This is a genomic window from Massilia sp. GCM10023247, assembly GCF_042653325.1.
Taxonomy (GTDB): Bacteria; Pseudomonadota; Gammaproteobacteria; order Burkholderiales; family Burkholderiaceae_D; genus Telluria.
Window position 1 is genome coordinate 115344 of record NZ_JBHSIB010000013.1, and the last position, 55244, is coordinate 170587.

Consider the following 55244-nt stretch of genomic DNA (forward strand, 5'->3'; position numbering starts at 1 on the left):
TTTCCCGGTGCCGCCGGTCGACAGCTTCCAGGACATGCGCTCGGAAATGTGCCTGATCCTCGAATCGCTGGGCATCCCGGTCGAAGTGCACCACCATGAAGTGGCCGGCGCCGGCCAGAACGAAATCGGCACCCGCTTCTCGACCCTGGTCGAGCGCGCCGACTGGACCCAGAACATGAAATACGTGATCTGGAACGTCGCCCACAGCTACGGCAAGACCGCCACCTTCATGCCGAAGCCGATCAACGGCGACAACGGCTCGGGCATGCACGTGCACCAGTCGATCTGGAAGGACGGCAAGAACCTGTTCGCGGGCGACGGTTATGCCGGCCTGTCGGAAACGGCTCTGTTCTACATCGGCGGCATCATCAAGCACGCCAAGGCCCTGAACGCGATCACCAACCCGGGCACCAACTCGTACAAGCGCCTGGTGCCGGGCTACGAAGCGCCCGTGAAACTGGCGTATTCGGCCAAGAACCGCTCGGCCTCGATCCGCATCCCGCACGTGGCGAACCCGAAGGGCCGCCGCATCGAAGTGCGCTTCCCGGACCCGCTGGCCAACGTCTACCTGTGCTTCGCCGCGCTGCTGATGGCGGGCCTGGACGGCATCCAGAACAAGATCCACCCGGGCGAAGCCGCCTCGAAGGACCTGTACCACCTGCCGCCGGAAGAAGACAAGCTGATCCCGACCGTCTGCGCATCGCTGGAAGAAGCGCTCGAAGCCCTGAACGCGGACCGCGAGTTCCTGACCCGCGGCGGCGTCTTCAGCGACAACATGATCGATGCCTACATCGACCTCAAGATGCAGGAAGTGCAGCGCATGCGCATGACCCCGCATCCGGTCGAATTCGACATGTACTACTCGGCTTGATCGCCATTCAATAATACTGTTGCTCTACGGCATCAAAAGCTGTAAGCGAAGGTAACAAACGCGGGGAAGGCCAGGGGCTTTCCCCGCGTTTTTTGCTGGATGCGGTATATTCAGCCCCACTTCCACCCTGCACGCCATGCCGTGCTGCTTCTACCGATGCGAACGATTAAGATGGATTTTCGCCGCGGCGCCGCGCTCCTCGCGGGCGGGCTGGCGCTGCAGTGTTCCCTGCTGGCCCAGGCCCAGGTCTACCGCTGTACCGACGCCAACGGCAACAAGCTCTACACCGACACGAAGAAGGGTAATTGCGAGCTGATCGACTCGGGCCCCGCGCCGCGCCCGCCGGCGGCCTCGCCGATGATCCCGTCGGTGCGCCCGAACGCCGCGCCGGCGCCCGCCGCCGGCACGCCGAGCCCGAATAACTTCCCGCGCGTCGACACTTCCCAGCAGCGCGCCCGCGACGACGACCGCCGCGAGATCCTGAACGAGGAACTGCGCGCCGAAGAGAAAAAGCTGGCCGACCTCAAGGCCGTCTTCAAGAACGGCGAGCCAGAGCGGCAGGGCAACGAGCGCAACTACGCCAAATACCAGGAACGCGTCGGCCAGATGCGCGACGACATCAACCGCACCGAGCGCAACATCGAAGCGCTGCGGCGCGAGATCGCCAACGTCCGATGAGCGCACCCGCCAGCACGCAGCCGGCCGGCATGCAGCCAGCCCGCTTTGCAGGCCTGGAACTGCTGGCCTCCAGCGTGCTGCTGGTCGATGCGCTTGACCACGTCGCCTATGCCAACCCGGCCGCCGAGAACCTGCTCGACGCCTCGCTGAAAAACCTGTCGCGCCAGACCCTCTCCAGCCTGTTTTCCAATGGCGCCGAACTGGCCGCGCTGTGCGCCCAGGCGCGCGCCCACCAGTATGCCGACCTGCGCCAGGACCTGGCGCTGGCGCGCCCCGGGCGCGAGCTCCTGCACGTGCATTCGATCGCCAGCGCCCTGGGAGAAGGCGAGGTGCTGATCGAGCTGCGCGAGAACGTCCAGCAGTTAAAGCTCGACCGCGAGGAGCGCTTCCTCGACCAGAGCCAGGCCAACAAGGAACTGATCCGCAACCTGGCCCACGAAATCAAGAACCCGCTGGGCGGCATCCGCGGCGCGGCGCAGCTGCTCGAACTCGAGCTGCCGCCGCTGCACCTGGGCGAACTGAAGGAATACACGCAGGTCATCATCAAGGAAGCAGACCGCCTGCAGACCCTGGTCGACCGCCTGCTCGCGCCGCACCGCAAGCCCCACATCGTCGGCGACGTCAACATCCACGAAGTGTGCGAGCGCGTGCGCAGCCTTGTGCTGGCCGAGTTCCCCAACGGCCTGGCGATCCGGCGCGACTACGACGCCTCGATTCCCGAGTTCCGCGGCGACAAGGAGCAGCTGATCCAGGCGGTCCTGAACATCGTCCACAACGCTGCCCAGGCGCTCTCCGGCCGCATCGCGGCGGGCGACGCCGAGATCGTCCTGCGCACCCGGGTGGCGCGCCAGGTGACGCTGGCCAAGGTCCGCTACGGGCTGGCATTAGATTTGCATATCATCGACAATGGACCGGGCATCGCACCGGAAATCCGCGACCGTATCTTCTATCCGCTGGTGTCGGGCAGGGATGGCGGAAGCGGCCTGGGGCTGACGCTGGCGCAAACCTTCGTGCAGCAGCACCAGGGGATGATCGAGTGCGAAAGCCGGCCTGGGCTGACGGATTTCCGGATCCTGCTGCCGCTGCCTTGAGCGCATGTTCAGGTGAGCGCAGCGCATCCGCCGCGTCCAACATTGGAGTCCACCGCGGAAAGCACGAACACATGAAACCAATCTGGATTGTCGACGACGACGCATCGATCCGCTGGGTGCTGGAAAAAGCCCTCGCGCGCGAGAATTTGGAGACCCGCAGCTTCGCCAACGCGCGCGATGCCCTGGCCGCCTTCGAACACGACACGCCGCAGGTGCTGGTGTCGGACATCCGCATGCCCGGCGAATCGGGCATCGACCTGCTGCAGGCGGTCAAGGAGCGCAGGCCCAGCCTGCCGGTCATCATCATCACCGCCTTTTCCGACCTCGACTCGGCCGTCGCCTCGTTCCAGGGCGGCGCCTTCGATTACCTCGCCAAGCCCTTCGACATCGACAAGGCCGTCTCCCTGATCCGGCGCGCCCTCGAGGAAAGCCTGCGCGAGGCGAGCGTGGAAGCCGCGCCCGCCGAGACCCCGGAAATCCTGGGCGTGGCGCCGGCGATGCAGGAAGTGTTCCGCGCAATCGGCCGCCTGTCGCAGTCGAACGTCACCGTCCTGATCACGGGCGAATCGGGCACCGGCAAGGAGCTCGTCGCGCGCGCCCTGCACAAGCACAGTCCGCGCGCGCGCCAGCCCTTCATTGCGCTGAACACGGCGGCGATCCCGAAGGACCTGCTCGAGTCGGAGCTGTTCGGCCACGAGCGCGGCGCGTTTACGGGCGCGCAGGCAATGCGGCGCGGCCGCTTCGAGCAGGCCGAGGAGGGCACCCTGTTCCTGGATGAAATCGGGGACATGCCATTCGATTTACAAACTCGCCTTCTGCGGGTGCTCTCGGACGGCCATTTCTACCGCGTCGGCGGCCACCAGCCCGTGAAAGCGAATGTGCGCGTGATCGCGGCGACCCACCAGAACCTGGAGCAGCGCGTGCGCGACGGCCTGTTTCGCGAAGATTTATATCACCGCCTGAACGTGATCCGCCTGCGCCTGCCCAGCCTGCGCGAGCGGCGCGAGGACATCCCCTTGTTGGCGCGCCACTTCCTGGTGCAGAGCGCCCGCCAACTGGGCGTCGAGCCCAAGCGCATGAGCGAGGGCGCGATGCGTTTCCTCTCGAGCCTGGAACTGCCCGGCAACGTGCGCCAGCTGGAAAACCTGTGCAACTGGATCACGGTGATGGCCCCGGGCCAGACGGTCGAGGTCAAGGACCTGCCGCGCGACCTGACCCAGGCGCCGCCGCCGGACAGCCAGCCTGCGCCGGCCCCGCTGCCCGACGCCGCCGCGGCGCCGGCGACGCTGTCGACCCCGCCCTCGCCGGACGGCTGGACCGGCCTGCTGGAACTGCAGGCCGCGAGCATGCTCAGTGCCGGCCAGTTCGAAGTCATGGACACGCTCGGCAAGCAGTTCGAGTCGGTGCTGATCAAGGCCGCCCTGAAGCACACGCACGGGCGCAAGAACGACGCCGCGATGCGCCTCGGGATCGGGCGCAACACGATCACGCGCAAGATCGTCGAACTGGGCATCGACGGGGCGCGCGAGGAATAGGCGTAGGGTGGACGGCTCCACCCTCGTGCTTGATCGATCCGAAACCTTGACGCCGTCCACGCGTTCAACCGACTCCAGAAACCTCGCGTCGTTTCATGGGATGGTTGGACGCGTGGGCGGCGCGACAGCCGCGTGCACGCAAGCTTCACGGTCGAGCCGCCCACCCTACGGAATCACGGCCCGGATAGTGTAAGCTCTCGCATCCGCCGTCCCATCCATTTCGCCCCATGCTGATCAACTGCGTCGCCTACCAGGAAGGCAAGAAACTGTCCGATATCCCGGTTGCGGATATCAGCGAATACCTGAAGCAGCCCGGCTGTTTCGTCTGGGTCGCGCTGCGCGATCCCGAGCCGCAAGAGCTGGCCGAGATGCAGCAGGAATTCGACCTGCACGAACTGGCCGTCGAAGACGCCTCGCGCGGCCACCAGCGTCCGAAACTCGAAGAGTATGGCGATTCGCTGTTCACGGTCGTGCATACCGTGAACCTGAACGGCGACGACCTGGTGTCCGGCGAAGTCGCCATTTTCGCCGGCCCGAATTACGTGCTCTCGGTGCGGCGCGATGCGACCCAGGGCTTCCTCGGCGTGCGCAAGCGCGCCGAGCGCGAGCCGCGCCTGCTGAAAATGGGGTCCGGCTTCGTGCTGTACGCGCTGATGGACGCCGTCGTCGACCGTTACTTCCCGGTGGTCGACAAGCTCGAGTCCGACCTCGAGTCGATCGAGGACCGCATCTTCGGCGGCCAGGGCGCGCAGCGCGACAACATCGAGCGCCTGTACGACCTGAAGCGCAATACCCTGGTGCTGCGCCACGCCGTCATTCCGCTGCTCGACGCGGTCGGGCGCCTGCACGGCGGCCGGGTGCCGAGCATCGCCAGCGATACCCAGGATTATTTCCGCGACATCCACGACCACCTGCTGCGCATCTCGGGCCGCCTCGACACCATCCGCGACACCATCGCCACCGCGATCCAGGTCACGCTGTCGATGGTCTCGATCGAGGAAAACGACATCAACAAGAAGCTCGCCGCCTACGCCGCGATCTTCGCGGTGTTTACCGCCTTTGCCGGGGTCTGGGGCATGAACTTCGAGTTCATGCCCGAGCTGAAATGGCGATACGGCTATCCGACCGCCGTCGGGATCATGGTCGGCGTCTGCGGATACCTCTACTACCGATTCAGAAAATCAGGGTGGTTATAAGGATGTAGGGTGGAGTCCCCGACTCCACGCGTGTCAGCGCAGCCGCACGGTCTCAACCCCGTCCCGCCGTCGCCGCGCTCCCCGCGGTGGCCGCGACGATCAGCGCGATCGCCAGCCACTGCACCCCCGACAGCAGCTCGCCGAGCACGAAATATCCGGCCAGCGCGCCGATCGCCGGCCCGGCGCTGACCAGGATGCCGAACACGCGGCGCGGCAGGCGCGCCAGCGCCGCCATCTCCAGCGAGTAGGGCAGGATGCTCGACAAGAGGGCGACCGCCAGCCCGGCCGCCAGTACGGTCGGCGTGAACAACGCGCTGCCGGCCTGCGCCACGCCGAGGGGCACGGCGCACAGCGACGCCGCCAGCATGCCCCAGGCCACCGCATGGCCGCCTTCGAGGGTCGAGACGCGCTTGCCGAACACGATGTACATGGCCCAGCAAAAGGCCGCAGCCAGCGCCCAGGCGACGCCGATCGGGTCGAGCGGGGCGCTGCTGCCCGAATGCAGGGGGGAGAGCAGCCACAGCCCGACCGCGGCGCAGGCGACCCAGGCCACATCGCTGGCGCGGCGCGAGGACAGCAGGACGAGCGCCAGCGGCCCGGTCACTTCGATGGCGATCGCGACCCCGATCGGGATGCGCGCGAAGGCGGCATAGATGGTCAGGTTCATGCAGCCGAGCATGAGCCCATAGACGAGCAGGTTGCGGGCATCGGCCCGCGAGGGCGGGCGGCGCCAGGGCCGCCAGAACAGCAGCAGCAGGCAGGCCGCCAGGCCGACCCGCAGCGCGGTGACGCCGGCCGGGCCGACCAGCGGGAACAGCCCCTTGGCAAAGGCGGCGCCGACGTTCACCGACACCATCGACGCCAGGATGGCCAGCGCCGGCCCGAAGGGCGGCGCCGGGCGCGCAAGGCCGGCCGGCTGCAAGCGCCTAGTCCCGCAGCGCCGGTACCGGCACGCCCATGGACAGCGCCACCGCTTCGGCCACGCGGATGCCGTCCACGGCCGCCGACATGATGCCGCCGGCGTAGCCCGCGCCTTCGCCGGCCGGGAACAGGCCGCGCGTGTTCAGGCTTTGCAGGTCGTCGTCGCGGCGCTTGATGCGGATCGGCGACGAGGTGCGGGTCTCGACCCCGGTCAGCACGGCGTCTTCCTTGTAATAGCCCTTGATCTGCTTGTCGAAAGCGACGAAGGCCTCGCGCAGCGCGGTAATCGCGTATTCGGGCAGGGACGGGGCGAGGTCGGTCAGGTGCACGGCCGGGCGGAACGAGGGGATCACCGAACCGAATTCCCTGGACGGGACGCCGCGCACGAAGTCGCCCATCAGCTGGCCCGGCGCGTCGTAGTTGCTGCCGCCCAGGACATAGGCGCGCGATTCGAGTTCACGTTGAAAAGCAATCCCTGCCAGGGGATTGCCTGGGTAGCCCGGATAGTCTTCCGGCGTGATGCCGACCACGATCGCGCTGTTGGCATTGCGCTCGTTGCGCGAGTACTGGCTCATGCCGTTGGTGACGACGCGGCCTTCTTCGCTCGATGCGGCGACCACCGTGCCGCCCGGGCACATGCAGAAGCTGTAGACCGAGCGTCCGTTGGAGGCGTGGTGCACGATCTTGTAGTCGGCCGCGCCGAGGATCTTGTTGCCGGCGTTCGGGCCGAAACGGCAGACGTCGATCAGCGACTGCGGGTGCTCGACCCGGAAGCCGATCGAGAACGGTTTCGCTTCCACGTACACGCCGCGCTTGTACAGCATCTCGAAGGTGTCGCGGGCGCTGTGGCCGATGGCGACGACGAGGTGGTTGGTGGCGATTTCCTCGCCATTCGACAGCACCACGCCGCGTACCTGGCGCACGCCGCCTTCCTCGCTGACGACGATGTCGTCGACCCGGGTCCGGAAGCGGATTTCGCCGCCCAGCGCCAGGATCTCGGCGCGCATCTGCTCGACCATCTTGACCAGGCGGAAGGTGCCGATGTGCGGCTTGCTGACGTACATGATCTCTTCCGGCGCGCCGGACTTCACGAATTCGGTCAGCACCTTGCGCCCGTAATGCTTGGGGTCCTTGATCTGGCTGTACAGCTTGCCGTCGGAGAATGTGCCGGCGCCGCCTTCGCCGAACTGCACGTTCGACTCGGTGTCGAGCTTGCGCTTGCGCCAGAAGCCGAAGGTGTCGACGGTACGCTCGCGCACGACCTTGCCGCGCTCCAGCACCAAGGGATTCAGGCCCATCTGGGCCAGGATCAGCGCCACGAACAGGCCGCAAGGGCCCATGCCGATCACGACCGGGCGCGGCGTGCCGGCCGGCGGACGCGGGGCGTCGACGAATTTATAGCCGGTGTCGGGCGAGGGCAGGATATAGGGGTCTTGCTTCAGGCGCGCCAGCACCGCCGCTTCGTTGCGGACTTCGACGTCGATCGCATAGATCAGGACGATCGCCGTCTTCTTGCGCGCATCGTAGCTGCGCTTGAAGACGTTGAAGTCGACCAGGTCGCCGACCTCGATGCCGAGCCGCGCAACGATGGCGTCGCGCAGGGCGTGGTCAGGGTGGTCGAGGGGGAGTTTGAGTTCGTTAATGCGCAGCATGTCAGTTCCGTAAGCGCCGGCGCCGCCCTGCGCCGAGCGCAGGCATCCGGTATGGCCAAACCGCTATTCTACCTGTTCACTTCCGTTGAACCAATCGACTCCGCACCGCGGGCCCGACCGCGCTGGCATCCTTACCTATCCCTTCGTACTGCACCCAGTTCTCATGCATAAGGGAAAGGTTTAGTCCATTTCCGCATCCAATTTGTGCGGTGCAAAATTATTTGCTGACGCAGGCGAAGCGTTTCTCTGAGCGTACTACTGACATACAGAACAGTGCACCAATTTGGTGCGTTCATGAACAATTGCTGTGCTGCACCGCACCACGCAGGGGAAGGAAAATTTTAGGAAAACTATTTTTTTAGAAACTGTTGCGAATATGCACACGCGACGTTTTCAATCGTTGACACTGGGAGTTTCGGCATGATTATATGCATGAATTCATAATTATTGATTAAGTTCAATAGCATGAATTTTTCGTTTTATTCAAAACGAGAGAAAGCGGTAAGAAGTTAGTACGAGTGATTTGGCAGCGAAAAACAAGACCCGTCATCCGCATGGATGATTGAATAAATACAGACAGGAAATCACAAATGTTGAAGAAAACCGTTTTAGTGCACGCATTGACGTTGGCGTTCAGTGGCGCAGCGCTGACCGTCGGCGTCATGCACCCGGCCATGGCCCAGTCGAACGCGACCGGTACCGTGTACGGTAGCGTCACTCCAGGCGCCGACGTGCGCGTGGTGATCGAGAATGCCGCGACCGGCCTGCGCCGCGTCATCACCCCGGATGCGCAAGGCCGCTTCCGTGCGACCGCACTGCCGAGCGGCAGCTACACCGTGTCGCAGATGAAGGGCGAGACGGTCGTCTCGACCACGCAAGTGGAAACGAGCATCGGCCAAGGCTCGGAAGCCGTGTTCCCGCAAGCCGCGGCCATGCAAACGGTTACCGTTACCGGCCAGCGCCGCACGATCGACGTCACCAGCACCACCGCCGGCGCAACCTTCAACGCGCGCCAGCTGGCTGCGCTGCCGATTGCACGTAACGTCGAGGCGATCATCCAGCTGGCACCGAACACCACCCGCGCCGACTCGCGTTTCGCCGGCGGTGCTTCGTTCGGCGGCGGCGCTGCATCGGAAAACTCGTACTACATCAACGGCTTCCCGGTCGTCAACCCGCTGACCGGCCTGGGCGCGTCGCAGCTGCCGTTCGGCGCCATCGCTGAAGCGCAGGTCCTGACCGGCGGCTTCGGCGCCGAATTCGGCCGTTCGATCGGTGGTGTGGTCAACATCATCACCAAGAGCGGTACCAACACCTGGGAAGCAGGCGGCATCGTCACCTGGGAACCGGAACAGTGGCGTGCCAGCCCGCGCGACATTTTCTACGCCAACACCGGCGCCCCGGAAAATGCACGCACCGACGGCACCCTGCGCCTCGCGCGCTACCAGAACACCCAGGAACGCAAGGTCTATGGTGGCTACGTCGGCGGTCCGATCATCCAGGACAAGCTGTTCTTCTTCGCTTCGGCCGAGAAGACCGAAACCGATTCGGGCACTGTCAACGGCTTCCGCGTCGGCACCTCGAACCTGCGTAACGGCTGGCGCGATACCAACAGCAAGATCGAGCGCTACATGGCGAAGGTCGACTGGAACATCACCGACAACCACCGCCTCGAATTCACCGCGCTGGGCGACACGCCGGAAGTGACGAATGCCGACCGCGGCTTCGACTACGCGACCCGCTCCGCGGTCGGTCCCGTGACCTCGCGTGCCACCCGCATCAACATCGACAACAACGGTGGCAAGACCAACATCCTCAAGTACACCGGTAACCTGAGCGACGACCTGACCGTGACCGCCCTGTACGGCCGCACCAAGTCGAAGCACGAGAACATCTTCCCGGGCTACCAGCCTGACCTGTTCCAGGTATCGGCAGCGCCGGCCGCCCAGGTGCCAGGCGTGACCTACAGCAACCCGCAAGGCATCACCGGCACCATCGTGGCGCCAGGCTCGATGGACGACGTCAAGTCGGGCCGTTTCGACATCGAATACCGCCTGGGCGACCACACCCTGCGCGGCGGTATCGACCAGACCAAGATCGCATCGCTGAAAGCCGGCGACCTGCGCGCCGGTGGCGGTATCTGGACCTACCAGCGCAGCCTCACGCCGAACCAGTCGATCGACACGGTGGCAGGCTTTACCATCCCGTCGCCCGCAAGCGGCGGTGGCTACGGCACCCAGGGTTACTACGTGACCCGCGACCTGTTCTCGACCGTCACCGATTCCTACGGCGAGCAGAGCGCAATCTACCTCGAAGACAAGTGGCAGGTCACGCCGAACCTGCTGCTGACCCTCGGTGTCCGCAGCGAGTCCTTCGAAAACCAGAACGACAGCAAGACGACGTTCCTGGAAATGAAGAACCAGATCAATCCGCGCTTCGCCGCTTCGTGGGACGTCTTCGGTGACGCCAGCCTGAAAGTGTTCGGTACCGCCGGCCGCTACTCGGTGCCGATCCCGACCCATATCTCGGTGCGTGGTGCCGGCCGTTCGCTGTTCACGGCCCAGTACTTCACCTACAGCGGCGTGGATGCCAACGGCGCCCCGACCGGCCTGGTGCAGCTGAGCCCACCGCTGTCGAACAATAACGAGTACAACCAGGACAAGGTCGTCGAGACCCTGGCTGCACTGGACATGAAACCGTCCTTCCAGGATGAGGTGTCCGTCGGCTTCGAGAAAGCCTGGTCGCCAAGCCTGAACTTCGGCGGCAAGGCCACCTACCGCAAGCTGAAGCAGACCATCGACGACTTCTGCGACGTGCGTCCGTTCGAACGCTATGCTGAAGCGAACGGCATTTCGATCGACAACCCGCTGTGGGGTAATACCTGCCAGACGTTCAACCCTGGCCAGGACAATACCTTCATGGTGGACTTCGCCGGCGATCCAAAACGCCTGACCAAGGTGTTCCTGAGCGCCGAAGACCAGCGCTTCCCGAAACCGCGCCGTACCTACGCCGCGATCGACCTGTTCGCCGAGCACCCATTCCGCAATGGCTGGTATGGCAAGGTGAACTACACCTGGTCGAAGAACAAGGGCAATACCGAGGGTCAGGTTCGTTCGGACAACGGTCAAGCTGACGTCGCTGTGACCTCGACCTGGGATTACCCTGAGCTGATGATCGGCGCCGACGGCTTGCTGCCGAACGACCGCGAGCACCAGATCAAGGCGTATGGCTTCTACGAAGTCACCAAGGAAATCGTGGTTGGCGGTAACGTGCTGTTCGCGTCGGGCCGTCCGCGCAGCTGCATCGGCAGCGAAGCCAACCCGGCTGCCAGCGGCTCGCCGAACTACTCGAACCAGACTTTCTGGTGCCTGGGTGCGACGCGTGCGCAAAACGTCATCACCCCGCGTGGTAGCCTGGGCCGCCTGCCTTGGGACAACCGCCTGGACATGAACGTTGCTTACAAGCCGTCGATCCTGCCTGGCCTGCAAGTGCGTCTGGACGTGTTCAACGTGTTCAACCGCCAGGTTGCGCAGAACGTGACCGAAGCCTACAACGCCGCTGCGCTGGTCAGCAGCATCTACGGCACCCCGCTGTCGTTGACCGCACCGCGTTCGGGCCGTGTCTCGGTCACGTACGACCGCAAGTTCTGATCGGTTTCGATTACGACTTGTATGCCAGCGGGGGCTTGCTTCCGCTGACAACGACAAAACGCCCCGGCTTGCCGGGGCGTTTTTTATTGCTCGTGCGGTAACTGGAAGCCCTTACATTCCACCCCACAATCCGTTCAGTGCGGCCAGCGCTGCCAGGGCTGCGGTCTCGGTGCGCAAGACGCGTGGGCCGATCGACAGGGGCAGGGCGCCTGCCGCAACGGCTGCTTCCTCCTCTTCCATGCTGAACCCGCCTTCGGGGCCGACCAGCAGGGTCACCTCGCATGGACCGCATGCTGCCCATTCGGCCAGGCTGCGGGACGCGCGCGGCGAAAACAGGATGCGCTGCCCGGCAGCCGGCATGCCGAGCCAGCGTCCGAAGTCCGTCACCGGCGCCAGCCGCGCCAGGCGGTTGCGCCCGCACTGTTCCGACGCCGCTACGATTACGCCCTGCCAGTGTGCGTGGCGTTTTTCCGCGCGCTCGCCCGACAGGCGCACCACGCTGCGCTGGGCCGCCAGCGGCTGCACCGCCGCCACCCCGAGTTCGACCGCCTTTTCGATGATCCAGTCCATCTTCGAGCCCTCCGGCAAGCCCTGCGCCAGGGTGATGGAGTAGGGCAGCTCGACCTCGACCGCCTCGAACCCGACGACGGCCGCGCTCGCGCGCTTCTTGCCGGTTTCAAGCAGCGTTGCCTGGTACTGGCCGCCCTTGCCGTCGAACAGGGTCAGTGCGGCGCCGGGTTGCAGGCGTACCACATGCAGGTGGTGGGCAACGGACTCGGGCAAGTCGACGGTGCCGCCGACCGCGAGCGGCTGGGAACAGAAGAAACGGGGCATGCGGCTCCTATCTATGTGGACAACAAACCCTGCATTTTAATTCGGCAGCGATGGGGCAGGTAAGCGCTCTGGTAAAATACCGGGCTACGGCCAGCCGCACCGCCTCCGCCTCCAATCCAGACCACCGTTTTTCATGAAACCTATGCAAACCACTACCCTGATGGCCAACGCGATTCGCGCGCTGGCAATGGACGCCGTCCAGAAAGCCAACTCCGGTCACCCTGGCATGCCGATGGGCATGGCGGAAATCGCCGTCGCGCTGTGGGACAAGCACTATCGCCACAACCCGGCCAACCCAGGCTGGATGAACCGCGACCGTTTCCTGCTGTCGAATGGCCACGGTTCGATGCTCCACTACGCGCTGCTGCACCTGTCCGGCTACGACCTGTCGATGGACGACATCCGCGACTTCCGCCAGCTGCACTCGAAGACCCCGGGCCACCCGGAAGTGCATATCACGCCGGGCGTGGAAACGACCACCGGCCCGCTGGGCCAGGGTATCGCCAACTCGGTCGGCATGGCGCTGGCCGAGTGGCTGCTGAGCTATGAATTCAACCGTCCGGGCTTCGAGGTGGTGGACCACTACACCTACGCCTTCCTGGGCGACGGCTGCCTGATGGAAGGCATCTCGCACGAAGTCGCCTCGCTGGCCGGCACGCTGCGCCTGAACAAGCTGATCTGGCTGTACGACGACAACGGCATCTCGATCGACGGCAAGGTCGAAGGCTGGTTCACCGACGACACCCAGAAACGTTTCGAGGCCTATGGCTGGAACGTGATCCCGGCCGTCGACGGCCACAACGTGAGCGCCGTGTCGAACGCGATCGAGCAGGCGAAACAGTCGGACCGTCCGACCCTGATCTGCTGCAAGACCATCATCGGCAAGGGCGCCCCGAACCTGGAGGGCGGCGACAAGGTCCACGGCGCTCCGCTGGGCGACAAGGAAATCGCGGCCGTGCGCCAGCACCTGGTCTGGGACCCGATCCCGTTCGACATTCCCGGCGAAATCTACCAGGCCTGGGACGCAAAGGCGCGCGGCGCCGAGCTGGAAAACAGCTGGAACGCCATGTTCGCCGCATACCGCGCGCAGCATCCGGAGATGGCCGCCGAACTCGAGCGCCGCATGAAGGGTGAACTGCCGGGCAACTTCAACGAGGTGCTGGACGCGGCGATTGCCACCTGCATCGACAAGAAGGAAACGATTGCCACCCGCAAGGCCTCGCAGAACGCGATCCAGGCCCTGGCCCCGGTGCTGCCGGAATTCCTGGGCGGCTCGGCCGACCTGACCGGCTCCAATCTGACCAACTGGAAAGAGTCGGTCGCCGTGCGTTCGGGCATCGCCGGCAACCACATCAACTACGGCGTGCGCGAATTCGGCATGGCCGCGATCCAGAACGGCGTCGCCCTGCACGGCGGCTTCATCCCGTTCGGCGCGACCTTCCTGACCTTCTCGGACTACAGCCGCAATGCGCTGCGCATGGCTGCCCTGATGAAGATCCGCTCGCTGTTCGTGTTCACCCACGACTCGATCGGCCTGGGAGAAGACGGCCCGACCCACCAGTCGATCGAGCACGTCTCGTCGCTGCGCCTGATCCCGAACCTGGACAACTGGCGTCCGTGCGACACGGTCGAATCGCAGGTTGCCTGGGGCGCGGCAGTCCAGCGCCGCGACGGCCCGTCGACCCTGATCTTCTCGCGCCAGAACCTGCCGTTCATGGAGCGCGATGCCGCGGCCGTGGCGAACGTCGCCAAGGGCGGCTACGTGCTGCGCGACGCCGCCGACGCCAAAGTCATCCTGATCGCCACCGGTTCCGAAGTCGAACTGGCGGTCAAGGCAGCCGACGCGCTGGCAGGCGAGGGCATTGCCGCACGCGTCGTCTCGATGCCGTCGACCGACGTGTTCGAACGCCAGGATGCAGGCTACAAAGCAAGTGTCTTGACGCGCGGCACGCCTCGTGTTGCCATTGAGGCAGGTGTGACCGATTTCTGGTACAAGTATGTCGGTTTGGAAGGTGCTGTCGTCGGCATCGACACCTTCGGCGAATCGGCACCGGCACCGGTGCTGTTCAAGCATTTCGGCTTCACCGTCGAGAACGTCGTGGCCAAGGCCAAGGGCGTGATCGCGGCATAAGAACAAGGTAGACAAGGTCGCATGAGGGAGCCGCCGTGAGCGGCTTTCCTCCTGCCTGCTAACGGTTTTTTTTAATCAGGAGCAAAGAGTATGACCATCAAGGTTGCAATCAACGGCTATGGCCGCATCGGCCGTAACATCCTGCGTGCTTTCTACGAAGGCGGCAAGAAGCAGGACATCCAGATCGTCGCCATCAACGACCTGGGTAATGCCGAGTCGAACGCGCACCTGACCCGCTACGACACCGCCCACGGCAAGTTCCCGGGCACCGTCACGGTCGAAGGCGACAACATGATCGTCAACGGCGACCCGATCCGCGTGTTCGCGCAGCGTAACCCGGCCGAGATCCCATGGGGCGAGCTGGGTGTGGACGTGGTGCTGGAGTGCACCGGCTTCTTCACCACCAAGGAGAAGGCCTCGGCCCACCTGAAGGGCGGCGCCAAGAAAGTCATCATCTCGGCACCGGGCGGCAAGGATGTCGACGCGACCATCGTGTACGGCGTCAACCAGGACGTGCTGAAGTCGTCCGACACCGTGATTTCGAACGCCTCCTGCACCACCAACTGCCTGGCCCCGCTGGTCAAGCCGCTGCATGACGCGATCGGCCTGGAAACCGGCCTGATGACCACCGTGCACGCCTACACCAACGACCAGGTGCTGACCGACGTGATGCACGAAGACCTGCGCCGCGCCCGTTCGGCCACCCAGTCGATGATCCCGACCAAGACCGGCGCCGCCGCCGCGGTCGGCCTGGTGCTGCCTGAGCTGAACGGCAAGCTGGACGGCTTCGCGATCCGCGTGCCGACCATCAACGTCTCGATCGTCGACCTGACCTTCATCGCCAAGCGCGACACGACCGTCGACGAAGTCAACCAGATCATGCAGTCGGCTTCGGAAGGCGCGCTGAAGGGCGTGCTGACCTACCAGACCGAACCGCTGGTCTCGGTCGACTTCAACCACAACCCGGCATCGTCGAACTTCGACGCCACCCTGACCAAGGTCTCGGGCCGCCTGGTGAAAGTGTCGTCGTGGTACGACAACGAGTGGGGCTTCTCGAACCGCATGCTCGACACCACTGTCGCGCTGATGAGCGCGAAGTAACCCGCGCGTCGAAAGCGCTACAAAAAACCCGCCGAACGGCGGGTTTTTTTTGTCTCCTGCTTTCTGGAACGGGAAGTCTCAGGCTTTTGACCAAGGCGTCAGGACCTCGTAGCCGTGGCTCGTCACGAAGATCATGTGTTCCCACCGGGCGGACAGCGAGCCGCCACGCGTGACCACGGTCCAAAGTCGTCGAGCTGGGCCACCTTGTGGACACCTTGCGGATGTATTCGTTGCAGCGGTGGTCGAGTCCTTCGATAGAGACGCTGGAAACGACGTACTCGCCGATCATCTCCAGCACCTCGACAGCCATGGCGGCGACGCGCATTTCGCGACGGAATAAAAAAACGCCGGGCGAACCCGGCGTTTTCAAGTCCTAAAAAGGAAGGATCAGAGCGCCACGCGCACGCCGGCGTACCAGCGGCGGCCGATCGGATCGTAGGTGCCAGCAGCGGTCTCAGTACCCGTGTTGCTACCCGGCAGGCCCGAAATGATCGCCGGAGGCTGGGTGTCGAACGCGTTGTTCAGACCAAAGTACAGCTCGGTACCCTTGGCCACTTCGTACGACGCCTGCAAGTCAGTGTAGGTACGCGAACCGAACTTGACCGTTGTCTCGTCGCCCAGGAACTGGTCGTCCAGTGCCGAGCGGCCGATGTAGGTCATGGTCGCGCTGACGCTGACGTTGTTCCACTTGTAGCCGATGTCGAACAGTGCCTTGTTCTTCGGTGCGCCGATTTCGCCTGCGAACGGATCCTTCTCGGCACCCGGCAGCGGGATGACGAAGCCTTCCTTGACGTAGGTATAGGCCAGCTTGGTCGACAGGCGGCCAGGGCCGACGCGATCGTTCCAGGCGGCGGTCAGGTCGATACCCTCGGTCGTGAAGCCGCCGGTGTTCGACACAGCGGTGTCGACCAGGTCCAGCGAACCGGCGCTGTTGGCGCCGACGGCGGCCGGGCGGCGGGTGATGAACGAGCACAGCGCCGGGTTCGAACCGCTATAGCAGCTTTCCAGGGCGTACTGACGCGGGGTGCTCAGGATGGCGTCGGCGATCTTGATGTTGAAGTAGTCAGCCGTGAAGGTGAAGCGCTTCAGCACATCGATCGAACGCGGGGTCCAGACCACGCCGAAGGTGGTCGAACGGCCTTTTTCCGCCTCCAGATCCGGGTTGCCGCGGTTGTAGCCGCTGACGCCCTGGATGTCGGACTGGTTCAGGGTGAACGCACCGTTGGCGGCGATGTTCGCTGCCACGCCCGGGTTGGCGCGGCACAGTGCGGCGTACGGGCCGCCCGAGGTGGCGGTCACGCCCAGGCAGGGATCGTTCAGGCCGGACGGGAAGTCCTGGCTCGGTGCCTGGAACAGCTCGTTGATGTTCGGCGCACGGGTCGACAGCGAACGGGTGCCGCGAAGCTTGACGTCGTTAACGACAGTCCACTCGAGGCCGGCGTTCCAGCTATTGGTGTTACCCACCGACGAGTAGTCGCCGCGACGGAAGGCACCCAGGAAGTTCAGTTCCTTGGCAAACGGCACGTCTTTCAGCAGCGGCACGCGGGTTTCGAGGAAGATTTCCTTGACGCTGAATTCACCCGCGGTCGGCGGCGTTGCGTTGCCGGCGTTCAGACCAGCCTGGGTCAGGGCGTCCGGCACGGCGCTCGAGAATTCCTTGCGCCATTCGAAACCTGCTGCCACGCCCAGCGGGCCGGCCGGCAGATCCCAGACTTCGCCGTTGATCTGGCCGCCCACCAGTTTCTGGGTGGTGCGGGTCAGCAGCGAGCCCGGTGCAGTGACGTATTTCAGCGCTTCCGGCGAGATGGTGTTGAAACCGAACACGTTGATCGGCACGCAACCTTGCAGACGTGCGTCGGCGCTGGCGCACACCGGGGCGCCGCCGTTCGCGCCTGGAACCGCCTGCAGTGCCTGGGCGAAGTTCAGGACATTGACCTGGCCGCTCGACTCCTGGGCTTCCTTAGTCTGGCCATAGCCGCCGTAGACTTCATAGTTCCAGGTCTTCCAGGCATCGAATTCGCCCTTGACACCGGTCACGAAGCGGAAGGTGTCGCGGTCCGCATTGCTGCCACGGGTACCCACTTCCGACAGGCGGCGGGTGAAGTAGTAGTCAGGAATGCCGTCGCCATCGTTGTCGCTGATGCGGTCGTAGAGGTACTGCGGTACCAGCGGGTTCCTGACCAGGGCGCCGTTGACCAGGGAGCCAGCCGGCACTTGGCCGCCGGTCGACGGGAAGATGTCTTCTGCACCCAGTGCGAACGGTTCGATGGTCGAGGATACCTTGGAGGAGGCGTAAGTGCCTTCCATGAAGATCCGGGTCTTCTCGTTGACATTCAGCTCGCCGTTGGCGGCGAACAGGTAGCGCTCGACCGGCACGGCGATCGAACGGAACTCGTTACGGTTGAAACCGGTAGCCTGGCCGCCATTAAGGCCGTTGGTGTTAACCGGAATAACATTGCCGTTCCGGTCATAGGTGAATGAGCCGCTGTCCGGGAAGAAAGTGCCCTGCGGTGCAAAGCTGGAGTAGAAAGGACGCTGGACGCGGAACGGGTATGCGCCGCCGACGGCCGCGGAGTAGCTAGCCTGCTGGTCGACAGCGGAACGCTCACGGTCGCGCGACCACACCTGGCCCTCGCGCGAGTAGCCCAGGTGGCCCATCAGGAAGCCCTTGTCGTTGCTGGTGCCAAGGGTAGCCGAGAACTTGCGCTTCTGGTCGTCGCCCTCGAAGCTCTCGCCCATCTGGGCGTCCAGCATGATGCCGTCGAAGTTGCGCTTGGTGATGATGTTGACCACGCCTGCAACGGCGTCGGAGCCGTAGGCTGCCGAGGAGCCACCGGTCAGGAGTTCGACGCGCTCGATGAAGTCGGTTGGAATCGAGTTCAGGTCGACTGCGGATTCGCCCGGGATACCCGAGACGAAACGGCGGCCATTGACCAGCACCAGGGTACGCGAGGTGCCCAGGTTACGCAGGTCGACGGTGGCGACGCCTACGCTGGCGGTCTGGAAAGCCGAATTGGTACGGCTGATTGCAGGCGAGCCCATGGTCGGGTTGTCCAGCAGCACCTGCTGCAGGTTGGTGGCGCCCGATGCGGCGATGTCGGCGGCCGACAGCACCTGCAGCGGGGACGGCGAATCCGCGTTCGGTGAACGGATGCGCGAACCGGTCACCTCGATGCGCTGCATCGCTGGCGCCTGACCTTCGGCTGCGGCTGCCTGCTGCTGGGCAGCACCGCTTTGGTTTTGCCCGCCTTGGGTCTGCATCTCTTGCGCGTATGCAGCGCCCATGCCCACGGCCAAGCCGCTCAGGCAGATCGCGCGGATCGACCGGGACAAGATGGTTTCCATCATGGTGAAACACTCCTCAGAAAAATTTCGACGTGAAAACAACATTGTTTTAGTCAAATCAAAGACTCAACACGTTATGAGTGTAATCGGCTTCGTATTGACAATTTCTAATGGAAGCATTGAGACTTACATTTTGTCAATTACCAACACTCATTAGTTTTAAATGTGTTGCAAAATTGTTTAAAAATAAATTGTGGACCTTTACTGTGCGCCTGGCCCGTTGTAAGGAAGCGGAGTCTCAGGCGCAACCGGGTAGGGGCCGCCCCTTCCCCGTCCCGAAGGCCTGATCGAACCGCGGACGAAAAAAAACCCGCCTGTGGCGGGTTTTTGCTGATTGCAACGAGTTAGCGTTTCGGCCACGGCGTCAGGATTTCAAAGCCGTTCGCCGTCACGGCGATCATGTGTTCCCACTGGGCCGAGAGCGAGCCGTCGCGCGTGACCACGGTCCAGCCGTCGTCCAGCTGGGCCACTTCGTCGTCGCCGGCGTTGATCATCGGCTCGACCGTGAAGGTCATGCCTTCCTTGAGCAGCAGGCCCGTGTTCGGGCGCCCGTAGTGCAGCACCTGCGGGTCTTCGTGGTAGACGCGGCCGATGCCGTGGCCGCAATAGTCGCGTACCACCGAATAGCCGGCGCTTTCCGCCAGCTTCTGGATCGCGTGCCCGACGTCGCCCAGGCGCGAGCCGGGGCGCACCGTGCGGATGCCCGCCATCATGCACTCGTAGGTGGTGTCGACGAGGCGCTTTGCCTCGGGGCTCGGGGTGCCCGCGTAATACATGCGGCTGGTGTCGCCGTGCCAGCCTTCCTTGATCACGGTGACGTCGATGTTGACGATGTCGCCGTCCTTGAGGATTTCCTTCTCGCTCGGGATGCCGTGGCAGACCACGCCGTTGACCGAGGTGCACAGGGTTTTCGGAAAGCCGTGGTAGCCGACGTTGGCCGGCGTGGCATTTTGCACCTTGCGGATGTACTCGTTGCAGCGGCGGTCGAGCTCCTCGGTGGAGACGCCGGGAACGACGTATTCCCTGATCATTTCCAGCACCTCGGCGGCCATGCGGCCGGCGACGCGCATCTTCGCGATGTCCTTGTCGTTCTTGAGTTTGATTGCCATTGTTCGTTTTCGGATAGCCGCGGCCGTGCCGCGCAATCCGCCATGATACCGCGTCGGGTGCGGCTGTGCCGGGTCAGGCGGGGGCGAGGGTAGGGGCAGCGAAAAAAATGCCCGCCCGGCAGGGCCGGGCGGGCATTCGGTCAGGTCTTCAGGAAAGGGTCTTGCGACCCTGTTCCATTAGAACGACTGGTTGTAGCGGACGTAGAAGAAGCGATCGATCGGCAGGTCAGCATCCACCGACGAGGCCGATGCTTGCGTGTTGTACACGATGCGTGGCTGCTTGTCGAAGACGTTGTTGATACCGAACAGGATGCGGCTGTTGAACGAAGTCTTGTAGCCGACGCTCATGTCATGGATCGTGACCGAGCCCAGCTTGTTCGCGCCGGTGCCCCAGGTGGTCTCGGCCTTAGGCATGTTGCACTCGATATTGTCCTTCACAGAGTAGCAAGAATCCTTGACCGGGCTGTAGTAACGGAAGCCCCAGTTGGCGCTCCAGTTGCCCATCGACCAGTCGATCGAGTTGTTCGACTTCACGCGGTTGTAGAAGTACTCGCCGGCGTACTCGTTCCACTCCGAAGCAGCGCTGCTGCGGGTACGGAAGCTGTCGGTGTACGAGGTTTCGCTACGCAGGCTGAACTGGCCGTAGGCGGTGCGTGGCAGGCGGTAGTTGATCGCCAGGTCCAGGCCTTCGGTTTCCATCTCGCCCAGGTTGGCGTTGCCGCGCGACAGCTGGCTGATCTGGCCGGTCGCGTCACGCTTGATCGCGCCGCAGAAGTTCGGGTTGCCCGAGATGTAGCACTGGTTCGCCACATAGGTCGCGCCGATTGCGGTGATGCGATTGTCGATGGCAATGTTGTACCAGTCCAGGCCAACGGTGAAGCCAGGCACGAACGACGGGCTGTACACGAAGCCGGCGGTCTTGGTGACGGCCGTTTCCGGGGTCAGGAACTGGTTGCCGGCGCCCGAGTTGAATGCCACCAGGCCCTGGGAGCCGGTCGCGTTCTCGATCGGGGTGCCTGCCTGTTGCAGCTGACGGTAGGTCGGGCTGGTGCCTGCAGCGACGCAACGTGCCAGGACGGCCGGGTTGCGCGATGCTTCGCCGAACTGCGTGTCGCATGGGTCGAGGAAGGTGTCGAACGATTGCGAGCCGCCGCCGGAGATGTCGTCCACGGTCGGTGCGCGGAAGCCTTCAGCCCAGGTACCGCGGAACAGCACGTCCTTGACCGGCTTCCACATGAAGCTGGCCTTGCTGTTGTTGGTCACGCCGAAGTTGCTGTAGTCGGAGTGGCGGGTTGCCAGGTTGAAGCTCAGCAGTTCAGCGAACGGCTTGGCCTTCAGCACAGGGATGTTCAGCTCGGCGTAGGCTTCGCGAACGCTGTAGCGGCCGACGGTTGCCTGGCCCGACAGGTTGGTCGAGTAGCCCGACTGCGAGAACTGGTCAGGAATGTCGTAGCCCTTGACTTCGCGGTGCTCGATACCGACTGCCAGGCCCAGCGCGCCGGCTGGCAGCTGGAACAGTTCGCCGGCGATGTCGGCGTTGGCGTTGTTGATGGTCGAACCGTAGGTCTTGGTGCCCGTGGTGTTGATGAACTTCAGCGCTTCCGGGGTCGAAGCCGATGGGCCGCCGATGATGTCGAACGGGGTGCACGCGGCCAGGCCGATCGGCGCGCCCGGGGTGCCGCACTGGACGATGCCCGAAGCGTTCATGAACGATGGGCCCAGGGCCTGCTTCAGGTTCAGCAGGTTGACGTTGCCGTTGTCCTGTTGCGTGCCCGACAGCTTGTTGTGGTTGTAGCTGACGCTCCAGTTCCACGCCAGGTCCCGGACGGTGAAGTCGCCTTCCAGGGCTGCATCGAGGTGCAGGGTGCGGTTTTCATTCTCCGTCACGCGCTTCAGTTCGATGGTGCGGCGCTGGAAGTACAGGTCCTGGCCGTTGCCGGCACCGGCGACCTGGTTGCCGTACGGGTTGTAGTAGCTGTCCTTGTCGATGTAGACCGGATAGTTGCCCTGCGAGGTCGACTGCAGCGGATAGCCGGCGATGGTGCGGACGGCCTTGCGCTGCGAGTACATCGCGGTGGTCTTCAGGCGCATCTCTTTCGGCAGCGCGATCTCGCCCTTGACGAACAGGGTGTCGAGGCGGGTCGGCGACAGCAGGTCCATGTCCTGCGACGAGTTGTACTTGTCTTCGTTCGCGCCGGCGTACGTGTGGTAGCTGTTCGGATCGCGCGAATTGGCGCCGACGCCGACGCCGTCATACGAACCGGTGTGGTTCAGCATGCGGTTGAAGAAACGGCCTGCGTTCAGCGGGTTACCGTCCTTGTCCTTGCGCAGGGCGATATCGCCACCGCCGGTTACCGGGTTCACAGGAGCGATACGGCCCCATGGAGCGGCGCCGAGGCCGGCGAACGGGTGGGCCGGACCGTAGGAGGTCGAGGTGATGTCGCGGGTCTGGGTGTTGACGATACCCTGGGTGGTGTGCGACAGGCCGAACATCAGCGAAGCCTTGTCGTTGTTGGCACCGTAGCTCAGCGAGAAGTCGTTGTTCTTGCCGTCGCCTTCCTGATTGCGGCCGGTGTACAGCGACAGCTGGCCGCCTTCCATGCTCTTCTTCAGGATGATGTTGATCACGCCGGCGATTGCATCCGAGCCGTAGACCGACGAAGCGCCATCCTTCAGGATTTCCATGCGCTCGATCATCGACGATGGAATGGTCGACAGGTCGGTGAAACCGGCGGCGCTCTGGGTCCAGCGCTTGCCGTCCACCAGCACCAGCAGGCGGTTCGAGCCCAGGTTGCGCAGGCTGACGTACTGGCCGCCGGCTTCGGCGTTCGAGGTCAGCGAGCCGCTGCGGCTGAAGTCAGGCGCGCCGGCCGACGACATGTTGTTCAGGATGTCACCGACGGTCACGAGGCCGGTCTTCTGGATCTGTTCCTGGCTCATGATCTGGATCGGCTGGGCCGTTTCCAGGTCAACCTGGCGAATGCGCGAACCGGTGACTTCAACGCGCTGCAACGGCTGCGATGCTTCTTGAGCGAACGCAGCGTTCATGCCGAGGGCCATACCGCCCAGGCAGATCACGCGGATCGACCGGGACAAGATTGTTTCCATCATATTGCAAAACTCCTAGGTGAAGACGCAGCCTTGCTGGATCCCAGCAGTGCCGCAACGGAAGGTGTCGCTGTGCGCGACTGATCGAAAGCTGTGGCGGACCTTAATGATCTGTCCATCATCTTCTGGACATGCATAGAAGCATCCTAGCAATGTTTCTGTCAATGAATCCGATGAAAATTCTGTTACTGTTGCGCAAATGCGTATTTACAGATAGCAGATTTTACAAATCACTCTTGACGATTCGGCACCTATGCTCTAAAGGCGAATATTCGCTGCCTGAAGCGGGGGCGAGGCAGGAGAATGGCGGGTGGCGCGATGGCGGCAAAGGAGAAACGCCCGTTTCAACGGGCGAAAAAAAAGCCCGCCGAAGCGGGCTTTTCGGGACCCGCGCGGGGCGGGTCTCGATGTCAAGCCGTCCTTAGAAGGCCTGGTTGTAGCGCACGTAGAAGAAGCGGTCGATCGGCAGGTCCGGGTTCACCGACGACGATGACGCGTTGCCGCCGAAGTTCGACGCCGTGTTGTAGACGACGCGCGGCTCCTTGTTGAACACGTTGTTGGCACCGACCAGCAGCTTGCCCTTCCATGGGAAGGCATAGCCGACCGACAGATCGTTGTACGTGGTCGAGCCATGCTTGCTGTTGCCCTTGCCCCAGCTCTGCATTGCGTTCGGATTGTCGCACTCGGCCACCAAAGTCGCGGTGTTCGACCAGCAGCGAACCTTGGTGCCGCTGTAGTAGCGGGCGGCCCAGGTGGCGCTCCAGTTGCCCATGTTCCAGTCCAGCGTCAGGTTCGACTTCACGCGGTTGTAGTAGTACTCGCCGGCGTACTCGGTCCAGGTGCTGGTCGGCGTGGTGCGGGTGCGGAAGGAATCGACATAGGTCGTTTCCGAACGCACGCCAAACTGGCCGTAGGCGGTGCGCGGCATGCGGTAGCCGATGCTCAGGTCCATGCCTTCGGTTTCCATCTCGCCCAGGTTCGTGTTGCCACGCGACAGGCCGGTGATCTGGCCGGTTGCATCACGGGTGATGGAGGAGCAGAAGCTCGGCGTATTGAACACGTAGCACTGGTTCAGCAGGTACGGGGTCGTGACACCCGAAATGCGGTTCTCGATGCTGATGTTGAACCAGTCGAGGCCGACGGTCAGGCCAGGCACGAACGATGGGCTGTAGACCAGGCCCAGGGTTTTCGTGATGGCCGTTTCCGGAGTCAGCGAGTCGTTGCCGATACCCTGGACGAACGGGTAAGGCGTCTGCGAGCCGCCTGCAGGCACGTTGGCGCCCGATTGCTGCTTCTGGCGGAAGCCCGCCGGCACGCCGGCGGCGGCGCAGCGCGCAGCGACAGCAGCATCGCCCGCGGCAGCGCCGAAGGCGCTGTCGCATGGGTCGAGGTAGGAGTCGAAGGACTGGCCGCCACCGCCGAAGGTGTCACCCAGGGCAGGGGCACGGAAGCCTTCGGCCCAGGTGCCGCGTGCCAGCAGGTCCTTGATCGGCTTCCACATGAAGCTGGCCTTGCTGTTGGTCGTGGTGCCGAAGTTGCTGTAGTCGGAGTGGCGCGACGCCAGGTTGACGTTCAGCAGTTCCGCGAACGGCAGGTCTTTCAGGATCGGCACGTTGACTTCGAGGTAGGCTTCCTTGACGGTGTACTTGCCGTAGGTGGCATTGCCGGCGAGGTCGGTCGAATAGCCCGACTGCTCGAACTGGCCCGGCTGGTCGTAGCCGCTGACTTCGCGGTACTCGAGGCCGCCTGCGACGCCGATCGCGCCGGCTGGCAGGGTGAACACTTCGCCGCTCAGGTCAGCCGTTGCGCTGGTGACCTTGCTGCCGTAAGTCGCCATGCCGCTCGACATGACATACTTCAACGCTTCTGGCGTAGACGCCGACGGGCCACCGAGTATGTCGAACGGTACGCACTCGAGCAGCGAGACCGGCGCCGCAGCGGTGCCGCACTGGACCACGCCCTGTGCGTTACGGAACGACGGGCCGAGGGCCTTCTTCAGGTTCAGCAGGTTGATGTTACCCGTGCCCGCGACCGAGCCTTCGACATTATTGTAGTTGTAGGCAGCGCCCCAGTTCCATGGCTTGCCTGCAATCTCGAAGTCGCCATTCAGCGCGACGTCGATGTGCAGGGTGCGGTTGGTGTTTTCGCTGCCGCGCGGTACTTCGACGGTGCGGCGGGCGAAGAACAGGTCGATGCCGGTGCCCGGTGCAACACCAGGCGCCTGGTTGCCGTACGGGTTGTAGTAGCTGTTCTTGTCGACGTAGACCGGGTACTTGCTCTGGGAGGTCGAGGAGAGCGGATAGCCGGCGATCTGACGGCTCGAGACGCGTTGCGCGTACATCGCGGTCGAGCTCAGTTCGATGCCCATCGGCAGCGCGACCGTGCCCTTGGTGAAGATCGAGGTCAGGCGGTTCGGCGACGTGAACATCATCTGCTGCGTCGCGTTGAACAGGTCCTCGTCCGCGCTGGCGAAATTGTGGTAGTTCGCCTGGTTGCGCGAGTCCGCGCCGACGCCCACGCCGTCATAGGTGCCGGTATGGTTGAGGATGCGATTGAAGCCGCCGTTGGTGCCGGCTGCGTTGAGCGACAGCCCGCCGCCGTTGGCCGGGTTCACCGGCTGGATCCGGCCCCATGGGCCGCCGCCGAAGCCGGCGTTGAAGTGTGCCGGGCCGAAGCTGCTGGCCGTAATGTCGCGGTCCTTGGCCCAGACGGCGCCCTGGTCGCTGTGCGACAGGCCGAACATGATGTTCGCCTTGTCGTTGCCGGCACCGTAAGAGAGGGTGTAATCGGTGTTCTGGCCGTCGCCCTTTTCGTTCTCGCCGACGTAGACGCTGGCCAGGCCGCCTTCGAGCGACTTCTTCAGGATGATGTTGACGACGCCTGCAATGGCGTCCGAACCATAGATCGACGAAGCGCCGTCCTTCAGCACTTCGATACGCTCGATCATCGTCGCAGGCACGGTCGACATGTCGGTGTAGCCGAGGACGGTGGTCGTCCAGCGGCGGCCGTTGACCAGTACCAGCAGGCGCTGCGAGCCGAGGTTGCGCATGTTGATGAACTGGCCGCCCTGTTCGCGGCTTGCGCCCAGGGTCGAGCCCTTGCTGAAGGCTGGGGTGCCGGCTACCGACATGTTGTTGATGATGTCGCCGACGGTAATCAGGCCAGTCTTCTGGATCTGCTCCTGGGTCATCACCTGGACAGGTTGCGCAGTTTCCAGGTCAACCTGGCGGATGCGCGAACCCGTGACTTCGACGCGTTGCAGGGCCTCTTGAGCCTGCGCTACGGAAATCATGGACTGAAGGGCGACGGCGACTGCCAGCGCGATCTTGGTACGTTGTTGCATGTGCTCTCCGGATTATTTGCCGCTCGAGACGGCTGTTTCTGTAAATAGCAACGTCGCGTGTGTAAAGACGCATCCCTATGAAAGCATTGAATATTGATTAATGTCAATACTTGAGGGATAACAACATGTGTCTTGAAAACAACGCAGTTGTATTTACCGGAAATAACCCGAAAGTCAGTACCTGTATAGACAGGATCGAGCGCGCAGCGGCGTGCCGAACTTCCCCTAAAACAGGATAAGTTCGGCTATCGTGGGCCAATATAGGAGGTATGGAATGTGCGGGCCGACCCGGCGGTCAACCGAAACATGCTTCCCACAGGCGCAGCACCCGCGCTGCATCCTCACGCACCAGCACGGGATCGACCCGTGCTTCGCGCCCTTGCAGGCGCAACTGGTGCTGCAGCTTGCGCATCGCCCGGTAGGCATCGGCGACGCCGGTGGCCAGGTCCTTGTCGATCAGGCCGAGTTCCGCGCTGCGGTGCAGCAAGGCGATATTGCCGGCGTTGGCCGTCAATTGCGGATGCACCGCGGCGTAGCGCAGCACCAGGTACTGGACGATGAATTCGATGTCGATCATGCCGCCGCTGTCCTGCTTCAGGTCGAACAGCGCGCTACGGTTCGGATAAGCCTCGTGCATGCGCTTGCGCATCGCGAGTACCTCGGCCTTGAGCTGCCCGGCTTGCGCGCTGCGGTCGCGCCGCAGCACGGCTTCGCGGATCGCTTCGAAGCGGGTCCCGATGGCGGCGTCGCCGGCGCAGAAACGGGCGCGGGTGAGCGCCTGGTGTTCCCAGACCCAGGCGGCGTTGTGCTGGTAGCGCTCGAAGGCCGCCAGCGAGCTGACCAGCATGCCGCTGGCGCCGTCCGGGCGCAGGGCGGTGTCGATGTCGAACAGGATGCCGGCCGGCGTGTGCGCCGTCATCCAGGTGATGAAGCGTTGCGCCAGCTTCGCGTAGTTCGATGGCGCCATGTCGTCCTCGTCGTCGAACAGGAAGATGACGTCGAGGTCGGACACGTAGCCGAGCTCCTTGCCGCCCAGCTTGCCGTAGGCGATGACGGCGAAGCGCGGTTCCTCGATGTGGCGGCTGGCCACCGTGCGCCAGGCCCAGCGCACGGTGGCGGCGACGACCACGTCGGCCAGCGCGGACAGGTGGTCGGCGAGGCGCTCGACCGACAGCTCGCCAGCGAGGTCGAGCGCCAGCAGCCGGAACAGCTGGGCATGGTGGGTTTCGCGCAGGATGTCGAGCTGGCGCTCGGTGTCGCCTGCGGCTTCGAGCAGGCTGGCGTCGAGGCTGGCCGCCAGCGCGGCCGGCTCGTCGATGCCGCCGCGGTCGTCCAGCAGTTCGTCGAGCAGGATCGGATGCAGCGTCAGGAAGGTGGCGGCCCAGCCGCTGGCATGCATCATGCGGATCACGCGCTCGAGCGTGTGCGGGTATTCGGTCAACAGCGACAGGTAGGCCGAACGGCGCGCGATCGCTTCCAGGAAGTCGAGCAGGCGCCCGAGCGTGGCGCCGTGGCTGCCGACGCCGGCTTCCTCGACGATGGCGGCCACCTGCGGCAACGCCAGGTTGACCAGGGCCAGCAGGCGGGTGCGGCTGGCGTCGGGCAGGCCCTGCAGGCGCGGCGCGTTCCATGTGCCCGCCAGCCGGCGCGCACTGTCGGCCGGGTCGTCGTAGCCCAGTCCCGCCAGGTGGGTGGCGATGGCCTTGAGGGCCTCGGGGTCGGCGGCGATGTCGTCCAGTCCGGCGCCTTCCTCGTCGGCCGGGGCGCTCTTGTCGGCGAACATGTCGTCGAACTGCGCGGCCACGAAGGCGCGCGTCTGCTCCAGGCGCGCGAGCAGGGTGGCGACGTCGGGCATGCCCATCATCGCCGCCACCGCCAGGCGGTCGGCCTCGTTCACGGGCAGGGTATGGGTCTGGGCGTCTTCCAGGTATTGCAGGCGGTGCTCGAGGTTGCGCAGGAAGGCGTAGGCTTCGAGCAGGCGCTCGACGACCTCGGGCGCCAGCAGCGCGCGCTCGCCAAGCAGGCGCAGCGTCCGGCGCGTCGAGCGCTCGCGCAGGGCCGGGTCGCGCCCGCCACGGATAAGCTGGAACACCTGGGCCAGGAATTCGATCTCGCGGATCCCGCCGCGCCCCAGCTTGACGTTATTGCTGCGGTCCGGATGCAGGCGCTCCTGGCGGTTGACCTCGGCGCGGATCTGGGCGTGCATGTTGCGGATCGCGTCGATCACGCCGAAGTCGAGGTAGCGGCGGAACACGAAGGGGCGCACGACCGCCTCCAGCGCCGCGATGTCCTCCTCGGTGCCGGTGACGGCGCGCGCCTTGACCCAGGCGTAGCGTTCCCATTCGCGGCCCTGGACGATCAGGTATTCCTCGACCATGTTGAGGCTGGCGGCGAGCGGTCCGGAATTGCCGTTCGGGCGCAGCGCCATATCGACGCGGAACGTAAAGCCGTCCTCGATCACTTCGGACAGGGCGCCGATCAGGCGCCGCCCGAGGCGGATGAAAAATTCGTGGTTCGAGAGCTGGCGCTGGCCCGGTCCGGCCGCCGTTTCCCCGTCTTCCGGATAGACGAAGATGAGGTCGATGTCCGACGACACGTTGAGTTCGCCACCGCCTTGTTTCCCCATTGCCAGCACCAGCATCTCTTGCGGCCGGTTCGATTCGGCGCCGACCGGCATGCCGTGGGCGGCCACCAGCTCGGCCATCAGGTCGGCCAGGTGGGTGCGGATGGCGAAATCGGCCAGGCCCGTCATGGCGCTGACCACTTCGTCGAGGTCGGCGCGGCCTTCGAGGTCACGCCGGATCAGGCTGCAGACCAGCAGGTTGCGCAGGCGGCGCATGGCGCGCGGCAGGCCGATCCCGCTTGCCAACTCCTGATCCAATAACGCGCCGAAATCCGGGCAGGCCAGCGATAATCCGCTCAAGGCCGAGATGCGCTCGGCGCGGCCAGGGGCGGCATCGACCCAGCGTTGGTAGTAGCGCGAGTAACGCTGTGGTTCCAGTTGTGGTGCTGGCTGTGGTGCGCAGGCGGTGGAAGCAGGGGGCATGGGACGGTCCGGCAGGAGTGGAAAAGCGGGGCCGGCAAGCATGCTTGCGGTAAAATTGCCCGCCGTGCCGCCCCGGTCAGCACGATGGTAAGGTAGACGCCGCAATCGTAGCAAGCGCTCTTCTTTCAAAGAATTCTGTTGTTCATAGATACATTTACGGCGAGCCTTTTTTATTAGCACCCTGATGCACAACCCGGAACCGCAGGCCGCGGGCGCGACCGACGCGCACGAGCCTCTCGAGCCGCACGGGCCGCACGAGCCTCTCAAGGCACGCTGGCGGCGCCTGCGCGCGGCCTACCGCTACGCGAACCTGGCGTCGCATCACGTGCTCGGCTTTACCGTCAAGCTGGCGCTGCTCGCGTATTTCGCGCTGGCCCTGCTGTTCCTGGTGCTGCGCTACGCCATCCTGCCCAACATCGACCTGTATAAAGGCGACATCGAGCGCCTGGCCAGCCGCGCGCTCGGCAACCAGGTAGCGATCGCGCGCATCTACGCTTCCTGGGACGGCCTGAATCCCTCCCTGTTCCTGGGCGACGTCAGCCTGGTCGACCAGCGCGGGCGCCAGGTGCTGGCGCTGCCTTCCGTGTCGGCCACGCTGTCCTGGTGGAGCGTGCTGGCGGCCGAGCCGCGCTTCGAGACGCTCGAACTGATCCGCCCGCACCTGGAGGTGCGGCGCGACGCGGCCGGCGTGATCCACGTGGCCGGCATGCGAATCGACCCCAAGGACGAGGACAATGGCGGCCCCGGCGGCGACTGGGCATTCCGCCAGCGCGAAATCCTGATCCGCGAGGGGCGCGTCGACTGGATCGACGCCCAGCGCGGCGCCGCTGCGCTGGCCTTGACCGACGTCACGCTGGTGCTGCAGAACCACTGGACCACGCACCGGCTCGCGCTCAAGGCGACGCCGCCGGCGGCGCTGGCGCAGCCGTTCGACGTGCGCGCCCGCTTTACCCATCCGCGCTTCGGCAGCCGCTCGTCCGACATCGCGCGCTGGAAGGGCGAAGTCTATGCCGACCTGCGCGAGGCCGACCTGGCCGCCTGGCGCCAATACCTCGACTATCCGTTCCAGGTCGCCAGCGCGCGCGGCTCGCTGCGCGCCTGGATGCAGCTGGACCAGGCACGCCTGGCCGGCTTCACCGCCGACCTGGCGCTGGCCGGCGTCGCCGCGCGCCTCCAGCCGGACCTGCCGCCCTTGCGCCTGGCCAGCCTCTCCGGGCGCCTGTCGGCGCGCGAGGAGCTCGTGCCGGGCACGGCCGACGGCAAGCCGACCTTCGGCGCCAACGGCCATACGGTGAGCCTGGACAACCTCGTCGTCGTGACCCAGGATGGGCGCGCGCTGCCGCCGGCCACGTTCACGGAAACGTTTACCCCGGCCCGCGGCGACAAGCCGCGCCGGGTCGCGCTCCAGGCGCGCCAGGTCGACCTCGCCGCGCTGGCGGGGCTGGCCGCGCAGTTGCCGCTGTCGGCGCTGCAGCGGCAGGCGCTCGCCGATTTCGCGCCGCGCGGCCAGTTGCTCGATTTTTCCGCGTCCTGGGAGGGCCAATACCCGCAACTGGCCGGCTACCGCGTCAAGGGCAGGGTAGCCGGCCTCTCCCTGCAGCCGCAGGCGGCGCGCGCGGCGGTCGCGGCGGCGCCCGGTATTGCCGCACAGCCCGCAATGCCGGCCTTGCCCGGTTTCGATAACCTGACCGGCAGCATCGACGCCACCGAGAAGGGCGGCAGCCTGGTGCTCGACTCCGCAAAGCTGGCGCTGCGCATGCCGGCCTGGTTTGCCGAGCCGGCGCTGCCGCTTGACCGCCTGGCGCTGGGCGCGCGCTGGAGCTACCAGCCCGGAGAGCAGTTGCTGGTCGAGGTGGACAAGCTCGAGTTCGCGCAGGGCACGCTGCGCGGCAGCCTGTCCGGGCGCCACCAATTGCCGCTCGGCCAGGGGCACGGTCCCGGCGTGGCCGACGTCACCGGCACGCTCGACGGCTTCCAGATCGCCCAGGTCGGCCGCTTCCTGCCGCTGGCCACGCCGCCCGGACTGCGCGGATGGCTCGGTTCCGCCTTGCAGGGCGGCACCCTGAGCGAGGTGCGCCTGCGCCTGCGCGGCGACCTTGCCGGATTCCCGTTCCGGGCCGACAACCCGGCGCAACGCGCGCGCGGCGAATTCCGCGTCGCCGGGCGCCTGGCCGGCGCCGTGCTCGAATACGCGCCGGGCCACCGCACGCCCGAGGACAAGCCCCAGTGGCCGCTTGCCGAGGCAATCAACGGCAGCATTGTCTTCGACCGCGCGCGCATGGAAATCCATGGCGAATCGCTGCGCACGGCCGGCTTGCAACTGAAGGACGTGCGCGCCGTCATCCCGAGCCTCGGCGGCCACGACATGCTGCTCGACATCGACGGCACGGCCAGCGGCGCGCTGCAGGACTTCCTGCGCTATGTCGCGGCCAGCCCGGTGCCTGGCTGGATCGGGCACGTCACCGACGACGCGCAAGGCACGGGCAACGCCCGCCTCGGGCTGAAGCTGCAGATGCCGCTGGCCGACCTGCACCAGACCAGGGTCCAGGGCAGCCTGCAATTGCAGAACAACGATGTCCAGTTGTTCCCCGACCTGCCGCCGCTGCAGGCGGCCCTGGGCAGGATCGAGTTCACCGAGCATGGCGTCAACCTGAACGGGATAGGCGCCAGTTTCCTGGGCGGGCCGCTGGCCTTAAGCGGCGGCACGCAACGCGACGGCGCGATTGCGATCCGCCTGGCGGGCACCTTGTCGGCCGACGGCATGCGGCGCAGCGCGCCGCCGGGGCTGGCGCGCCTGGCAACGCACCTGTCGGGCAGCACGCGCTACACGGGCGCCGTCACGGTACGCGATCGCCAGCTGGGCGTGACCATCGATTCGACGCTGGCCGGACTCGGCCTGGAACTGCCGGCGCCCCTGAACAAGGCGCAGGCGGACAGCCTGCCGCTGCACTTCGTGCTGGACGGCGCGCCGACCGTCGATGGCGTCGGCCGCGACGAACTGCGCCTGTCGCTGGGCAACGCGGTGGCCGCGCGCTACCTGCGCAGCCGCCAGCCGAACAGCCCCTGGGTGGTCGAGCGCGGCGGCATCGGCGTGAACGTGCCGGCGCCGGCGCCGGAAGAGGGCCTGAGCATCAACGTCGACATGAAATCGCTCAACATGGACGCCTGGCTGGCAGCCGGGCGCACGATTGCCGGGGACGACGGAGCGGCCGCAAGCGGCGCTCCCGCCGGCGCGCGCAGCGGTCCGAATTTCGCCCAGTACGTGATGCCGACCACGATTGCGGCGCGCGCCACCGAGCTCTTCATCGGCGAGCGGCGCATGGTCGACGTGGTGGTGGGCGCATCGCACCGCGGCAGCGCCTGGCAGGCGAACCTGAATTCGCGCCAGGCCTCGGGCCACCTGACCTGGACCCAGGGCCACGGGCAGGGCGTGGGCAAGGTCACCGCGCGCCTGGCCTCGCTGGTGATCCCCGCCTCCTCGGCGGCGGAAGTGAAGGACCTGCTCGAATCGAACCGCGGCGCGAGCGCCACCATTCCGGCGCTCGACATCGTGGCCGAGCGCTTCGAGCTGTTCAACAAGCAGTTCGGGCGCCTTGATTTGCAGGCGAGCAATGTGCAGGCGCTGGCCGGCAAGGAGTGGCGCATCGACCGCCTGACCCTGACCAACCCGGACGGCCAGCTGAAGGCCACCGGGCGCTGGCTGACCAAGGACGGCAAGAGCAATACCGGCATGAATTTCACGCTCGACATCCTCGATGCCGGGCGCCTGCTCGACCGCCTCGGCTTCCCGGAAACCCTGCGCCGCGGCAAGGGCAAGATGTCGGGCGATATTTCCTGGAGCGGACTGCCGTACTCGCTCGACATCCCGACCCTGTCGGGCCAGATCGAGATGAATGTCGGCGGCGGCCAGTTCCTGAAGCAGGACCCCGGCGCGGCCAAGCTGCTCGGCGTGCTCAGCCTGCAGGCCCTGCCGCGCCTGCTCAAGCTCGATTTCCACGACGTGTTCTCCGAAGGCCTGGCCTTCGACGGCATCAGCGCCAATGCCATGATCACGCGCGGCATCATCAAGACCGACAACCTGAAAATGCATGGCGTGGCCGCCACCGTGCTGATGGACGGCACGGCCGACATCGCCAACGAATCGACCAATTTGCGCGTCGTGGTGATTCCCGAGTTCAACCTCGGCACCGGCCCGCTGGTGTATGGCCTGGCCGTCAATCCGCTGATCGGCATCGGCTCCTACCTGGCGCAACTGTTCCTGCGCGCGCCCGTGATGAAGGCCCTGACTTACCAGATGCAGATCACGGGGCCGTGGAAATCGCCTACCATTACCAAGATCGACAACCCGCCGCCGAGCCCGGCGGCCAACGCGAAAGAGGGATGACATGAGCCGAGACGCGAGCCGCAGCACGAGCCGGAATGCGATGCCCCGTGTTGCCGCAGTCCAGATGGTGTCCACGCCGATCGTGGCGGACAATCTCGCCACCGCGCGCCGCCTGGTGGCCGAGGCCGCCGCCGACGGCGCCGCGCTGGTGACGCTGCCCGAATACTGGCCGATCATGGGCATGACCGACGCGGACAAGGTCGCGCAGGCCGAACAGCCGGGAAGCGGCCCGATCCAGGATTGCCTGGCCGCGCTGGCGCGCGAACACGGCATCTGGCTGATCGGCGGCACGCTGCCGCTGGTCTCGAGCGACGCCGGCCGCGTGCTCAACACCACGCTCGTGTACGACCCGCAAGGGGCGCCGGTCGGACGCTACGACAAGATCCACCTGTTCGGTTTCAACAAGGGCAGCGAATCCTACGACGAGGCGCGCACCATCGTGCCGGGGGACACGGTCGGCAGCTTCGAGGCGCCATTCGGCAGGGTCGGCCTGTCGATCTGCTACGACCTGCGCTTTCCGGAACTGTTCCGGGCGATGGGCGAGTGCGCGCTGATCGTGGTGCCGGCCGCGTTCACGCACACCACGGGCAAAGCCCACTGGGAAGTCCTGCTGCGCGCCCGCGCCATCGAAAACCAGTGCTACGTGCTGGCCGCGGCCCAGGGCGGCACCCACGCCAACGGACGCCGTACCTTCGGCCACAGCATGCTGGTCGACCCCTGGGGCGAAGTCAAGGCGGTGTTGCCGGAAGGGGAAGGCGTCGTCAGTGGCGAGCTCGACGCGGCGTACCTGGCCGGGGTGCGCGAGAGCTTGCCGGCTTTGCGGCATCGCAAGCTGTAATTGTTGGCGTTCGCAGCGGCGTAGAGTGGTCGGCTCCACCTGTAACTGATGAGCGTTCGCGTAGCATGCGCCGCCCACGTGTCGATCGCTGGCGGCGAGATCATCCGGATCGATAACGGAGCTGCTGGCTACCACCGCGTGGACGGCAGAGCCGTCCACCCTACGGGCACTACACGGTAAACATCGGCCGCGTCCATGCCAACGCCGCAGCGCGTGGGCATAGGGTGCCCGCCCGACGACCTGCCAGGCAAACGACTGCCGCCCCCGCCCGTTCCGGCACCGGTACGATCTGGACGGATATGGCACAATGCCCGAATCCACACGAGACACACACGCAAAATGATCCCATTCGAACCGAACCTTTCCTCCCTGGCCGTCGCCCGCGATGTGCTGCTGACGCCGTTTGGCCTCGACGAAGGCAAGCTGCTGCGCACGCTCGGAACGATGTTTACCCATAAGGTCGATTACGCCGACCTGTATTTCCAGTTCACCAAGAGCGAAGGCTGGAGCCTGGAAGAGGGCATCGTCAAGACCGGCAGCTTCTCGATCGACCAGGGTGTCGGCGTGCGCGCGATCTCCGGCGACAAGACCGCTTTTGCCTACTCCGACGAAATTTCCGAAATCGCGCTGCTGGACGCTGCTGCCGCCACGCGCACGATCGCCCGCGCCGGGGCCGGCCGCGTGAAGGTCGCCGCCACCGCCCAGCCGACCGGCGGACGCTCGCTCTACCTGCCGCGCGACCCGCTCGCCTCGCTCGACGCCACCGCCAAGGTCAAGCTGCTCGAACGCGTCGAAAAGATGGCACGCGCCAAGGACCCGCGCGTGGTGCAGGTGATGGCGGGCCTGGCCGGCGAATACGACGTGGTGCTGGTGGTGCGCAGCGACGGCGTGCTGGCGGCCGACATCCGGCCCCTGGTGCGCGTGTCGGTGACCGTGATTGCCGAGCAGAATGGCCGGCGCGAGACCGGTTCGTCCGGCGGCGGCGGGCGTTTCGATTACGGCTATTTCGACGACGCCATCCTCGAACGCTATGCCGACGAGGCGGTCAAGGCGGCGCTGGTCAACCTCGATGCGCGTCCGGCGCCGGCCGGCCCGATGACGATCGTGCTCGGACCGGGCTGGCCCGGCGTGCTGCTGCACGAAGCGGTCGGCCACGGCCTGGAGGGCGACTTCAACCGCAAGGGTTCGTCTTCGTATGCCGGCATGATCGGCCAGCGGGTCGCCGCCAAGGGCGTCACCGTGGTCGACGACGGCACCCTGCAGGACCGCCGCGGCTCGCTGAACATGGACGACGAAGGCAACCCGACCCAGTGCACGACGCTGATCGAAGACGGCATCCTGAAAGGCTATATCCAGGACACGATGAACGCGCGCCTGATGAAGATGCCGATCACCGGCAACGCGCGCCGCGAGTCCTTCGCGCACCTGCCGATGCCGCGCATGACCAATACCTACATGCTGGCCGGCGACAAGGACCCGGCCGAGATCCTCGCCTCGGTCAAGAACGGCCTGTTCGCGGTGAACTTCGGCGGCGGCCAGGTCGACATCACCAACGGCAAGTTCGTGTTCTCGGCGAGCGAAGCCTACATGATCGAGGACGGCAAGATCACCTATCCGGTAAAGGGCGCCACCCTGATCGGCAACGGTCCCGACGTCATGAACCGCATCTCGATGATCGGCAACGACATGTCGCTCGACTCGGGCGTGGGCGTGTGCGGCAAGGAAGGCCAGAGCGTGCCGGTCGGTGTCGGCCAACCGACGCTGCGCATCGACGGCGTGACCGTGGGCGGTACCGCGTAAGGCGCAGGCAAGCTGCGATAACGAATGCCCGGCCTTGCCGGGCATTTTTTTTGAAGATGGCCCAGGAGCGTTTGGCGGCAGGGGGCGGCTCCACCTGGCTGCACGCGGGCGGGCCGCGGCTGCGTCGCCCACGCGTTCAACCACTGGACGCACCAAGGCGAGGCGTCACCACGGGCGACGCGTTCGACGCCCGGGGGGGCGCGAGGTTTCCGCCGCCGGTTGAACGCGTGGGCGGCGTCGAGGTCCCGGGGCGCCTGCACCCGGGTGGAGCCGCCCACCCTACGTCCTGCACCCGATGCCGTCGCATCCAGGCTTCCTCAGAACTTCGCCGTCAGCCGCATGTACACCGTCATCCCGAGGGGATCCGTGTAGCGCGGATCGTAGCCCAGCTGGAAGTTGGTGACCTGGTTGGTGAAGGGCGGTTCTTCGTCGAACAGGTTCTTGATGCCGGCGGTCAGCTCGAAATGCTTGTTGCCCGTATACGTCGTCGACAGGGTCCAGGTCGAATAATGGCCGACCTTGTTGAAGAACTCGGGGTCGACGGCCGTGTTCTGGTCCTCGTAGTGCGACGAGTAGCGGTTCGCGAGATTGAAGATGTAATCGCCGCGCACGAGCGTGAGCAACAGGTTGTGGCGCCAGCGGAAGACCGGCGTGGCGTCGGCATACCGCCCCGCGTTCTGGGTGAACGGGCCGCCGCGCTCGTTCTGGTACTCGTACTTGTTGACGTAGGTGCCGTCGATGCTGAGGCTGAGGTTGCCGATCGGGCTGCGCGGCAAGCGGTACAGCAGGGACAGGTCGAGCCCGCGGGTGCGCACTTCGCCGAGGTTGCTGGTAATGTCGAGCACGTAGTTCAGGCGCGTGCCGCTCGGGTCGTACACGAACAGGTTCTGGTAGCGCGGGTAGTTGCCGAAGATGGTCTGTTCGGCCAGCGCGCTGATCTGGTCCTTGAGCTTGATGTTCCAGTAGTCGGCCGACAGCGTCAGCGACGGGATCGGCTCGACCACGATGCCGGCGCTCCACGTGCGCGAGCGCTCGGGCTTGAGCTCGGGGTTGCCGCCGCCGCGCACCAGTTGCTGCTGGCCGCAGACGATGTTCGGGTTGGCGCCGGGCACGGCCACTCCGCCCGGGCACAGCACCGGGTCGTCATAGGTGTCGGAGCTGTTGGTTGTCGTTTGCGGGCCGTACAGGTCGAACAGCGTGGGCGCGCGGAAGCCCTTGTTGAAGGAGCCGCGTACCAGCACCTCGCGGGTCGGCTGGTAGCGCAGCGACACCTTGGGGTTGAAGCTGCCGCCGACATCGTTGTAGTGGTCGTAGCGTCCCGCGAAGTTCAGTTCCAGGTCCTTGATCACCGGTACGTTCAGTTCGGTGAAGATGGCCGCGATGCTGCGCTGGCCGGACTGGTCCTGCGCGTCGGCATAGCCGGAACTCGAGGCCTGTCCCGCCAGTGCGCGGTTGACGAAATACTTGGCGCGGTCGCGCCGGAACTCGGCGCCAAGCGCGAAGCCGAGCGGGCCGGCGGGCAGTGTCATCAGGTTGCGGCTGGCGCGGGCGTCGATGGCGCTGCTGGCGATGCGCGCATGCACGTATTCGCCGAGCAGCAGCGAATTCTGCAGGAAATCGGCACCGGCCGGGCTCTGCGGGCCGAACGGGTTCAGGATGCCGGCGCCGACGCCGTCGACGATGCGCTGGTCGATCAGGTAGCCGCCGCGGAAGGAGCTGCGCGCGCGCCCCAAGGAGTGCGAGATCGCCGTGTTGTAGTCCCATCCGGCAATCGTGCCTTCGAGGCTGGCCAGCAGGCGCCAGGTGTTGCTGCTGTCGTAGTTCAGGCGCTGGCCGGACTCGATCGGGCGCCAGCTGATGTCGAGGTTTTCGCCCGTCAAGCCGGGAACCGCGGGCACGATGCCGTTGCCCGGGTAGTAGGGGCTGGCGGCCGTCATGGTGATGCCGAGGTTCGACATCGGCGGCGGCGCCACCCGCGATTCGGTGGTGTTGCGTCCCCAGATGAATTCGATGCTGCCGAGGTGATCGGGAGTGAACTGGCGGTTGAACTTGCCCATCGCGCTGTATTGGCGCGTTTTCGGGATCAGGTCGATAAACTGCGTGTAGTCGAATTCGCAGACCGGGTCGTCGCTCGCCGGTGCCGTGTTCGGAGAACTTCCGGTCGGACTGCAGCCGGTCGCGTAATAGGGATTGCCGGCAATGCCCAGGTCGGAGAAGAAGTTGGCGGGGAAGGTGGTGCGGCTCACCTGGTTCAGGCCACGCTCGGGCCGCACCCCGGTGCGCGCGAAGCTGCGGTCGATCGAACGCAGCGGGCTTTGCTGGTGGTAGTCGAGCACGCCGAAGCCGCTCCAGCCGTCGCGGTCGAGGTCGCCGAAACCCTGCGACAGGTTGACGCGCTGCTCGCTGCCGCCGCCGCGCCGCCACGGCTCGTAGCCCTCGAAGGTGAGGGCGCCGCCCTTGACCGAGCGCTTGGTGATGAAGTTGATGACGCCGCCAATGGCGTCGGTGCCGTAGATGGCGGAAGCGCCGTCGCGCAGCACCTCGATCCGTTCCAGCGCCGCCACCGGGATGATGTTCAGGTCCACGGTGTCGGCAAAATAAGGGTGGTTGGCCAGGCGCCGGCCGTTGAGCAGCACCAGCGTCTTGTCGCCGCCGAGGCCGCGCAGGTCAGCCACGGCACGCCCGCCGGTACCGGCGCCGACCGCGGACGCGCTGACGGTCGAGGTCTGGTTCATCGGGATCGTATTGAGCACGTCCTGCGCCGTCGTCAGCCCCTGTTTCGCGAAGTCGGAGGCGCGGATGGTGGTGATCGGCAGCGAGCTTTCGGCGGCGATCCGTTTGATGGACGAGCCGGTCACCTCGACGCGCGCCATCGGCGTGCCCGTGGTGTCCTGCGCCAGCGCGAACGGACAGGCCAGCAGGCCAAGACCGGCAGCGGCGCCGAACAGCCGGCGCACCGAACGGGACAACAGTGTTTCATTCATTTCCGGCTCCTGGTATCGGGTTGTTTGTGCGCCCCGCAGCGCATTGACGCCTGTACGCGTGGCAATTTATCGTTAGCATGTACCAGCGCGGGACGGGGGATTGGTGGGATGAGTCTTGCATCAGATGCCATGATTCGGGTGATTTCAATCAAAAATATCCCGTTTTGTGGAATAAGTGCGACTCGGCAGGTGACGGGCCGGGGGCGGCGTCGGATGTATGCGGCAGGCCGGGTGCGCATGTGCCGCGTCCGGACCGCATGCGGCTGGCGCCGGGTCGGCATCCGCCCGGCAAGCGGTGCAGCGTTGCGACGGCCCGCCGGTGCGGCGGCTGGATCACGGCCATGGCGATCGTGACCCGGCGCCCGCCGCCGGCCCTGCGCGCGCCGGGCACCGGGCGAGCCTGACTGCCCGGTGCCCGGTGCCCGGCAGCGGTGCGCCGTCCATCAGAACGTGTAGCGGGCGCCGATCCTGAAGTTGCGCCCCAGGGCGCCCAGGTAATCGAGCGGATTGTATGACTGGGCGCCATAGGTCAGCGGGTCGAGCGGCGCGACCTTGTCGAACAGGTTCTCGATCGTGCCGAACACCTCCCAGCCGGGCCGTGGCTTCCAGCGCACCACCAGGTCGAAGGTCGTGAACGACGCCAGTTCGCAGTTGTTCGGCGCATCCTGGCCATTGGCGAAGTGGCTGGCGCAGCCGGCCGGGTCGTTCCTGAACAGCACGTTGTCGATCGGCCCGCGGTAGTTGGCATTGAGCGACACGCGCCAGTCGCCGCGGTCCCAGGCCGCGCGCAGGTTGGCGCGGTAGTCCGGGGTGCCGACGCAATTGGTGACGTCGCAGTTGCCATGGGTGCCGGCGAAGTCGCGCTCGCTGCCGTCCTGCTCGGTACGCAGCCATTCGTCGATATAGGTTAATTTACCGTCGAGCAATATGTTGCCCCAGCCGTCAGGCAGGCGCAGCGTGTGGCGGGCATCGAGGTCGATGCCGCGCACCTTGCTCTGGGCCGAGTTGACGTAGTTCGCCAGCACCGCGACGATGGCGCCGGGGTCGCCCGGGACGGACGGGTCGGCGGTCGTCGGGTCGCGCGCGACGCGTCCTTGCGCGATGGCGACGTCGCTCAGCTCCTGGTTGATCTCGTTCTTGCGCTTGATCTGCCAGAAGTCGACCGAAATGCTGGTGCGCGGCAGCGGGTCCCAGATGATGCCGAAGTTGTAGCTGCGCGAACGCTCCGGCTCGAGTTCCGGGTTGGGCGAGGTGATGATCGCGACCGAGGCGGGGTTGCAGGCTGCCTGGACGCCGAGGCCGCAACGCAGCGGGTCGCCGGCGGTGGAGAAGGCGGCCAGGCCGCCGACACCGTTCTCGGCCGCACTCGGGGCGCGGAAGCCACGGGCGAAGGTGCCGCGCAGCGCAAGCTGGCGCACGGGCTGCCACTTGACGCCGACTTTCGGGTTCCAGGCGTCGCCGACGTCCGTATAGTGGTCCCAACGCAGCGCGCCGGTAATTTCGAGGCCCGGCAGGACCGGGGCCAGCGCCTCGCCATACAGCCCGAACACATTGCGTGCGCCACGGTAGGCCGAGTAGCCGAGGCCGATGATATTGCCGCGCTCGGTGCCGGCGGTCGGCTTCAGCTCGGTTACCTCGCGCCGCCATTCGAGGCCGGCCGCCACGCCGATCGGGCCGCCGGCCAGGCGGCCCAATTCGCGCGTGGCCTTGAAGTCGCCCTGGATGATCTTGGTTGCGGCATCGCTCGCGATTTTCGGCGACAGCGCGGCATATACCTCGGGGCTGTTCAGGCCGGCGTTCTCGGCGATGCGCCAATAGGTGCCGATGGGCAGCGCCGCATAGGCCGGGCTGGCGCCGAGCGCGGCGGCGATGTTGACCGCGGTCGGGTCGAGCATGGCGAAGGCGACGTCGCGCTGCAAGTAGCCGAATCGTTCGTTGGTCACCGTGCTGCGCGAAAACAGCAAGGCGCTGTCGTACTCCCATCCGGCGAAGTTGCCCTTGACGCCGGCGAGCGCCCGCACGAAAAACGAGTCGATGTTCGACTGGCGCGGTCCGACGTCGCCGGCCAGGTAGCGCAGGCGCGCCGCCCTGCCGAAGTAGGGATTGTCGGGGTGGGCCGGGCCAAGCTGCACCGCCGCATTGCTGACCGGACCGCCCGGATAGCCGACGTTGGCGCTCACGGTGCTGGGCGTGGTCGAGGTCGCGGTCTTGCTGCTGTAGAGGTTCAGCTCGCCGTACGCTTCGAGCGCCGGGGTGAAGCGCCAGGTGCCGCGCCCGAACAGGCTGTAGTTTTCCTGCTCCGGCCGGATCTGGTTGTAGGACAGCGGCGCGTCGATCAGGCAGCCGCCGCCGGGGTCGCCTTGCGGGTGATCGGTGAAGTTCGAGCAGGCGGCGCCGGGAAAGAAGCGCGTGAAGCCCGAAGCCGGGTCGAGGCTGCCGCGGTTGTAGTAGTTGTTCGTGGCCGGGTTGCGCACGTTGCCGTTGATCGCGCTGCCGGCGGCATTCGGGCCCGTGATGGCGCCGGTGCCGCCGAGCGCCTCCTGTGCCGAGTAGCCCCACTGGCGCAGGTCGATGCGGCCGATGTAGCGGCGGTCGGCGCGGTCGCGCAGCCAGACGTCGTTGAGGCGCTTGAACTCGAAATTGAGCAGCACGTTGTAGCGGTCGGCGTCGAGGTCGCCGACGCCGTGGGTGATGGCCAGGTTCTGCTCCTCGCCATCCCACTCTTCGGTGATGCCGAGGCCGCCGCGCACCGTCGTGCCCTTGAAATTGCGGCGCAGGATGATGTTGACGACGCCGGCAATGGCGTCGGAACCGTAGATGGCCGAAGCGCCGTCCTTCAGGATCTCGATGCGGTCGACGGCGTCGGTCGGGATCACGTTCAGGTCGGCGAACACTTTCTGGGCGTCGTCGGCCAGGCCGTAGGGGGCCATGCGCCGGCCGTTGAGCAGCACCAGGGTCGAGCCGGCGCCGAGGCCGCGCAGCGAGATGCCCGAGGCGCCGGCCGCGAAGCCGTTGCCGAAGGTGGTCGGCACCGAGCCCTGGTTGTCCACCGCCAGCGTCTGCAGCAGTTCGGACACGGTGCTTTTGCCCGAGCGCTCGATGTCGGCGCGGTTGACGGTGAGAACCGACGAGGCGGTTTCGGCTTCGGCACGGCGGATGTTACTGCCGGTGACGACGACGCGCGCGATCGGCCGTTCGGCCGCTTCCTGCGCAGCCGCCTGCGGCGCCGCCAGCAGCTGCGCCAGCAAGAGCGGGCCGAGCGCACCGCCGCCGGCAAACAGGAGGCGCACCGATCGGGATAACAGGGTTTCAGTCATGTCCGGACTCCAAGTGGTGATCGTGATTTCCCTATCGCTGGGCTGCAATTTGCGTTACCTCATACATTGGACTGGTGGAAATTGACCAAGTACAAAGATCGATGCAGGCCGGACGGGGGCTTGCCCAGACTTTTGCATTACAGACAACGGGGCGTCTGATATCAGTCAATCGTCAGCGGTCCGCCTGAAGAGCTGTCGGTTTGTCACAACCGCTTGCAGACAAAAGCGTCTTTAAGCGGCGGACGGGTTTGGTGCAGTGCGGGATAAAGAGCTTGCCAAGCTTCATGGGTTGGCGTTATAGTCGTTTGACCTTATTTGGATCTGCTCATGCGCAACGTTGCCCGCTTTACCTTCTATTTTTGGTTTAGCCATTCCGGCCTTCAGGCGGTGGAATAGCGGCGGGGAGTTACGCAACAAGCGCGCAACGAGCAACCAGACCGAGATACCGAAACCGCCAGCGATGGCGGTTTTTTCATTTCCAGACAAACGGAGTACCGCATGCCCCGCACCGACGATCTACGCATTCGCGAAATGAAGGAATTGACGCCGCCCTCGCACTTGATCCGCGAGTTTCCGGTCACCCCGGCGGCCGAGGAAACCGCCAGCGCGGCACGGGTGGCGCTGCACCGCATCCTGCACGGCCAGGACGACCGCCTGATGGTGGTGATCGGCCCGTGCTCGATCCACGATCCGAAGGCCGCGCTCGAGTACGCGCGGCGCCTGGTCGAGCAGCGCCGCCGCTTTGCCGGCGACCTCGAGATCGTGATGCGGGTGTATTTCGAAAAGCCGCGCACGACGGTGGGCTGGAAGGGGATGATCAACGATCCCTACATGGACAACAGCTTCCGCATCAACGATGGCCTGCGCATGGCGCGCGAACTGCTGCGTGACGTGAACGAAATGGGCCTGCCGGCCGGCACCGAATTCCTCGACGTGATCAGCCCGCAGTACATCGCCGACCTGGTCAGCTGGGGCGCCATCGGCGCCCGCACCACCGAGTCGCAGGTGCACCGCGAACTGGCCTCGGGCCTGTCGTGCCCGGTCGGCTTCAAGAACGGCACCGACGGCAACATCCGGATCGCCGCCGAGGCGATCAAGGCGGCGTCCCAGCCGCACCACTTCCTGTCGGTGACGAAGGGCGGCCATTCGGCGATCGTCTCGACCGCCGGCAATGAGGATTGCCACATCATCCTGCGCGGCGGCAAGGCGCCGAACTACGACGCCGCCAGCGTCGACGAGGCCTGCCAGAAGATGGCCGCGATGGGCCTGGCCCAGCGCCTGATGATCGACGCCTCGCACGCGAACAGCTCGAAGAAACCCGAAAACCAGGTGCCGGTGTGCGCCGACATTGCCGCCCAGGTCGCCGCCGGCGACGAGCGCATCGTCGGGGTGATGGTCGAATCGCACCTGGTGGGCGGGCGCCAGGACCTGGTGCCGGGCACCGAGCTGACTTACGGCCAGTCGGTCACCGACGGCTGTATCGACTGGGAGACCAGCGTCGGCGTGCTCGAAGGATTGGCGCAGGCCGTGCGCCAGCGCCGGCTGCGCCAGGAGTAAGTCCGGTTGCCCGGTGCCGTCCGGTTCGCGGGCGGCCCGGAACGCGATCAGCCATAAAAAACGGCGGGCCGCATGGCCCGCCGTTTTACCTTGCACCAGCCGGATCAGAAGCTGGCGGTGAGGTTCAGGAACACGCGACGGCCGAACGCATCGTAGACCTGCGGGTAGGTGTTGCCGTTGCCGAAGACAGCGGCCACCACGCCGGTGATCGGCGGGTCCTTGTCCAGCACGTTGTTGACGCCGGCGCGCAGGGCGAACATCTTGTTGATCTGCCAGTTGCCGGCCAGGTCAAGGTAGTTACGCGTTGCCAGGGTTTCGTCGGCCGGTTCGAACTCGGTGGCCAGCAGCGGGTTGCTGCTGGTTGCGTCGAGCTTGACCGAGTCGATGTGACGCCAGGTCACGGCCAGTTCCACGCCGCGCCATGGGGTGGCCCAGGTGGCACGCAGTTTGTGGCGCCATTCCGGCAATGGCGTGCCGCAGGTGGTGCCGTGCAGGCCAGCGCAGTCGTACACGCCTGAACCGGGGAAGTCTTCTGCCTTGAACTCTTTCAGCCAGGTGCCGGTGAAGCTGAAGTCCACGCCGCCCCAGGCGCCGAACTTGGCGCCGTAGTTGGCGGCCAGGTCGATGCCCTTGGTCGAGCGCATGCCCAGGTTCTGGTTGGTCGCGACGACTTGCGCGGTCGGCAGCGCCCACAGGGTGCCCAGGCGGTCACGCGTGATCAGGGAGCAGAAGGTCGGGTCGCCGGTCTCCAGGCACTGCGACAGGGTGGTCGAGGCCGGCAAACCGCCGATCACGTCCTCGACTTTCATGTCGAAGGCGTCGATCGTGACGCTCAGGTTGCGCATCGGGGTCAGCACCAGGCCCAGCGTATAGGAGTCCGACGATTCCGGCGCCAGCTGGCTGTTGCCGCCGAACAGGGCGTTGTACTGCTGCGCCGGGCTGTCCTCGATGTTGCCGTACTGGGCCGCGGTGACGCCGGTCAGCGCACAGGCAGCGGCCGAGGCCTCCGGCGTCGGACCCGCGCATGGGTCGCTCGACATGCCGAACAAACCGATGCCTTGCGGGGTGAACAGTTCGACCACGTTCGGGGCGCGTACCGCGCGCTGGTAGCTGAAGCGCAGCTTGGCCATCGAAATCGGCGCCCACTCGATGCCAACGCCATAGGAGTCGGTCTTGCTGCCGGTCGAGTAGTCCGAGCGGCGGTAGCTGGCGTTCAGGCTGAGCAGGTCGGCAAACGGCTGCTTCTCGAACACCGGGATGCGCGTTTCAGCGTAGAAGTCGCGCACACTGAACCTGCCTGAGACGCCCTGGGTCGGACCGCCCTGGCCGGCCAGGTCACCGGTCTGATAGGCGGTGTCGGTATCGAGTTCCAGCTTTTCAGTGCGGTGCTCGGCGCCGACGGCGAAACCGATACCCTGGGCCGAGGTCGGCAGCTTGATGCCGTACTCGCCGAGGTCGGTCGACAAGGTGATGCCCTGCACGCTTTGCGAGGTGCTGCCTTTCTGGAAACCAGGCGTCTGCAAATAAGCCAGCGCTTCCGGCGTAACCTTGCCGAGCGACCAGATGTTGTATGGGACGCAGTTCGGATCGGTGCCGTTGACCACGCTGCGGCACACCGGATTGCCGTTGGCGTCGGCAATGACGTCGATGGCGCGTGCACTGCGGGCGATCGAGAAATCGTTGAAATAGGTTTCGGAATACAGCACCTTGCCCATCTGGGCGAAGACGTCGTAGTTCCAGTTGCCGATGTCACCCTTGACACCGATCACGCCACGATAGGAGGTGTGGCGCTGGTCATCCTGGCGTCCGCCGCCTTCGACGTTACGGCGGAAGATGATTGCGTCGGCGGTATCGCCGGGAGCATTCAGGCCAAGGGCACTGCGCCATGCCGGCGACAGGAACGGATTTTCGAAGCGGATCGCATTCGGGCCGGAAGCATCCAGGCCGAACAGGCCGGACGGCGCGATCTGGGCGACGGTGCGGTCGTCGTGGAAGCTGCCCTCGGCGTAGAGGCGCGCATTCTCATTGATGTCGTAGCGGGTGAAGGAGCTGAAGGTGTAGCGCTCCGAAGGACGCTGGTAGTAGTTCAGCGGGCCGAAGTTGTACTGGTCAGTCGCCGCGACATAGGGACGAACGTTACCGTTCGCGTCGGCGACCGTCTTCTGGCCGGAAGCGGTGAAGAACCGTCCCGGGAAGCTGGTGCCGGAGCCGCCGCAATTGAAGGTGTTGCCGGAGCTGAAGCCGTCAAGCGAGCAGGACGAATAGTCGCGCTCGGATTGCAGCAAGGCGTCTTCCTTCTTCCATCCGAAGAACACCACGGCATTACCCTTGCCATCGGCAAAGTTACCGCCCATCAGCAGGCTGGCGTCCTTGATCTTGCCGTCGGCGCTCTTGTCGTCCGGTACCGGGTAATTGCGACGCTTGGCGGCCTGGGCGGCCGGACCGTCATTCTGCTGGTGATTGTAGAAGCTGTGGTTGGCTTCTATTTGAACGCCCTGGAACGAGTCGTTCATGATGAAGTTCACGACGCCGGCCACCGCGTCCGAACCATAGATGGCGCCGGCACCGCCGGTCAGCACTTCGACGCGCTTGATCAGCGGCGCCGGGATCTGGTTCAGGTCGGCTGCGGTATTGCGCGGGCTGCCGGCCGGCAGGCGCCGTCCGTTGACCAGCACCAAGGTACGGTCGGCGCCGAAGTTGCGCAGGTTGACCGTCGCGGTACCGGTCGAGCCGTTCGAAATCGTCCCGCCCTGGTCGGCGAAGACCTGCGGCAGGTTGTTGAGCAGGTTTTCGACCGAGCGCACGCCGTCCATCCGGATTTCCTTGGCGGTCACCACCGAAATCGGGCTGGTGCTTTCCAGATTCGGGCTCGGAATGCGCGAACCCGTCACTTCGACGCGCTGCATGCCTTCCGGCGCGGTGGCAGCCGTCGCAGGCGTATCCTGGGCCTGGGTTTCCTGGGCATAGGCCGAGCCCATCGCGACGGCCATGCCGCCCGCAAAAATCAAACGAACCGAACGAGATAAAACTGTTTCAACCATCATCATGATCTTCCCAGTAAGCTCTGCGCAGCCTCGCGGCAAGCGCAGCTGTTTCGATAACATTGCCGTTTCAGGTAACAGGAAAACGACGCCAATTGACAGGCGTCAATACAAACATCTGTACTTACGGGTTGTCAATCGGAAAGAGGCTGATCTGGCCAAAATACAACTATTGCGTTCGCGCTAATAAAAATTATGCACAAAAGGTTATGTGCGTGTTACAGCCTGGAATGGAAGTCTGCATCCCGGCAGCGATCAGCATGGTCCACGGCCCGCGATTTGCGTTATCGTTACGCCTTTTCGATACGGCCGAGCGGACGGGCAGGGCCCTGCCGCGGCACTGGATAGCTTGATGCTGGCTTATATTTTTCGGCGGCTGTGGCAAATGCTGCCGACCATGGCAGGCGTGATCGTGCTCGTCTTCCTGCTCTTTAACTGGGTAGGCGGCGACCCGTCTTATCTGCTGGCGGGCAAGATGGCCGACGAGGCGGCGATCGCCAACATCCGCGCCCAGCTCGGCATCGACCAGCCTTATTACGTGCAGCTGTGGATCTTCCTGAAGCAGATCGCGAGCTTCGACTTCGGCAACGCCTGGAGTACGGGCGAACCGGTGTCGCACATCATCGCCAGCCGGCTCGGGCCTTCGCTCACCGTCCTGGTGCCGCTCACTTTGCTTGAAACCGTATTCGGCATTGCGCTGGCCCTCGCCATCGCCTTCGTGCGCGGTTCGCTGACCGACCGCGCCGTGATGGTTGCCTGCACCGTCGGCATGTCGATTTCGATCCTGGTCTACATCATCGTGTTCCAGTATTTTTTCGCGTACAAGCTCGGCCTGTTCCCGGTCCAGGGATGGGGTAATAGCCTCGGCGAAAACCTGCTGCACTATGCGCTGCTGCCGATCATCATCGGCCTGGCGGTGTCGATCGCGCCGACCCTGCGCCTGTACCGCAGCTTCGTGCTCGACGAGGTCGGGCAGGACTACGTGCGCACCGCGCGCGCCAAGGGATTGAACGAGCGCCGCATCGTCTGGGTCCATGTGCTGAGGAACGCGGCCATTCCGATCATCACCCACGTGATGGCCAACCTGCCGGCGCTCCTGATCGGCGCCTTTCTCCTCGAGCGCTTCTTCGGGATTCCCGGAATCGGGCGCGAAGTGATCCTGGCCGTCGAGCGCAGCGATTTTCCGGTGATCAAAGCCATCACCGTCTACGTGGCCGCCGCCACGATGGTCTTCAACCTGCTGGCCGACCTGCTGTACCGCGCAGTCGATCCGCGCGTGCAACTCAAGTGAGGGCGGCCTGATGCGCGATATGCACGACATGAACGAGATGGTTTCCCCCGGCCTGTGGACGCTGGCCTGGCGCCGCCTGCGCGCCGACCGGATCGCAATGGCCGCGCTCGCCGTGGTCGGGCTGTTCCTGCTGATGCTGGTGGCTTCAAGCACGGGCCTGCTGGCGGCGGACTGGGAAGAGGAGGTGGCGGTCAACTACGCGCCGCCGACCTTCGTCGGCGCCGACCCGGTGGCGGCGGCCCTGGCGCAGCCGCAGCGCCCGGCGCCGCCGAACGCCTTCGATCCGCTCGCCGCCGAACTCGACGCCCTGAAGGCCGAGCTGCGCGCGGCCCACCCGCCGCGCGAGAAGGCATTGACCCTGCCGTTCGGCGCCGATAAATGGGGCCACGACATCCTCAAGAAAACCATCAAGGGCGGCGAGACCTCGATCGTGGTCGGGCTGGTGGCGGCGTTTCTCGCCGTTGCCCTCGGCACCCTGTTCGGCGCCATTTCCGGTTTCTTCGGCGGCGTGGTCGACGACCTGTTCAACTGGTTCTACAGCATTTTTACGTCGATCCCGGCTATCCTGATGATCCTGACCGTGGCCGCCGTGCTCCAGCAAAAGGGTGTCATGACCATCGTGCTGATCCTCGGCCTGACGGGCTGGACCGGACCGTACCGCCTGATCCGCGCCGAATACATCAAGCACAAGGCCCGCGAATACGTGATGGCGGCCGACGCCATCGGCGCCTCGAGCTGGCGCAAGATGTTCTCGCATATCTTCCCGAACGTTTCGCACGTGGCGCTGGTGCAGCTGTCGATCCTGGTGGTCGGCTTCATCAAGGCCGAGGTGATCCTGTCCTTCCTCGGCTTCGGCGTGCCGGTCGGAACGGTGTCCTGGGGCAGCATGCTGAACGAGGCGCAGAACGAACTGATCCTGGGCAAGTGGTGGCAGCTGGCGGCCGCGGCCGGCGCGATGGCGCTGCTGGTGACGGCATTCTCGCTGTTTACCGACGCGCTGCGCGATGCGCTCGATCCGAAACTGAAGTGAGACCGCGATGACGCCAGACCCGAACATGCTGCTGCAAGTACGCGACCTTCGCATCGCCTTCCGTGTCGACAAGAAGAACACGGTCGAGGCGATCAAGGGCATCTCGTTCGACCTGCCGAAGAACGCCACCGTGGCCCTCGTGGGCGAGTCGGGCAGCGGCAAGTCGGTCAGCTCGCTGGCGGTGATGGGCCTGCTGCCGCCGGACACGACGCTCGTCGACCCGGGATCGAGCGTGCTGTTCGAGGGCCGCGAGCTGTTGCAGCTGCCGCTGGCGGAGCGCCGCCGCCTGTGCGGCAAGGACATCGCGATGATCTTCCAGGAGCCGATGTCCTCGCTGAACCCGGTGTTCACCGTCGGCTTCCAGATCGGCGAAGTGCTGCGCCTGCACATGCGGATGAGCAAGCGGGCCGCGCGCGCCCGCACCCTGGCCTTGCTGGAAGAGGTCGGCATCCCCGATCCGGCCGCGAAGATCGACGCCTATCCGAGCCAGATGTCGGGCGGGCAGCAGCAGCGCGTCATGATCGCCATGGCCATTGCCTGCGAACCGAAGCTGCTCATCGCCGACGAGCCGACCACCGCGCTCGACGTCACGATCCAGAAACAGATCATGGAGCTGATCGCGGCGCTGCAGAAGAAGCACCGCATGTCGGTGCTCTTCATTACCCACGACCTGGGGCTGGTCGCCGAGATTGCCGACCGCGTGATCGTGATGCGCCATGGCGAAGTGCGCGAGGAGGGCAGCGCGGCCCAGGTGTTCGGCGCCCCGCGCGACCGCTACACCCAGGCCCTGCTGCACTGCCGGCCCAAGCTCGATGCGCGCCCGATGCGTCTGCCGGTCATCGACGATTTCCTGAACGGGCAGGGCGAGCCGCCGGGCCGGCTGCCGCAGCGCGCGCGCGGCTATGCGCCGGACGACGAGAACGTGCTGGTCGTAAATAACCTGCAAAAAAGCTTCTGGCTGCGCGAGGGCTTGTTCGGCAAGCGCGAGTTCCGCGCCGTCAAGGATGTCTCGTTCACGCTCCCGCGCGGCAAGACGCTGGGCGTGGTCGGGGAATCGGGATCGGGCAAGACCACGGTCGGCCTGACCCTGCTGCGGCTGCACCGCGCCACCGGCGGCAGCGTCCTGTTCGAAGGCCGCGACCTGCTGGCCATGCCCGAGCGCGAATACGCGCCATATAAACGGCGCATCCAGATCATCTTCCAGAACCCGTATGCCTCGCTCAATCCGCGTTTTACTGTCGGCCAGATCTTGCTGGAACCGATGCGCATCCACCGCATCGGCGCGGACGACCGCGAGCGCACCAAAATAGTGCATGGCCTGCTCGAGCGGGTGGGGCTGCCTGCGGCCGCCTTCGGGCGTTATCCGCACGAGTTTTCCGGCGGCCAGCGCCAGCGCATCGCGATCGCGCGCTGCCTGACGATGAAGCCCGAGATCCTCGTCTGCGACGAGTCGGTCTCGGCGCTCGACGTGTCGGTCCAGGCCCAGGTGCTCAACCTGCTGCAGGACCTGCAAGACGAATACAAGATGAGCTATATCTTCATTTCGCACGACTTGTCGGTGGTGCGCCACATCGCCGACCGGGTGATGGTGATGCACCACGGCAGCGTGGTCGAGATGGCCGATTCCGACGCGTTGTATAGCAACCCGCAGCATCCGTACACGCGCAGCCTGCTGGCGGCGATTCCGCGCGGGGCCTAGCAAACCGGTGGAGTCAGGAGCGGTGCGCCGCCCGCTCCACCCTACGCACGCGGCGAAGTTCCGCTACCATGGTGGGATGTCCCAGCTCTCACTCCTGATCCAGAACCACGGCGCCCTGCTCGTGTTCGGCATGGTGCTGCTGGAACAGTTCGGCCTGCCGATTCCCGCTTTTCCCGTCATCGTGGTGGCCGGCGCGATGGCGATCGAGGGCGGCGCCAGTTGGCAGACCTGCCTGCTCGCGGTGCTGCTGGCCTGCCTGGTGTGCGACATCTTCTGGTTCCGCGCCGGCCGCTACTACGGCAAGCGGGTGCTGCGCCTGCTGTGCCGTATTTCCCTGTCGCCCGATTCCTGCGTCAACCAGACCGAAGACCGCTTCCGCCGCTATGGCCCGAAGTCGCTGCTGGTATCGAAATTCATCCCCGGTTTCAATACCATCGCCGCGCCGATGTCGGGCGCCCTGGGCACGCCGCCGGGCGCCTTCCTCGGCTTTGCCGCCACCGGGGCGCTGATCTGGGGCGGCACCGGCCTGGCCGTCGGCGCGTTGTTCCACGACAGCGTGGACCGCGTGCTCGGCACCCTGGAGTCGCTCGGCAGCACGGCCCTGGTTGTGCTGGGCATCGTGCTCGGCATGTTTGTCCTCTATAAGTATGTCGAGCGCCGCCGCCAGCGGGCTTCGCTGGCGATGCCGCGCATCGGCGTGGCCGAACTGCGCTCGCTGATCGATGGCGGGCAGGAGCCGCTCATCATCGACGCGCGCAGCGTGACGGCGCAGGCGCTCGAGGAGGCGATTCCCGGCGCGCTGCGCTACAGCGATTGCGAGCCGGGGCAGCTGATGGCCGGTCTCGACAAGGACCGCCACATCGTCGTCTATTGCTCGTGTCCGAACGACGTGACGGCGGCGCAGGTAGCCAAGGCCTTCCTTGCCAACGGGTTCCACCGGGCGCGGCCACTGCGGGGCGGGCTCGATGCGTGGCGGGCCCATCATGCGCAGGAGCCGCAGCGGGCGGCCTGACGCTGCGTTTCATTCTCTGGTGTGCCTGCAAGTTACCCGCTTTTGCGCGCCATATTTGACCTCTGATCAGCCATAACGTAGTCGGACTACCTGTGCGCGCAACAGGAACGTCGTATTTACTCTCACGTCTTGTACCTAAACTACAAAATATCCTTGTAAGTCCGCAAAGAAATCCAGTAAGCTTGGACATCCCATGCCACATGTCCCGCAATGACTGCTTCTTTGCCTGTACTCACCGCTTCCTGCGCCGGTCAATTCGACGCGCCGCGCCTGCTGGCCGACATCGGCGGCACCAACGCCCGCTTCGCACTGGAACTGGCGCCGGGGCGTTTCGAGCAGGTACAGGTGCTCGGCTGCGCCGCCTATCCGGCGCTGGCCGACGCGGTGAAAGCCTACCTGGCCATGCCGGCGGTCGCGGCGGCGGGGCAGGTCAGGCATGCGGCCGTGGCGATCGCCAATCCGGTCGACGGCGACCAGATCCGCATGACCAACCACCACTGGCAGTTTTCGATCGAGGCGCTGCGTCTCGAGCTCGGTTTCGAGACGCTGTTGGTGGTCAACGATTTCTACGCGCTGGCGCGCGCGCTGCCGCATCTGCAGGATGGCGACAAGGCCCAGGTCGGCGGCGGCACGCCGCGTGCCGGCGCGCCGCTGGGCCTGCTCGGCGCCGGGACCGGCCTCGGCGTATCCGCCCTGGTCCCCTTCGGCACCAGCTGGGCCGCGCTGTCGAGCGAAGGCGGCCACGTCACGTTTTCCCCGGCCAACGAGCTCGAGCTCGCGATCCTGCAATATGCCTGGCGCGAATTCGAGCACGTGTCGGCCGAGCGCTTCCTGTCCGGCTCTGGCGTCGAGCTGATCCATCGCGCGCTGTCCGACGTGCTCGGGCAGCCGGCGGCCAACCTGTCCGCGCCGGAGATTTCGCGCCGCGCCCTGTCCGGCGAGTGCCCCTTGTCGAACCAGGTGCTCGACGTGTTCTGCGGCATGCTCGGCACCGTGGCCGGCAACCTGGCGGTCACGCTTGGTGCCCAGGGCGGGGTGTATATCGGCGGCGGCATCGTCCCGCGCCTGGGCGAACGTTTCGCCAGCTCGCCCTTCCGCCGCCGCTTCGAACAGAAGGGCAGGTTCGCGTCCTACCTGGCTGCCGTGCCGACCTATGTGATCACGGCCGACTACCCGGCATTCCTTGGCGTGTCGGCCATTTTGTCGGAGAAAATGTAGGCTTGATCCCGAAAGGCGGCCGCATACCCCCTTGCGAAATGGCCGTTCCTGTGTTTTATCGGGTACAATGGCTCGCAGTTGGAAGAAACGATGTCGATTGCCGTCATGGTGCGTCCACGAGCCACGCCTCGAAACCGCATGCCGAGCCCCGCGTTTCGCTGAATTTTCGCTTGAATTTCGCTTGAAAATCACCAATCGGCAGCCCGCCTGACACGCAGGCCGCCCTGTGGCCGGGTCCTGTCCCGCCATCGTATTCCGCCCGTCGCGTCCAGGCGCGGGCCACGGATTCCTGTTTCAACAAGCAGCACCTGCGAGCCGCAAGCGCGCCCCTCAAGAGGGACCGCACCCATCCGCGACGGTCTTCGGTTCGTGCCGAATGGCTGGAGAAGGGCGTCACGGCGGCGCGTTGAACTATTTTTGTTTGAACTTTCTGAGCGCAAGCCCGACGACATCGAGAATGAAGACTGATGAGGCCAAGCGAGTCCTCGAGACCGCCTTGCTGTGTGCGCGCGAGCCGATGTCGATCCACGGCATGAAAAAGCTGTTCGCCGATGTCGACGCGAGCGGAAAGCAACTCGGCGCCGGAGTCGGTTCCGACACGATCAAGCTGCTGCTCGAAGAGTTGCGCCACGACTGGAAAGACCGCGGCATCGAAATCGTCAGCCTGGCCTCGGGCTGGCGTTTCCAGAGCCGGCCCGAGATGAAGCCCTACCTGGACCGCATCACGCCCGAAAAGCCGCCGAAGTATTCGCGCGCCACGCTCGAGACGCTGGCCATCATTGCTTACCGGCAGCCGGTGACCCGCGGCGACATCGAGGAGATCCGCGGCGTCGCGGTGAACTCGCAGACCATCAAGATGCTCGAGGACCGCGGCTGGATCGATGTCATCGGTCACCGCGAAGTGGTCGGCCGGCCGGCCCTGCTGGGCACGACCAGGCAGTTCCTCGACGACCTCGGCCTGGCTTCCCTGAGCCAGCTGCCGCCCCTGGAAAACATTGCCGACGCCCAGGACGGGCGCAGCCTCGAAGCGCTGGAAGCGGCGCTGCAACAGAATTTTGACAAGGCGGATGCCAGTGCGCCCGCCGACGACGACCAAGTTACTTCACCCGTTGAAGTTCCGATTCTTGACCCGCAACCGGCCTCTGGCTCGGTACCCGGTCAGCACAACAACGAAACGAATGATGAATCCAACTGACACCACCGAGACCACTCCCGCCGCGCCGGGCAAGGACGACGCGGCCAAGCCGAAGCGCCGCACCAAGGCGGCCGCCCCTGCCGCCGCAGCCGATGCCGCCGGCGCCGCTGGCGATGCCGCTCCGGCCGCCAAGCCCAAGCGCCGCACCAAGGCGGCGGCCGAGGCCGCTCCTGAGTCGGCACCGGCCGTAGCGGCCCAGCCCGCCGCTGCCGCGCCTGCCCGCAAGCCGCGCGCCGCCAAGGCCAAGCCCGCCGCAGCGCCGGCGCCAGC

The 55244-nt window shown here is 65.4% G+C and carries 30 protein-coding genes and 1 pseudogene (1 of these 31 only partly in view); 19 read left to right on the forward strand and 12 right to left on the reverse strand.

The annotated features are described in order from the left end of the window. The 5 genes from glnA to corA form a co-directional block, all read left to right on the forward strand. A protein-coding gene (gene glnA / locus ACFPAH_RS14075; RefSeq protein WP_379746443.1) for a type I glutamate--ammonia ligase crosses the window boundary here: on the forward strand, nt 1–871 show its 3' portion. Its footprint begins 545 nt before the window's first position; only the last 871 of its 1416 coding nucleotides appear in the window; its start codon lies beyond the left edge, outside the window; it ends in the stop codon at nt 869–871. Between the two features lie 171 nt (nt 872–1042). Next, nucleotides 1043–1549, forward strand: coding sequence for a DUF4124 domain-containing protein (locus ACFPAH_RS14080; protein ID WP_379746446.1), 507 nt, complete (start codon nt 1043–1045; stop codon nt 1547–1549). Further along, nucleotides 1546–2640 (forward strand): nitrogen regulation protein NR(II), encoded by a 1095-nt coding sequence (gene glnL / locus ACFPAH_RS14085; RefSeq protein ID WP_379746449.1) that lies wholly within the window; start codon nt 1546–1548, stop codon nt 2638–2640. The genes ACFPAH_RS14080 and glnL overlap by 4 nt, the downstream gene beginning before the upstream one ends. A gap of 71 nt (nt 2641–2711) precedes the next feature. Then, nucleotides 2712–4175, forward strand: coding sequence for a nitrogen regulation protein NR(I) (gene ntrC, locus ACFPAH_RS14090; protein ID WP_379746452.1), 1464 nt, complete (start codon nt 2712–2714; stop codon nt 4173–4175). Between the two features lie 227 nt (nt 4176–4402). Further along, the gene (corA, locus tag ACFPAH_RS14095; protein WP_379746455.1) at nt 4403–5371 is read left to right on the forward strand and encodes a magnesium/cobalt transporter CorA; all 969 of its coding nucleotides are present in this window, start codon (nt 4403–4405) and stop codon (nt 5369–5371) included. 52 nt (nt 5372–5423) lie between these two features. On the opposite strand, the gene ACFPAH_RS14100 is transcribed toward corA, so the two are convergent. Further along, nucleotides 5424–6293, reverse strand: coding sequence for an EamA family transporter (locus ACFPAH_RS14100; RefSeq protein WP_379746458.1), 870 nt, complete (start codon nt 6291–6293; stop codon nt 5424–5426). Between the two features lie 4 nt (nt 6294–6297). Continuing rightward, nucleotides 6298–7944, reverse strand: coding sequence for an NAD(P)/FAD-dependent oxidoreductase (locus ACFPAH_RS14105; RefSeq protein WP_379746461.1), 1647 nt, complete (start codon nt 7942–7944; stop codon nt 6298–6300). A 590-nt stretch (nt 7945–8534) separates the two neighbouring features. Here ACFPAH_RS14105 and ACFPAH_RS14110 point away from each other — a divergent pair. Then, on the forward strand, nt 8535–11591 hold the full coding sequence (locus ACFPAH_RS14110; RefSeq protein WP_379746465.1) for a TonB-dependent receptor: 3057 nt from the start codon (nt 8535–8537) through the stop codon (nt 11589–11591). Between the two features lie 111 nt (nt 11592–11702). Here ACFPAH_RS14110 and ACFPAH_RS14115 read toward each other — a convergent pair whose 3' ends face one another. Continuing rightward, nucleotides 11703–12425, reverse strand: coding sequence for a 16S rRNA (uracil(1498)-N(3))-methyltransferase (locus ACFPAH_RS14115; protein ID WP_379746468.1), 723 nt, complete (start codon nt 12423–12425; stop codon nt 11703–11705). A gap of 160 nt (nt 12426–12585) precedes the next feature. Here ACFPAH_RS14115 and tkt point away from each other — a divergent pair, with 160 nt between their 5' ends. Further along, the gene (tkt, locus tag ACFPAH_RS14120; protein WP_379746537.1) at nt 12586–14556 is read left to right on the forward strand and encodes a transketolase; all 1971 of its coding nucleotides are present in this window, start codon (nt 12586–12588) and stop codon (nt 14554–14556) included. 90 nt (nt 14557–14646) lie between these two features. Then, nucleotides 14647–15657 carry a type I glyceraldehyde-3-phosphate dehydrogenase gene (gene gap, locus ACFPAH_RS14125; RefSeq protein ID WP_379746471.1) on the forward strand — a complete coding sequence of 337 codons (1011 nt, stop codon included), beginning with the start codon at nt 14647–14649 and terminating at the stop codon, nt 15655–15657. A gap of 78 nt (nt 15658–15735) precedes the next feature. On the opposite strand, the pseudogene ACFPAH_RS14130 reads toward gap, so the two are convergent. The 6 genes and pseudogenes from ACFPAH_RS14130 to glnE form a co-directional block, all read right to left on the reverse strand. Continuing rightward, nucleotides 15736–15840, reverse strand: a pseudogene (locus tag ACFPAH_RS14130) (type I methionyl aminopeptidase); the annotation flags it as partial. 204 nt (nt 15841–16044) lie between these two features. Beyond that, complete coding sequence (locus ACFPAH_RS14135; protein ID WP_379746475.1) at nt 16045–19005, reverse strand: TonB-dependent receptor domain-containing protein; 2961 nt, start codon at nt 19003–19005, stop codon at nt 16045–16047. Nucleotides 19006–19346: 341 nt separating this feature from the next. Further along, entirely contained in the window at nt 19347–20111 is a 765-nt protein-coding gene (gene map, locus ACFPAH_RS14140; RefSeq protein ID WP_379746478.1) for a type I methionyl aminopeptidase, read from the reverse strand. 177 nt (nt 20112–20288) lie between these two features. Beyond that, nucleotides 20289–23207 carry a TonB-dependent receptor plug domain-containing protein gene (locus ACFPAH_RS14145; protein WP_379746481.1) on the reverse strand — a complete coding sequence of 973 codons (2919 nt, stop codon included), beginning with the start codon at nt 23205–23207 and terminating at the stop codon, nt 20289–20291. Between the two features lie 433 nt (nt 23208–23640). Next, nucleotides 23641–26562, reverse strand: coding sequence for a TonB-dependent receptor plug domain-containing protein (locus ACFPAH_RS14150; RefSeq protein WP_379746484.1), 2922 nt, complete (start codon nt 26560–26562; stop codon nt 23641–23643). 295 nt (nt 26563–26857) lie between these two features. Beyond that, a complete protein-coding gene (glnE, locus tag ACFPAH_RS14155; protein WP_379746487.1) occupies nt 26858–29608 on the reverse strand; it encodes a bifunctional [glutamate--ammonia ligase]-adenylyl-L-tyrosine phosphorylase/[glutamate--ammonia-ligase] adenylyltransferase in 2751 nt (916 codons plus the stop codon). Nucleotides 29609–29792: 184 nt separating this feature from the next. Between glnE and ACFPAH_RS14160 the strand changes: the two genes are divergently transcribed. The 3 genes from ACFPAH_RS14160 (at nt 29793) to tldD (ending at nt 36630) form a co-directional block, all read left to right on the forward strand. Then, nucleotides 29793–33992, forward strand: a complete 4200-nt coding sequence (locus tag ACFPAH_RS14160; protein ID WP_379746490.1) for a YhdP family protein — start codon at nt 29793–29795, stop codon at nt 33990–33992. 40 nt (nt 33993–34032) lie between these two features. Continuing rightward, nucleotides 34033–34830 carry a carbon-nitrogen hydrolase family protein gene (locus ACFPAH_RS14165; RefSeq protein ID WP_379746540.1) on the forward strand — a complete coding sequence of 266 codons (798 nt, stop codon included), beginning with the start codon at nt 34033–34035 and terminating at the stop codon, nt 34828–34830. Between the two features lie 339 nt (nt 34831–35169). Next, complete coding sequence (gene tldD, locus ACFPAH_RS14170; RefSeq protein WP_379746493.1) at nt 35170–36630, forward strand: metalloprotease TldD; 1461 nt, start codon at nt 35170–35172, stop codon at nt 36628–36630. Between the two features lie 317 nt (nt 36631–36947). Here the strand turns inward: tldD and ACFPAH_RS14175 are convergent, their stop codons facing one another. Continuing rightward, nucleotides 36948–39614, reverse strand: a complete 2667-nt coding sequence (locus ACFPAH_RS14175) for a TonB-dependent receptor (RefSeq protein WP_379746496.1) — start codon at nt 39612–39614, stop codon at nt 36948–36950. A gap of 443 nt (nt 39615–40057) precedes the next feature. Continuing rightward, nucleotides 40058–42931 carry a TonB-dependent receptor gene (locus tag ACFPAH_RS14180; RefSeq protein WP_379746499.1) on the reverse strand — a complete coding sequence of 958 codons (2874 nt, stop codon included), beginning with the start codon at nt 42929–42931 and terminating at the stop codon, nt 40058–40060. A gap of 498 nt (nt 42932–43429) precedes the next feature. Here ACFPAH_RS14180 and aroG point away from each other — a divergent pair, with 498 nt between their 5' ends. Next, nucleotides 43430–44488: a 3-deoxy-7-phosphoheptulonate synthase AroG gene (gene aroG, locus ACFPAH_RS14185; protein WP_379746502.1), complete on the forward strand. Its 1059-nt coding sequence runs from the start codon at nt 43430–43432 to the stop codon at nt 44486–44488. 104 nt (nt 44489–44592) lie between these two features. Here aroG and ACFPAH_RS14190 read toward each other — a convergent pair whose 3' ends face one another. Then, a complete protein-coding gene (locus tag ACFPAH_RS14190; protein WP_379746505.1) occupies nt 44593–47478 on the reverse strand; it encodes a TonB-dependent receptor domain-containing protein in 2886 nt (961 codons plus the stop codon). Nucleotides 47479–47881: 403 nt separating this feature from the next. Between ACFPAH_RS14190 and ACFPAH_RS14195 the strand changes: the two genes are divergently transcribed. The 7 genes from ACFPAH_RS14195 to ACFPAH_RS14225 all read left to right on the forward strand — a co-directional run. Continuing rightward, on the forward strand, nt 47882–48820 hold the full coding sequence (locus ACFPAH_RS14195) for an ABC transporter permease (RefSeq protein WP_379746508.1): 939 nt from the start codon (nt 47882–47884) through the stop codon (nt 48818–48820). 10 nt (nt 48821–48830) lie between these two features. Continuing rightward, nucleotides 48831–49850, forward strand: coding sequence for an ABC transporter permease (locus ACFPAH_RS14200; protein WP_379746511.1), 1020 nt, complete (start codon nt 48831–48833; stop codon nt 49848–49850). 7 nt (nt 49851–49857) lie between these two features. Then, the gene (locus tag ACFPAH_RS14205; RefSeq protein ID WP_379746514.1) at nt 49858–51549 is read left to right on the forward strand and encodes an ABC transporter ATP-binding protein; all 1692 of its coding nucleotides are present in this window, start codon (nt 49858–49860) and stop codon (nt 51547–51549) included. 76 nt (nt 51550–51625) lie between these two features. Then, a complete protein-coding gene (locus tag ACFPAH_RS14210; protein ID WP_379746517.1) occupies nt 51626–52561 on the forward strand; it encodes a DedA family protein/thiosulfate sulfurtransferase GlpE in 936 nt (311 codons plus the stop codon). A 210-nt stretch (nt 52562–52771) separates the two neighbouring features. Beyond that, entirely contained in the window at nt 52772–53779 is a 1008-nt protein-coding gene (locus ACFPAH_RS14215) for a glucokinase (RefSeq protein ID WP_379746519.1), read from the forward strand. Nucleotides 53780–54236: 457 nt separating this feature from the next. Further along, nucleotides 54237–54974 (forward strand): SMC-Scp complex subunit ScpB, encoded by a 738-nt coding sequence (scpB, locus tag ACFPAH_RS14220; RefSeq protein ID WP_379746522.1) that lies wholly within the window; start codon nt 54237–54239, stop codon nt 54972–54974. Then, nucleotides 54958–55244 (forward strand): hypothetical protein (locus ACFPAH_RS14225; RefSeq protein ID WP_379746525.1); only part of this gene is annotated, 287 nt, incomplete at its 3' end. The genes scpB and ACFPAH_RS14225, both read left to right, overlap by 17 nt.

Coding starts and splice junctions, on each gene's coding strand:
- corA (WP_379746455.1), top strand. CDS start 4,403: ATGCTGATCAACTGCGTCGCCTACCAGGAAGGCAAGAAACTGTCCGAT.
- ACFPAH_RS14175 (WP_379746496.1), bottom strand. CDS start 39,614: ATGAATGAAACACTGTTGTCCCGTTCGGTGCGCCGGCTGTTCGGCGCC.
- ntrC (WP_379746452.1), top strand. CDS start 2,712: ATGAAACCAATCTGGATTGTCGACGACGACGCATCGATCCGCTGGGTG.
- aroG (WP_379746502.1), top strand. CDS start 43,430: ATGCCCCGCACCGACGATCTACGCATTCGCGAAATGAAGGAATTGACG.
- gap (WP_379746471.1), top strand. CDS start 14,647: ATGACCATCAAGGTTGCAATCAACGGCTATGGCCGCATCGGCCGTAAC.
- ACFPAH_RS14195 (WP_379746508.1), top strand. CDS start 47,882: ATGCTGGCTTATATTTTTCGGCGGCTGTGGCAAATGCTGCCGACCATG.
- ACFPAH_RS14165 (WP_379746540.1), top strand. CDS start 34,033: ATGCCCCGTGTTGCCGCAGTCCAGATGGTGTCCACGCCGATCGTGGCG.
- ACFPAH_RS14105 (WP_379746461.1), bottom strand. CDS start 7,944: ATGCTGCGCATTAACGAACTCAAACTCCCCCTCGACCACCCTGACCAC.
- ACFPAH_RS14215 (WP_379746519.1), top strand. CDS start 52,772: ATGACTGCTTCTTTGCCTGTACTCACCGCTTCCTGCGCCGGTCAATTC.
- ACFPAH_RS14200 (WP_379746511.1), top strand. CDS start 48,831: ATGCGCGATATGCACGACATGAACGAGATGGTTTCCCCCGGCCTGTGG.
- ACFPAH_RS14190 (WP_379746505.1), bottom strand. CDS start 47,478: ATGGCCGTCGCGATGGGCTCGGCCTATGCCCAGGAAACCCAGGCCCAG.
- ACFPAH_RS14205 (WP_379746514.1), top strand. CDS start 49,858: ATGACGCCAGACCCGAACATGCTGCTGCAAGTACGCGACCTTCGCATC.
- glnL (WP_379746449.1), top strand. CDS start 1,546: ATGAGCGCACCCGCCAGCACGCAGCCGGCCGGCATGCAGCCAGCCCGC.
- ACFPAH_RS14110 (WP_379746465.1), top strand. CDS start 8,535: ATGTTGAAGAAAACCGTTTTAGTGCACGCATTGACGTTGGCGTTCAGT.
- ACFPAH_RS14210 (WP_379746517.1), top strand. CDS start 51,626: ATGTCCCAGCTCTCACTCCTGATCCAGAACCACGGCGCCCTGCTCGTG.
- ACFPAH_RS14115 (WP_379746468.1), bottom strand. CDS start 12,425: ATGCCCCGTTTCTTCTGTTCCCAGCCGCTCGCGGTCGGCGGCACCGTC.
- ACFPAH_RS14160 (WP_379746490.1), top strand. CDS start 29,793: ATGCACAACCCGGAACCGCAGGCCGCGGGCGCGACCGACGCGCACGAG.
- tldD (WP_379746493.1), top strand. CDS start 35,170: ATGATCCCATTCGAACCGAACCTTTCCTCCCTGGCCGTCGCCCGCGAT.
- ACFPAH_RS14080 (WP_379746446.1), top strand. CDS start 1,043: ATGGATTTTCGCCGCGGCGCCGCGCTCCTCGCGGGCGGGCTGGCGCTG.
- tkt (WP_379746537.1), top strand. CDS start 12,586: ATGGCCAACGCGATTCGCGCGCTGGCAATGGACGCCGTCCAGAAAGCC.
- scpB (WP_379746522.1), top strand. CDS start 54,237: ATGAAGACTGATGAGGCCAAGCGAGTCCTCGAGACCGCCTTGCTGTGT.
- ACFPAH_RS14135 (WP_379746475.1), bottom strand. CDS start 19,005: ATGATGGAAACCATCTTGTCCCGGTCGATCCGCGCGATCTGCCTGAGC.
- map (WP_379746478.1), bottom strand. CDS start 20,111: ATGGCAATCAAACTCAAGAACGACAAGGACATCGCGAAGATGCGCGTC.
- glnE (WP_379746487.1), bottom strand. CDS start 29,608: ATGCCCCCTGCTTCCACCGCCTGCGCACCACAGCCAGCACCACAACTG.
- ACFPAH_RS14180 (WP_379746499.1), bottom strand. CDS start 42,931: ATGACTGAAACCCTGTTATCCCGATCGGTGCGCCTCCTGTTTGCCGGC.
- ACFPAH_RS14150 (WP_379746484.1), bottom strand. CDS start 26,562: ATGCAACAACGTACCAAGATCGCGCTGGCAGTCGCCGTCGCCCTTCAG.